The 55030-nt window shown below is 65.1% G+C and carries 57 protein-coding genes and 1 pseudogene (1 of these 58 cut by a window edge); 30 read left to right on the top strand and 28 right to left on the bottom strand.

The window, feature by feature from the left end; translation table 11 throughout:
• Positions 1 to 355 precede the first annotated feature (355 nt).
• Entirely contained in the window at positions 356 to 1003 is a 648-nt protein-coding gene (locus PHI64_RS11370) for a hypothetical protein (protein ID WP_299882708.1), read from the top strand.
• A gap of 115 nt (positions 1004 to 1118) precedes the next feature.
• On the top strand, positions 1119 to 1757 hold the full coding sequence (locus tag PHI64_RS11375; RefSeq protein WP_299882710.1) for a Vat family streptogramin A O-acetyltransferase: 639 nt from the start codon (positions 1119 to 1121) through the stop codon (positions 1755 to 1757).
• A 227-nt stretch (positions 1758 to 1984) separates the two neighbouring features.
• On the opposite strand, the gene lysA is transcribed toward PHI64_RS11375, so the two are convergent.
• Entirely contained in the window at positions 1985 to 3235 is a 1251-nt protein-coding gene (gene lysA, locus PHI64_RS11380) for a diaminopimelate decarboxylase (RefSeq protein WP_299882712.1), read from the bottom strand.
• 69 nt (positions 3236 to 3304) lie between these two features.
• Here lysA and PHI64_RS11385 point away from each other — a divergent pair, with 69 nt between their 5' ends.
• Positions 3305 to 4213, top strand: a complete 909-nt coding sequence (locus tag PHI64_RS11385) for a LysR family transcriptional regulator (RefSeq protein ID WP_299882713.1) — start codon at positions 3305 to 3307, stop codon at positions 4211 to 4213.
• Positions 4214 to 4227: 14 nt separating this feature from the next.
• Here the strand turns inward: PHI64_RS11385 and PHI64_RS11390 are convergent.
• Positions 4228 to 4598 (bottom strand): annotated as a pseudogene (locus tag PHI64_RS11390) (transposase); the annotation flags it as partial.
• A gap of 254 nt (positions 4599 to 4852) precedes the next feature.
• Here PHI64_RS11390 and PHI64_RS11395 point away from each other — a divergent pair.
• Positions 4853 to 5713 (top strand): hypothetical protein, encoded by an 861-nt coding sequence (locus PHI64_RS11395; RefSeq protein ID WP_299882715.1) that lies wholly within the window; start codon positions 4853 to 4855, stop codon positions 5711 to 5713.
• Positions 5714 to 5826: 113 nt separating this feature from the next.
• Here the strand turns inward: PHI64_RS11395 and PHI64_RS11400 are convergent, their stop codons facing one another.
• The 18 genes from PHI64_RS11400 to PHI64_RS11485 all read right to left on the bottom strand — a co-directional run bounded on the left by PHI64_RS11400 (position 5827) and on the right by PHI64_RS11485 (position 19651).
• Positions 5827 to 6639 (bottom strand): hypothetical protein, encoded by an 813-nt coding sequence (locus tag PHI64_RS11400; protein ID WP_299882717.1) that lies wholly within the window; start codon positions 6637 to 6639, stop codon positions 5827 to 5829.
• Between the two features lie 308 nt (positions 6640 to 6947).
• Positions 6948 to 7307, bottom strand: a complete 360-nt coding sequence (locus PHI64_RS11405) for a hypothetical protein (protein WP_299882718.1) — start codon at positions 7305 to 7307, stop codon at positions 6948 to 6950.
• Positions 7304 to 7867, bottom strand: a complete 564-nt coding sequence (locus tag PHI64_RS11410; protein WP_299882719.1) for a hypothetical protein — start codon at positions 7865 to 7867, stop codon at positions 7304 to 7306. The genes PHI64_RS11405 and PHI64_RS11410 overlap by 4 nt, the downstream gene beginning before the upstream one ends.
• Positions 7864 to 8187, bottom strand: a complete 324-nt coding sequence (locus PHI64_RS11415; RefSeq protein WP_299882720.1) for a (2Fe-2S) ferredoxin domain-containing protein — start codon at positions 8185 to 8187, stop codon at positions 7864 to 7866. Before PHI64_RS11415 ends, PHI64_RS11410 begins: the two co-directional genes overlap by 4 nt.
• A gap of 28 nt (positions 8188 to 8215) precedes the next feature.
• The gene (locus PHI64_RS11420; protein ID WP_299882721.1) at positions 8216 to 8674 is read right to left on the bottom strand and encodes a ferritin family protein; all 459 of its coding nucleotides are present in this window, start codon (positions 8672 to 8674) and stop codon (positions 8216 to 8218) included.
• Positions 8675 to 8689: 15 nt separating this feature from the next.
• Positions 8690 to 8986 (bottom strand): ferredoxin family protein, encoded by a 297-nt coding sequence (locus PHI64_RS11425; RefSeq protein ID WP_296567833.1) that lies wholly within the window; start codon positions 8984 to 8986, stop codon positions 8690 to 8692.
• Complete coding sequence (locus tag PHI64_RS11430) at positions 8983 to 10287, bottom strand: FAD-dependent oxidoreductase (RefSeq protein ID WP_299882724.1); 1305 nt, start codon at positions 10285 to 10287, stop codon at positions 8983 to 8985. The genes PHI64_RS11425 and PHI64_RS11430 overlap by 4 nt, the downstream gene beginning before the upstream one ends.
• Before the next feature lie 20 nt (positions 10288 to 10307).
• Positions 10308 to 11405, bottom strand: a complete 1098-nt coding sequence (locus tag PHI64_RS11435; RefSeq protein ID WP_299882726.1) for an electron transfer flavoprotein subunit alpha/FixB family protein — start codon at positions 11403 to 11405, stop codon at positions 10308 to 10310.
• 31 nt (positions 11406 to 11436) lie between these two features.
• Positions 11437 to 12285, bottom strand: a complete 849-nt coding sequence (locus PHI64_RS11440) for an electron transfer flavoprotein subunit beta/FixA family protein (protein ID WP_299882728.1) — start codon at positions 12283 to 12285, stop codon at positions 11437 to 11439.
• An 18-nt stretch (positions 12286 to 12303) separates the two neighbouring features.
• Positions 12304 to 12639 (bottom strand): nitrogenase stabilizing/protective protein NifW, encoded by a 336-nt coding sequence (gene nifW / locus PHI64_RS11445; protein WP_299882729.1) that lies wholly within the window; start codon positions 12637 to 12639, stop codon positions 12304 to 12306.
• Positions 12640 to 12643: 4 nt separating this feature from the next.
• On the bottom strand, positions 12644 to 13453 hold the full coding sequence (gene cysE, locus PHI64_RS11450) for a serine O-acetyltransferase (RefSeq protein ID WP_299882731.1): 810 nt from the start codon (positions 13451 to 13453) through the stop codon (positions 12644 to 12646).
• Positions 13450 to 14589, bottom strand: coding sequence for a homocitrate synthase (gene nifV, locus PHI64_RS11455; RefSeq protein ID WP_299882733.1), 1140 nt, complete (start codon positions 14587 to 14589; stop codon positions 13450 to 13452). The genes cysE and nifV overlap by 4 nt, the downstream gene beginning before the upstream one ends.
• Positions 14590 to 15037: 448 nt before the next feature.
• Positions 15038 to 15376 carry an ISC system 2Fe-2S type ferredoxin gene (fdx, locus tag PHI64_RS11460; RefSeq protein ID WP_299882735.1) on the bottom strand — a complete coding sequence of 113 codons (339 nt, stop codon included), beginning with the start codon at positions 15374 to 15376 and terminating at the stop codon, positions 15038 to 15040.
• The gene (gene hscA / locus PHI64_RS11465) at positions 15376 to 17253 is read right to left on the bottom strand and encodes a Fe-S protein assembly chaperone HscA (RefSeq protein WP_299882737.1); all 1878 of its coding nucleotides are present in this window, start codon (positions 17251 to 17253) and stop codon (positions 15376 to 15378) included. The genes fdx and hscA overlap by 1 nt, the downstream gene beginning before the upstream one ends.
• 22 nt (positions 17254 to 17275) lie before the next feature.
• Positions 17276 to 17599, bottom strand: a complete 324-nt coding sequence (gene iscA, locus PHI64_RS11470; RefSeq protein ID WP_299882739.1) for an iron-sulfur cluster assembly protein IscA — start codon at positions 17597 to 17599, stop codon at positions 17276 to 17278.
• A 10-nt stretch (positions 17600 to 17609) separates the two neighbouring features.
• Positions 17610 to 17963 carry an iron-sulfur cluster insertion protein ErpA gene (gene erpA, locus PHI64_RS11475; protein ID WP_299882741.1) on the bottom strand — a complete coding sequence of 118 codons (354 nt, stop codon included), beginning with the start codon at positions 17961 to 17963 and terminating at the stop codon, positions 17610 to 17612.
• Positions 17964 to 17974: 11 nt separating this feature from the next.
• Positions 17975 to 18400, bottom strand: coding sequence for a Fe-S cluster assembly scaffold IscU (iscU, locus tag PHI64_RS11480; protein WP_299882743.1), 426 nt, complete (start codon positions 18398 to 18400; stop codon positions 17975 to 17977).
• 36 nt (positions 18401 to 18436) lie between these two features.
• Positions 18437 to 19651 carry an IscS subfamily cysteine desulfurase gene (locus PHI64_RS11485; RefSeq protein ID WP_299882745.1) on the bottom strand — a complete coding sequence of 405 codons (1215 nt, stop codon included), beginning with the start codon at positions 19649 to 19651 and terminating at the stop codon, positions 18437 to 18439.
• Between the two features lie 455 nt (positions 19652 to 20106).
• Here PHI64_RS11485 and nifA point away from each other — a divergent pair, with 455 nt between their 5' ends.
• Positions 20107 to 21741, top strand: a complete 1635-nt coding sequence (gene nifA, locus PHI64_RS11490; RefSeq protein ID WP_299882747.1) for a nif-specific transcriptional activator NifA — start codon at positions 20107 to 20109, stop codon at positions 21739 to 21741.
• 207 nt (positions 21742 to 21948) lie between these two features.
• Positions 21949 to 23244 (top strand): diguanylate cyclase, encoded by a 1296-nt coding sequence (locus tag PHI64_RS11495; protein WP_299882749.1) that lies wholly within the window; start codon positions 21949 to 21951, stop codon positions 23242 to 23244.
• A gap of 218 nt (positions 23245 to 23462) precedes the next feature.
• Here the strand turns inward: PHI64_RS11495 and PHI64_RS11500 are convergent, their stop codons facing one another.
• The gene (locus PHI64_RS11500) at positions 23463 to 27005 is read right to left on the bottom strand and encodes a PAS domain S-box protein (protein ID WP_299882751.1); all 3543 of its coding nucleotides are present in this window, start codon (positions 27003 to 27005) and stop codon (positions 23463 to 23465) included.
• 311 nt (positions 27006 to 27316) lie between these two features.
• Here PHI64_RS11500 and nifB point away from each other — a divergent pair, with 311 nt between their 5' ends.
• The 19 genes from nifB to PHI64_RS11595 all read left to right on the top strand — a co-directional run bounded on the left by nifB (position 27317) and on the right by PHI64_RS11595 (position 43010).
• The gene (gene nifB, locus PHI64_RS11505) at positions 27317 to 28888 is read left to right on the top strand and encodes a nitrogenase cofactor biosynthesis protein NifB (RefSeq protein ID WP_299882753.1); all 1572 of its coding nucleotides are present in this window, start codon (positions 27317 to 27319) and stop codon (positions 28886 to 28888) included.
• Between the two features lie 42 nt (positions 28889 to 28930).
• On the top strand, positions 28931 to 29125 hold the full coding sequence (locus tag PHI64_RS11510) for a 4Fe-4S dicluster domain-containing protein (RefSeq protein WP_296567904.1): 195 nt from the start codon (positions 28931 to 28933) through the stop codon (positions 29123 to 29125).
• Positions 29126 to 29127: 2 nt separating this feature from the next.
• The gene (locus tag PHI64_RS11515; RefSeq protein ID WP_299882755.1) at positions 29128 to 29511 is read left to right on the top strand and encodes an iron-sulfur cluster assembly accessory protein; all 384 of its coding nucleotides are present in this window, start codon (positions 29128 to 29130) and stop codon (positions 29509 to 29511) included.
• A gap of 13 nt (positions 29512 to 29524) precedes the next feature.
• Positions 29525 to 30088, top strand: coding sequence for a hypothetical protein (locus tag PHI64_RS11520; RefSeq protein ID WP_299882757.1), 564 nt, complete (start codon positions 29525 to 29527; stop codon positions 30086 to 30088).
• A complete protein-coding gene (locus PHI64_RS11525; RefSeq protein WP_299882759.1) occupies positions 30085 to 30885 on the top strand; it encodes a 4Fe4S-binding leucine-rich repeat protein in 801 nt (266 codons plus the stop codon). Before PHI64_RS11520 ends, PHI64_RS11525 begins: the two co-directional genes overlap by 4 nt.
• Positions 30878 to 31219 (top strand): nitrogen fixation protein NifZ, encoded by a 342-nt coding sequence (locus PHI64_RS11530; protein WP_299882761.1) that lies wholly within the window; start codon positions 30878 to 30880, stop codon positions 31217 to 31219. Before PHI64_RS11525 ends, PHI64_RS11530 begins: the two co-directional genes overlap by 8 nt.
• 4 nt (positions 31220 to 31223) lie before the next feature.
• Positions 31224 to 31478 carry a nitrogen fixation protein NifZ gene (locus tag PHI64_RS11535; protein WP_299882763.1) on the top strand — a complete coding sequence of 85 codons (255 nt, stop codon included), beginning with the start codon at positions 31224 to 31226 and terminating at the stop codon, positions 31476 to 31478.
• Positions 31479 to 31504: 26 nt separating this feature from the next.
• Positions 31505 to 31840: a DUF3024 domain-containing protein gene (locus PHI64_RS11540; RefSeq protein WP_299882764.1), complete on the top strand. Its 336-nt coding sequence runs from the start codon at positions 31505 to 31507 to the stop codon at positions 31838 to 31840.
• A 653-nt stretch (positions 31841 to 32493) separates the two neighbouring features.
• Positions 32494 to 33633, top strand: coding sequence for a cysteine desulfurase family protein (locus tag PHI64_RS11545; protein ID WP_299882766.1), 1140 nt, complete (start codon positions 32494 to 32496; stop codon positions 33631 to 33633).
• Between the two features lie 40 nt (positions 33634 to 33673).
• Entirely contained in the window at positions 33674 to 33883 is a 210-nt protein-coding gene (gene nifT, locus PHI64_RS11550) for a putative nitrogen fixation protein NifT (RefSeq protein ID WP_299882768.1), read from the top strand.
• Positions 33883 to 34146 carry a hypothetical protein gene (locus PHI64_RS11555; protein WP_299882770.1) on the top strand — a complete coding sequence of 88 codons (264 nt, stop codon included), beginning with the start codon at positions 33883 to 33885 and terminating at the stop codon, positions 34144 to 34146. Before nifT ends, PHI64_RS11555 begins: the two co-directional genes overlap by 1 nt.
• A gap of 2 nt (positions 34147 to 34148) precedes the next feature.
• Positions 34149 to 35345, top strand: coding sequence for a DegT/DnrJ/EryC1/StrS aminotransferase family protein (locus PHI64_RS11560; RefSeq protein ID WP_299882772.1), 1197 nt, complete (start codon positions 34149 to 34151; stop codon positions 35343 to 35345).
• A gap of 18 nt (positions 35346 to 35363) precedes the next feature.
• Positions 35364 to 36242: an SIR2 family protein gene (locus PHI64_RS11565; RefSeq protein WP_299882774.1), complete on the top strand. Its 879-nt coding sequence runs from the start codon at positions 35364 to 35366 to the stop codon at positions 36240 to 36242.
• A 42-nt stretch (positions 36243 to 36284) separates the two neighbouring features.
• Positions 36285 to 36581, top strand: coding sequence for a 2Fe-2S iron-sulfur cluster-binding protein (locus PHI64_RS11570; protein ID WP_299882776.1), 297 nt, complete (start codon positions 36285 to 36287; stop codon positions 36579 to 36581).
• 69 nt (positions 36582 to 36650) lie between these two features.
• The gene (locus tag PHI64_RS11575) at positions 36651 to 38468 is read left to right on the top strand and encodes a sensor histidine kinase (RefSeq protein ID WP_299882778.1); all 1818 of its coding nucleotides are present in this window, start codon (positions 36651 to 36653) and stop codon (positions 38466 to 38468) included.
• Positions 38458 to 39093, top strand: coding sequence for a response regulator (locus PHI64_RS11580; protein ID WP_299882780.1), 636 nt, complete (start codon positions 38458 to 38460; stop codon positions 39091 to 39093). The genes PHI64_RS11575 and PHI64_RS11580 overlap by 11 nt, the downstream gene beginning before the upstream one ends.
• A gap of 95 nt (positions 39094 to 39188) precedes the next feature.
• Positions 39189 to 41240 carry a c-type cytochrome gene (locus tag PHI64_RS11585; RefSeq protein ID WP_299882782.1) on the top strand — a complete coding sequence of 684 codons (2052 nt, stop codon included), beginning with the start codon at positions 39189 to 39191 and terminating at the stop codon, positions 41238 to 41240.
• A 51-nt stretch (positions 41241 to 41291) separates the two neighbouring features.
• Positions 41292 to 42029 (top strand): c-type cytochrome, encoded by a 738-nt coding sequence (locus PHI64_RS11590; protein ID WP_299882784.1) that lies wholly within the window; start codon positions 41292 to 41294, stop codon positions 42027 to 42029.
• A 39-nt stretch (positions 42030 to 42068) separates the two neighbouring features.
• Positions 42069 to 43010, top strand: a complete 942-nt coding sequence (locus PHI64_RS11595) for a c-type cytochrome (RefSeq protein ID WP_299882787.1) — start codon at positions 42069 to 42071, stop codon at positions 43008 to 43010.
• Positions 43011 to 43093: 83 nt separating this feature from the next.
• Here PHI64_RS11595 and draG read toward each other — a convergent pair whose 3' ends face one another.
• The 4 genes from draG to PHI64_RS11615 are packed head-to-tail and all read right to left on the bottom strand — an operon-like array spanning position 43094 to position 46052.
• Positions 43094 to 44035 carry an ADP-ribosyl-[dinitrogen reductase] hydrolase gene (gene draG, locus PHI64_RS11600; protein ID WP_299882789.1) on the bottom strand — a complete coding sequence of 314 codons (942 nt, stop codon included), beginning with the start codon at positions 44033 to 44035 and terminating at the stop codon, positions 43094 to 43096.
• Positions 44028 to 44897, bottom strand: coding sequence for an NAD(+)--dinitrogen-reductase ADP-D-ribosyltransferase (locus tag PHI64_RS11605; protein ID WP_299882791.1), 870 nt, complete (start codon positions 44895 to 44897; stop codon positions 44028 to 44030). The genes draG and PHI64_RS11605 overlap by 8 nt, the downstream gene beginning before the upstream one ends.
• Positions 44898 to 44911: 14 nt before the next feature.
• The gene (locus PHI64_RS11610) at positions 44912 to 45499 is read right to left on the bottom strand and encodes a hypothetical protein (RefSeq protein WP_299882793.1); all 588 of its coding nucleotides are present in this window, start codon (positions 45497 to 45499) and stop codon (positions 44912 to 44914) included.
• Entirely contained in the window at positions 45480 to 46052 is a 573-nt protein-coding gene (locus PHI64_RS11615; protein ID WP_299882795.1) for a group II truncated hemoglobin, read from the bottom strand. The genes PHI64_RS11610 and PHI64_RS11615 overlap by 20 nt, the downstream gene beginning before the upstream one ends.
• Before the next feature lie 478 nt (positions 46053 to 46530).
• Here PHI64_RS11615 and nifH point away from each other — a divergent pair, with 478 nt between their 5' ends.
• From nifH to PHI64_RS11640, 5 genes are all read left to right on the top strand, one after another.
• Positions 46531 to 47412 (top strand): nitrogenase iron protein, encoded by an 882-nt coding sequence (nifH, locus tag PHI64_RS11620; protein ID WP_299882797.1) that lies wholly within the window; start codon positions 46531 to 46533, stop codon positions 47410 to 47412.
• A 124-nt stretch (positions 47413 to 47536) separates the two neighbouring features.
• The gene (gene nifD, locus PHI64_RS11625; RefSeq protein ID WP_366945181.1) at positions 47537 to 49003 is read left to right on the top strand and encodes a nitrogenase molybdenum-iron protein alpha chain; all 1467 of its coding nucleotides are present in this window, start codon (positions 47537 to 47539) and stop codon (positions 49001 to 49003) included.
• A gap of 66 nt (positions 49004 to 49069) precedes the next feature.
• Positions 49070 to 50629, top strand: coding sequence for a nitrogenase molybdenum-iron protein subunit beta (nifK, locus tag PHI64_RS11630; protein WP_299882801.1), 1560 nt, complete (start codon positions 49070 to 49072; stop codon positions 50627 to 50629).
• Positions 50630 to 50691: 62 nt separating this feature from the next.
• Positions 50692 to 51039 (top strand): 2Fe-2S iron-sulfur cluster-binding protein, encoded by a 348-nt coding sequence (locus PHI64_RS11635; protein ID WP_299882803.1) that lies wholly within the window; start codon positions 50692 to 50694, stop codon positions 51037 to 51039.
• Positions 51040 to 51102: 63 nt separating this feature from the next.
• Positions 51103 to 51339: a zinc ribbon domain-containing protein gene (locus PHI64_RS11640; RefSeq protein WP_299882805.1), complete on the top strand. Its 237-nt coding sequence runs from the start codon at positions 51103 to 51105 to the stop codon at positions 51337 to 51339.
• Between the two features lie 85 nt (positions 51340 to 51424).
• On the opposite strand, the gene PHI64_RS11645 is transcribed toward PHI64_RS11640, so the two are convergent.
• The 3 genes from PHI64_RS11645 to PHI64_RS11655 all read right to left on the bottom strand — a co-directional run.
• Positions 51425 to 52039, bottom strand: a complete 615-nt coding sequence (locus PHI64_RS11645) for a DUF2238 domain-containing protein (RefSeq protein ID WP_299882807.1) — start codon at positions 52037 to 52039, stop codon at positions 51425 to 51427.
• Positions 52040 to 52138: 99 nt separating this feature from the next.
• On the bottom strand, positions 52139 to 54238 hold the full coding sequence (locus tag PHI64_RS11650; RefSeq protein WP_299882809.1) for an ATP-dependent helicase: 2100 nt from the start codon (positions 54236 to 54238) through the stop codon (positions 52139 to 52141).
• Between the two features lie 76 nt (positions 54239 to 54314).
• Positions 54315 to 55030, bottom strand: the 3' portion of a protein-coding gene (locus PHI64_RS11655) for an ammonium transporter (RefSeq protein ID WP_299882811.1). It continues 487 nt past the right edge of the window; the window shows 716 of its 1203 coding nt (coding positions 488–1203); the start codon falls outside the window, past its right edge; it ends in the stop codon at positions 54315 to 54317.

Raw genomic sequence — 55030 nt, forward strand, 5'->3', positions numbered from 1 at the left:
CGTGGCAAAAACGGGGCAACACCGCAGGGAAAGGCTGTGTTTGCTCAGCGAAATTGAACCGAATTTGGTCGCGATCATCGTTGCGCGGCGGGATTCATTGAAAACCTCGGGTTATTCGAGGTGCCCAGAGTGAGACGTGACCAGCTCTGCCACGCCGCGATGCAATTCTGCAGGGCCGGGCGAACGTGGGAAGGGTGGTGGAAGCCCTATTGCATGATGCACAACATCCAGAAGCTGGTGCACCATGGTTATGGGGAACGAAACGGAGAAAGGGGCCAGGGATGCCCTTGAAAGCATGAATGCGGCGAGAAGGAACGGCGAGCGTCGGGCCTCTTGCAACTACCGGAGCTGATCTATGGGCGCGAAGACTTGGATGCTCGTACTTGCGGATTCAAGTGCACGTGAGGCACTCGCAGCTAAGCCTTCCCTTGATCGGGAGGCGACCTCGAAGCTCGCAGCTGCCTTGTTTCCTGGCGAGAGACTCGAACCGATTGGGGATGGCAATCTTTCCTATACATGCCCACCTGGCGACGAACTTCACATCGGCTGCTTTCCGGGTGTCTCGGTTATCGCGGCGAAGGAGTTTGGCATCGATTATCCGTCTAAGCTGCCGCAGAAGTTCATAGCTGCCGCTGGCAAGGGGGTTATCACGCTTCATGCCATGCACAGCGTCGTTGATTGGTTTGCGTATGCAATATGGGTTAACGGAAGGTTGGTGCGCTCCCTCAGCCTGTCTCCGGACGATGGCATCATGGAAGACCTCGGGCAGCGCTTGCCTTTCGAGGAGGCCTACTGGTCCGGTGAGCACCCTGCCGTTGAGGCGGACGAAGAGATGGACGCCTATCCGTTTCCGTTTCATCCTCTCGAGCTCGGAGAGGAAGCGCTGAAGGACCGCTTTGGCTACCAGCTTGAGGGGTTCATTGATCCTTCCCTGCTTGAGCCTGAGTCAATTCCGCTGGTGCGCTACAAACGCTCTCGGTCACCATGGTGGAAGTTTTGGTGACGAGGCCCAATCCGATAAGGGCTGGTTCCTGACCGGTTCTCTCCAAACCACCCGGCATGCGGGTCCGCGCCGGGCGCCAATCATCTCTACGTCAGACATCTCAACAGGAGCCCCCGTGAACGGCCCGAGCGCACTAGACAAGCACCCTATGGCGGGTTTCCCGCAGGTATGCTTCATCAAGAACACCGTTGCAAATCCGAATATCATCATCGGGGATTACACCTACTACGACGATCCGGAAGATTCTGAGAACTTTGAACGAAATGTTCTTTACCATTTTCCGTTCATTGGTGATCGTCTTGTCATCGGAAAGTTCTGCGCGATAGCCCGTGGCGTCAAGTTCATCATGAACGGAGCAAACCATAAGACTTCCGGCATCTCCACCTACCCATTTCAGATTTTTGGAAACGGGTGGGAGAAGGTCATGCCTCAGCCCGGTGACCTTCCGTACAAAGGTGATACCGTTGTTGGAAACGATGTCTGGATAGGGTATGACTGTCTTATTATGCCCGGCGTAAAGATCGTCAATGGCGCGATCATTTCCTCGCGTTCCGTGGTCGTTGCCGATGTGCCTCCGTACTCCGTCGTCGGAGGCAATCCAGCAAAGGTAATCAAGGAACGCTTTTCGCAAGAAGCCGTATTGGCGCTTGAGGCGATTGCATGGTGGGACTGGCCAATTGAGAGGATTTCAAGGCACTTGGCCGTTATTGTGTCCGCAGACATTGAAGCCCTGAAGGCGTGTTCCCGCGTCTGACAATGAAAAGCACGCCGAGGCCGGTTTTCCTTGCTTCATGTTGCCCCTGCTGAAACTCAAACAACCCCGGCGTACTCTCCCTGGACACCCGCAAGCACATCAACGTGGCCGGGATGAGGGAAACCCGCAAGGCTGCGTAGTGAGTTGGTCGCGAACAGCAGGTAGCTGGAAGTCTTGTGCTTGTCCGTAAGGCCATCGACCCACAGTAGAGCAGATTGTGGCCTGCCTTACACCGCCTCCAGCGCGAGCAGCTCAGCCACCGTCTGCCTTCGTCGAATAAGCCGGGGCTCACCGTTTTCCATCAGCACTTCGGCAATCAGCGGGCGCGCGTTGTAGTTCGATGACATGGAGGCGCCATACGCACCGGTGTCGTGCAACACCAGCAGGTCTCCCACCTGCGCCTGCGGCAAGGACCGGTGCAACACCACGCCACCGTCTCCTTGAGTAAACACATCTCCCGACTCGCACAGAGGTCCGGCAACCACCGTGTCAAACTGCAGGCCATTAACCGCTGTGCCATCAGAGTGGATCAACTCCATGCCGTGGTAGGCGCCGTATAGGGCCGGGCGAACCAGATCACTGAAGCCCGCGTCCACCAACACAAAATGGTTGGCGCCCTGTTGCTTCGTGGCACGTACCTCGGTGACCAGCACGCCGGACTCGGCCATTAAATAACGGCCCGGTTCTATTTCCAGTTTCACTGGGTGCTCCAGCAGTTGTTCCACGGCACAGCGCACTGCATCCCATAATGCAAAGTAGTGCGCCGTATCAATCGTGAGTTCACCGGCCTGGTAAGGAACGGACAGACCGCCACCCGCGGAGATGGCGTGCAGGTCCAAACCCTGCGCATTCACTACCTCTACCAGCTTCAGCATGGCACCGCACACTTCCTGCAAGTGCGCGTAGTCCACGCCTGAGCCGATGTGCAGGTGAAGGCCCTGCAAGGCCAGGCCGTTGGACTTGATCTTTTCGCAGGCGTGTACGAGGTCGCCATGCCAGATGCCATGCTTGCTATGCTCGCCACCGGTATTTGTTTTCTTGGAATGGCCATGCCCGAAACCCGGGTTGATGCGTAGCCACACCGGGTGCCCCGGGCTGACCGCACCCAATTGGTCCAGCATGTCCATGGAGCCGCAGTTCACGGGAATATTGAGTTCCACCACGCGCGCAAGCGTAGCGCGGTCCAGCAGGTCAGCCGTGAACACGATGTCTGCGTGCCCGTTGTGCAAGCCCGGCGTAAAACCACCAGCCAACGCGCGTTCGATTTCACCCAAAGATACCGAGTCCACCACTGCGCCCTGACGCTTCATGAGGCGAAGGATGTGTGTATTGGAGTTGGCTTTCTGGGCGAAACGCACTACGTCAAACAACCGCAGAGCGGCTATCTGGCGCGTAATGGTGTCGGCATCGTAGATCCACAGCGGGGTACCGAACTGCTGGGCCAAAGGAGCGAGGGTAGCGGGGGTGAAAGGGTTCATGGGTGGATGGTCCCCTTCATGGTCAATTCAATCAATGCTATTCTTTTTGGCTAGCTATTCAATATTGATATGAATTTAACTCATCGCCAGCTGACAATGTTTCGCGCCATCATGCTGCACGGCAACCTGGGGCGTGCAGCTGACGCGTGCGCGTCAAGCCAGCCCACTTTGAGTCGCGAGCTGGGTCGTCTGGAGCAGTTGCTGGGGTTTAACCTTTTTGACCGGGTGCGGGGCCGATTACGACCTACCGTGCGGGCACTTGCGCTGATGCAGGAAGTAGAGCGCTCGTTTATAGGCTTGGAACAGATCGCAGCGCGCGCCAGCGAATTGCGCACGCAAGTGACGGGTCGCTTGCGCATTGCGTGTTTGCCGGCATTGGCTCATGCCTTGGTACCCCGCGCACTGGTATATCTCTCACAAGCACATCCTGAACTAGGCGTCAGCGTGCATCCCTTGGAGTCGCCCTGGCTGGAGCAAGCCATGAGTGAGCAGCGCTTTGACCTGGGACTGAGTGAAACCCAGGAGGCACCCGTTGGAGTTGCCTTGCAGCCCTTACTGAAAGTCAATGAAGTGGCTGTGTTGCCACGTGATCACAACCTGTGCCGCAAGGCGCGACTGCAACCACGGGACTTTACAGGCGAGCGCTTCATCAGTCTCGCGGTTGGCGACCCGTATCGAACCGCCATTGATGCGATGTTCGAAGAGGCTAAAGTCCATCGCGCAACCCTGCTTGAAACCACGAGCGCAGTGGCCGTCTGCGCCATGGTGCGTCAGGGCCTGGGCGTTGCCATCGTAAACCCGTTCACTGCACTGGAACTCAGCGGACCGGACCTAGTAGTTCGGCCGCTTACTGTTGCCATCGGCTACCAGGTGAATATGCTTCTTCCGGAAATCGCAGCTCCGCACCCCCTGCAGGGCGTTCTCGCAGACACCGTCCGCCAAACCTGTGCCGCCTTGAACCAACATCACTCGCTGTGAGCTCCATAGCTGGCCGCCATGATCTGCATGCTTAGACCATGCTGTTCGAGCAAGTGGCGAAACCGCAGAATGGTCGATTCATCAGGCAAGCGGCTGGCGCCCGGGTCAAGGTGCGCGAACTCGCAATACAGCGACACATCGTGCAGCGCCTCTTTCATCGCCGGATCACTCAGTCCAAACCACTGCTGTAAGAAATGAATGTGCAGCATGGTTTCAACTGCAAATGACGGGTGTCCGCCTTTGGCTCCAGCCACTGGCGAATGGGCGTAATCAATGCCACCAATTCGGTCCACGGAGCCATCAGGTTCATCTTGTCGAGGAACACGCGTTTGCTTAAAATGCAAATGGAATTGCTGATCGAAGTGCACAAAAATGCTGTGCTCATGCTGGCCTATCCTCACGATGTTGTGCAGAATCGCGCCCTCATGAGAGAGGGCGTGAGATCACACAGTAAATCTTGCGAGGGCGGAGAGGGCTTTCTCCGCGGAGCGGCTTCGTCCAACTGGGCGGTCAAGCGGACGCCAACAAGGGTCATGGCTTCGCCATTGTCTTGGCCCTTGTTGGTGCCCTTCAGTCGTTGCGCTCCTTCTGGCGCCGCTTACCTTGGGCGTTATCTCTATCAGTAACTGCGAGGTTCTTATGGAAATTCCACGCCAACTTTTTTGCTGCATTGCTACAACTCTATCCATTATTAGCTTGACAGCAGGCAATGCTGCAGCAGAACCAACAGTAGAGCAAATGCAACAGATCATGCAAAGAAGTGCAATCCCTGCGTGGCAAAAGGCAACTGTCCAAGTTAGAGGTCTTAGATCAAATCCCCCTGACTCCGATGCAGCTGAAACATGGAAGGCTCTAGATTCTGAGACCAATGTAGCGACTGGAAAGGCTCCATTGGAGAGGGCGACCACGCCGAAGGACGGGAAAGATATGTTCATCCTGTCAACTTGGCTTCGGTGGCGCATTCTCTCCGAGAATGCAGATCCAAGATATTCCTATGCCTACGCCTCCAATCTTCACTACATGAGAGACGGAAAGGGTGATTTTAAAAGGGAGGCTGCAGTTTTTCTTTTCCATGCGAGGGTCGCACTCTCAATTGATGGTGCACGCTGCGTAGATCAAGCAAGTCCACAGAGCATTGCTCTGGGATTCGAGCAACAGAAATATATTCAGCCGCTCATTGAGCAGCTCGCTCTTATGTCCAAGAATGAGAAAGCTGCAGCCATGCTTGAGGCGGTGGCGTTAGAGGAAATGAGAGGCGAGCGTCCGTTGCTTGGTGCTTTGTGTACAAGGGGTGCCAGAGCAATGCAGAAGGCGATTGTATCTAGCCGCCAAATAGAAGAAGTGGACCCGTCTGGTCGTCGTGCCTCGCAGTTGCTTGGGAAAACGTATTCCGTTGATGTTTCGGGGATAGAGCCGGAAGTTATTTCTGAAGCGCAGTGGCGGAAGAGGCGAAGGGAGATTATTGATTCTTTTGTCAGGAGTGCCGTTGGGTTGCTGTAAAAACGAACCTGCCTGTCTTGCCCATGCCCCCCGGAACCCTAGGCAGAGCAACGATGAGCTGTATTGACCGAGAGAAATTCTGCACGGGTCATCCCGATAACGCGAATGCCCTATCAGGCCCTGGATATGGAGACACCTGCTGAGGCATTCGTGAGCAACCTATCCACGACGCTCTGCAGGCTTTTTGCACAGCGTTCCGGGGTGTGATTGTTTGGAAGGATGGGAAGAAGGGTCAGCAGAGGCATGTTCCAGTTCCGGGAAACAACATGCAGTATCTCTCTGCTGCCGCGGCTATAGTTCTCCTTGAAGAAATCTATGTCAGTAGCGCCACTGTCCTTGCCGTTCTTGCACGCGACCATGCCGGCGTAGAACTTCTTGAGGCTATATAGATTCAGGCTTTCCACGCTCCCCTCCGGTTTGGGCGTCGTGTGACCAAGCGTGAGGATGGACTCTGCATCCAGGTAGTTGGCATCTTCAGGCGGGACTGCGTGCCGGTATTTCCTGATCTCATCGTAGGCTGCCATCTGCATCGTTCGCAGCTTTGTATCGTCCGAGATGAGCCAGAGTCTGTTGAGGATGATCAGTTCTTCCATGAGCAGGGCAAACCTGTCCTCGTCACTGAGGTGATCCCGGTTTGCTGTCAGAAATGCGTCCAGATGTTTGTATGCGTTGATCCCGTTTTCCAGCATGTCTGAAACGGAATGCATGTCTCCATTCAAAATCATGCTGCTGATGATCAAATTGGCGTCAATCGCCAAGTCACGACTCTTGAGAGGCGTTGTCGCCTCAAGGAAGAGCAGCACATGTGTCGTCAGCCAGCTGTAATTGACGACCGGGACTTCCAGTTTTGACACGCTGTTCAATATGAAAACTGCAGCTGCCTGGTAAATGGCAACGGCGATCAGGAGGGCTTTCAGCGTCTTCACGCGTGAGCAGGTGATGTGAGCGGGAGGGAGTGGGCAGGATGCTCTCATATCGGGGAGCTTCTTGTGAAGCCATATGTCATGAACCGAGGTGGTGGATCATGACTATGAAACCCGCCGTGCCCGAACGGTCGAGGTATTCCGGATCCTCCGTGAGATTGAATTTACTTGACCTCAGCGCTTTGGTTAATCGGCATGCCTTTCACCACAGTCCGCGGTCGAATGAATTCGACCCCACGGGCCCTCCAGCCAGCCGTGGTGCGGTATCAACCAAGGCCCGCCGCCTGATCAAGGTTCTGGGTGACCCCGTCTCACCCCTGCTGAATCTCAAACAACCCCGGCGCACTCTCCCTGTACACCCGCAACCACATCAACGTAGCCGGGACCAGGGCGCGGAGGGCGAACCACAGGGCTTCGTCGCGGGTGGTGGGGTCGGCGCCGAGTTGTTCGGGGACGGCGCGCCAGGTGCTCCAGTCCAGTTCGGCGAACTGCTGGCGTTGGGCGTCGGGGAGGCCGGCGAGGTTGGTGGCCATGACGCCGACCAGGCGGGCCATTTCGGCGCGGGCGAGGCGGGAGCGGCGGAAGGTGGCTTCGTCCATGTCTTCGGCCAGGGTCAGGGCGTCGGTGCCGGCATTGACGATGTTGGCCAGGAGGGCGGCGGGGATGATCATTGGGTGCCGCCCTTCTTGAGGCGATCCAGGTAGCTGTCGCCAGTGGGGCCGGGGCGCTTGCCGGGTGGGGTGTCGGGCGCGGAGGCGTCCTTCAGGCTGGCGATGACGCTGGCGCCCATGTTGTCGGCGGGGTCGAGCTGGGCGGCTTTTTCGAGTAGGGCCTGGGCTTCGGCCCGGTCGCCGCGGCGCAGGCGGATGAAGGCCAGGGCCTTGAGGGTGAACAGCCAGAAGCGGGCCGGGCCGATGGCGCTGAAGTCGGCGTCGCCGCCTTGCACTTCGCGCCAGTGGCGGCCGATGCGGGCCTGTCCGGCGGCGGCATGCAGGCCGTCGCGGGCGCAGCGTTCGGCGTCTTCGAGGCGTTTGCGGTAGAAGTAGAACTTGTACTGGGCGAAGTACACCGGCAGGCATTCGGGGGCCGACAGGCGGGCGCTCCACAGCAGGGCTTCGGCCCGGGTGGGGTCGGCGTGGGCGGCGGCGGCCTCGTGGAGCAGCCGGTTGACGCTCTCCGGCGCGTCACCGCCGAAGAGCGCCCGGGAGCTTTCGCCGGTAAAGAGGTTCACCAGACGGCCGCCGGCGTCTGCAGGCGGGTGACCACTTCGTCGCCTTCCAGGTGTTTGTCGAAGATCTCGATCACGTCGTCCTTGGTGACGCCGGCGTACATCACGCCTTCCGGGTACACCAGCACGTTGGGGCCGCTGTCGCAGGGGCCGAGGCAGCCTGAGTAGGTGACGCCGATGTGCTCGTAGGCGTTGCGTTTCTGCAGCTCGCCCCAGAAGGTCTGCAGGATTTCGTTGCAGCCCTTGGCGGCGCAGGAGCCGCGAGGGTGGCCGGGGGGGCGCTGCTGGGCGCACACGAAGACGTGTTTTTTCGGTTTGGTCATGATGCTCTCTCCGTTGGCTTATCTGGGTTCAGGCGGATGCGACGCGGTCGATGAGCTTTTCCAGCTCGGCCACGTGTTCGGCCTCTTCGTTAGCAAACTCGGCCGCCATGCGCTTGACCTTGATGTTGTTGCTCACCGCTGCGATGCCGGCGTAGAAGGCGTGGCCGCGGCGCTCGGCCAGCAGCGCCAGCTCCAGGGCGCCGAGCACGTCGAGGAAGCCGTCGACGCCTTCCCAGCCGGCGTTCTCGGGGCTGATGCCGTCGGGCCAGCGCAGCTGGTCGGGGCGCAGCTCGGGGACGACCCGGAAGCCGCCCCGTTCCATGGCGTCGGCCAGGTGCTTGCGCGAGAAGCCGGCCATTTTCCGGAAGAAGTCCGCCACGTCGGTGTTGCCGGCGGTCTTCATGTCTTCCGTCAGCGCTTCGTAGTGGCGGGCGGCCTCCCGCTCCAGTTGGATGGCGTGGGCGAGAAACAGGTGGATGTCGTCCATGATGGGGTCCGTTTCTCAGCCGAACTTGAACAGGATGCCGTGCCCGCCGCGGGGGTATTCCCATTCCACGTTGGACAGCTCGGTGCAGATGATCCGGCAGCTGCCGCATTCCAGGCAGCCGTCGGTGATCAGGGTGACGGCGCCGTTGCCCTCGGCCTTGTAGCAGGCGGCGGGGCAGACGTAGGTGCAGGACTGGCTCTTGCACTCGTTGCGGCACAGGTCCGGCTGGCGGATCTTGATGTGCGGGCGGCCGTGGTCGACCTTGTAGCGGTTCTGGAAGAGTTTTTCTTCCACATTCACGACGGTGCTCATCTGAAGGCCCTCCACAGCTTGAATGCGTCGCCCGCCAGGCCGGCCAGGCTGCGCGATTTACGGAAGCTGGAGAAGATTTCCTTCTCCTTGGTTTTCTTGTCGATGCCATCCACCGTCAGCATGGTGCGGGCGGCACGGTTGACCAGCTCGGGGTAGGTGGTGAAGAACTGGCTGTTGTCGTGGAACACGCTGGGCATGTCCCGGTATTTGTGCAGGTCCTTCATCACGAAGGATTCGTCCAGGGCCGACTTGTAGCCGGCCAGCTGTTTGGCCTTGAAGCCCTTGCCGGCGGCCTTGGCGGCGATGGCCGTTTCGGCGGCCAGGCGGCCGGTGGTCATGGCCAGGTTGGAGCCTTCCCGATGCACGGCATTCACGAAGCCACCCGAGTCGCCGACGATCATCCAGCCGTTGCCGAACACCTTGGGCACGGCGTGGAAGCCGCCTTCGGGGATGAGGTGGGCGCAGTATTCCTTCATCTCGCCGCCGGCGATCATGGGGGCGATGGAGGGGTGAGCCTTCATCTTCTCCAGCATGGTGTAGGGCGAGCTGCGGTTGGGGTTGGCCTTGAAGTCGGAGAGCATGCAGCCGACGCCCAGGGTGATGGAGTCCTTGTTGGTGTAGAGGAAGCCGGTGCCCATCAGGCCGTCGGTGATCTTGCCGAACATCTCGATGACCACGCCTTCCTCGTCCTTGACGTTGAAGCGGGCCTCGATGGTCTCCTGGGGCATGAAGAGGATTTCCTTCACCGCCAGGGCCACGTTGCCGGCCTGGATCTCGCCATGGAAGCCGGCCTTGCGGGCCAGGGTGGAGTTGACTCCGTCGGCCAGGATGACCACATCGGCAAAGACCTCGCCGCCCTGGCGGTCGCAGCGCACGCCCACCACCTGGTCGCCATCCATCAGCAGGCATTCGACGGTGGTTTCGCAGATCACCAGGGCGCCGGCTTCCTTCACCTTCGACGAAAACCACTTGTCGAACTGGGCGCGGATGATGGTGTAGCGGTTGTAGGGGGGCTTGTTGTAGTCATCGGAGCGGAAGTGGGTGCCGACGAAGGATTCGTCATCCAGCACCCACATGCGCTGCTCGATGATGTGGCGTTCGAGGGGGGCATCGTCCCGGAAGTCGGGGATGATCTGCTCCAGGGCGTTGGCGTACAGGATGGCGCCCTGCACGTTCTTCGAGCCGGGGTATTCGCCCCGCTCGATCTGCAGCACCGACAGGCCGGCCTTGGCCGCGGTGTAGGCCGCGGCGTTGCCCGAGGGGCCCGCGCCGACAACGATGACGTCGAATTTCTCGCTCATGGTGGGTCTCCGGTGGGCGCTCAGGCGGCCTTGCGGCTGCGCAGGGCAATGTGTTCGCGGAAGGTGTCGGTGAGCACCGGCAGCACCTGCATGGCGTTGCCGACGATGCCGTGGTGGGCGAAGTCGAAGATCGGGGCGTTGGCATCGGTGTTGATGGCGACGATCACGTCGGCGCCCTCCATGCCCACCCGGTGCTGGATCGCGCCCGAGATGCCGGCGGCGATGTAGAGCTTGGGGCGCACCGTCTTGCCGGTCTGGCCCACCTGACGCTCCGCATCCACCCAGCCCGACTGGACCACCGGGCGGGTGGCGCCCACCTCGGCGCCGAGCACCTTGGCCAGGTCCCAGATCAGCTTGAAGTTGTCCGGCGTCTTGAGGCCCTTGCCGCCCGACACGATGATGTCGGCGTAGGCCAGGTTGACCTTGTTGCTGTTCTCGTCGGCGATGAAGTCGAGGAGCTTGGTGACGATGTCGGTCTCGATCATGCCGAGGGTGTCCTCGACGATGCTGCCGCTGCGTGCCGGGTCGGCGTCGGGCATCTGCATCACGCGGGGGCGCACGGTTGCCATCTGCGGGCGGTAGGCCAGGGTCATGATGGTGCACAGCAGCGATCCGCCGAAGGTCGGGCGGGTGGCGGCCAGGGCCCGGGTGGCCGGGTCGATGCGCAGCTCGGTACAGTCGGCGGTGAGGCCGGTGGCCAGGGTGGTGGCCACCGAGCCGGCCAGGTCGCGGCCCATGGTGGTGGCGCCCAGCAGCACGATCTCGGGCTGGTACTTGTTCACCAGGTCGGTCATGCCCTTGGTGAAGGGCTCGTTGCGGTAGCCCTGGAGCACCGGGTCGCGGACGATGTAGCAGTTCTCGGCGCCAAAGGTGTAGGCCTCCTTGGCGTAGCGCTCCAGGGGCTCGTCGGGGCCGCCCATGATGACGCCCGACAGGGACACGCCGAGGGTGTCGGCGAGCTTGCGGCCTTCGCCCAGAAGCTCCCACGACACCGGGTGCACGGCGCCCCGGTCGTGTTCGATGAACACCCAGACGCCCTTGTAGGCCTTCAGGTGTTCGGGCAGTTCCAGGTTGCGGCCGCCCCGGGCGGCGGGCTTCTTGACTTCGGCGTCGCTCATGGCAGGTTTCCTTTCGCGTCTTGTCGTGGGGTCACACGGAGGCCTTGGCGAGGATGTCGCGCTCAAGGGTCGGGTGCTGGGTGAAGATCTTCTGGATCACGTTGAGGGACACATCCCGCGGGCTGGCGTCATCAACGGATTGCATCAGGGCCTTCTCGGCCCGGGGCGTGGGGCCGAAGACCTTGCTCACCACGGTGGGCGAGCCCTTCAGGCCGATCTTGGTCACGTCCTCGATGCCGGCGGCTTCCTTGTTCCACTTGCGCACCGGGTAGCGGGCGGCGTGGATCATGTTTTCCAGCGGGGCGAAGCGCATCTCGTTGGTGCCTTCCAGCATGGTGATCAGGCAGGGTACGGCGGTCTTCAGCACCTGCACGCCGCCTTCGGCGCGGCGCTCGACGGTGATGGTGTTGGCCTCCAGGTCGAGTTCGGCAATGCGCGAGACGTAGGTGAGCAGTTGCAGGCCCAGACGCTTGGCAATGCCGGGGCCGACCTGGGCGGTATCGCCGTCGATGGTCTGCTTGCCGGTGAACACGATGTCCACCTTCTGCTCCCGGCCGATCTGGCGGATGGCGGCGGCCAGGGCGTAGGAGGTGGCCAGGGTGTCGGCGCCGGCAAAGGAGCGGTCGGTCACCAGCACGGCGTCGTCGGCACCAAAGGAGATGCACTTCTTGAGGGCGTCTTCGGCCTGGGGTGGGCCCATGCACAGCATGGTCACCTTGCCGCCGAATTTGTCCTTGAGGCGCAGGGCTTCTTCCAGGGCGAACAGGTCATAGGGATTGACGATGGCCGGTACGCCCTGGCGCATGATGGTGTTGGTCACCGGATGGACGCGGATCTGCGCCGAATCCGGAACCTGCTTGATACAGACGACGATGTGCATGGCGGCTGTCCTGTCGGTTTAGGTGGCGGAGGAGGGAAGGGTGGCGCGCAGGCTGTCGAGGCTGACCTGCTGGCGGCCGTCGGTGTCCTGGAACACCTTGAAGACCTTTTCCCGGGCCGGGGTGGAGCGCACGAAGTCGTCGTAGGCGGCAACCAGGTGGCCACGGTAGCGGCCGAAGAGTTCGCTGCCCGTCAGGGCGCTCAGGTCGGCATCCCGGCGCAGGTATTGGTAGAAGCGCTTGAGGATGTGCAGTCGGCTCACATGGACGACCTTCTGGTCGAAGGGCACGGCAAAGAAGTGGAGGAATTCCTCTGCGGAGGAGAGCTTGGCGAGTTCGCCGGTCAGTTCGTTCATGGCGTCAGGCTCCTGGTGCGTTGTGGGCGGTGGCCTTCCAGCTACCGTCAAAGGTGGGTTGCGAGCAGGTGTCGTCGCAGGTGCGACAGGCGCCTTCGGCGGTGGTGGGTTCGCCCTTGAGCGTGGCGATTTCCCGTTCCATCTGGGCGATCCGGTCGAGCAGGCAGCCAATGGCCTTGCCGACCGGGTCGGGGATCTGGTGGTGATCCAGGTCGATGCCGTGGGCGATGCGCCGGCCTTCCTTGGGCAGCACCATGCGGCCCGGAATGCCGACCACGGTCATGCCGGGGCGCACCGGGTCGATGACCACGGAGTTGGCGGCCACCCGGGCGTTCTCGCCCACGGTGATGGGGCCGAGGATCTTGGCGCCGGCACCGACCACCACCCCGTTGCCCAGGGTGGGGTGGCGCTTGCCGGGGTTCCAGGTGGTGCCGCCCAGGGTGACGCCGTGATAGAGGGTCACGTCGTCACCGATCACCGCGGTCTCGCCGATCACCACGCAGGCGCCGTGGTCGATGAAGAAGCGGCGGCCGATGACTGCGCCCGGGTGGATGTCCACATTGGTCACGAAGCGGGCCAGGAAGGACAGGGCCCGGGCGGCGTAGCGCCAGTTGCCGCGCCACAGGCAATGGGCCACCCGGTAAAGCATCAGGGCCTGTACGCCGGGGTAGATGGTGAGCAGCTCCAGGGTGTTGCGGGCCGCAGGGTCGCGGGCGAAGACGCAGGCCACGTCCTCGCGCAGGGTGCTGAGGAAGCCCGGCGTGGCGCCCTGGGTGGCCGCGAGGATCTTCATGTCGGGTTCCCTGGGGCTCATGATGCGCTGCCCTCGCAACGGCTGACTTCGAGGAGGAAGCGGGCCAGCTCTCCGGCGGAGGGCGAGCGCTTGGTGCAGGTGGCGTGGTCGCGGATGCGTTCGAGCAGGCCGTGGGCCTCTGCGTCGGACACCAGCATGCCGAGCTGGGCATAGGCGGCGATCACCGCTCGGGAGCCGGAGTGCTTGCCCAGCACGGTCCGGTGGCTACGGCCCAGTTCGGCCGGGTCGAAGCCCTGATAGGTGCGCGGGTCCTTCAGCAGGCCATCCACGTGCAGGCCGGCCTCGTGGGTGAACACGGCCTCGCCGACGATGCTCTTGTTGGCCGCCACGGCGCGCCCGGAGGCTTCGGCCACCAGGGCCGAGATGGCCGGCAGGGTGTGGGTGTCGATGCCGCAATCGATGCCGTGGAGGTGGCGCAGGCCCATCACGATCTCTTCCAGCGGGGCGTTGCCGGCGCGCTCGCCGAGGCCATTGACGGTGGTGTTGGCGTGGCTGGCGCCGGCCCGGAAGGCGGCCAGGGTGTTGGCCGTGGCCAGGCCCAGGTCGTCATGGGCGTGCATCTCGATGTCCATGTCCACCTGCCGGCGCAGGGCGGCGATGGCGTCATGGGTGGAGAAGGGGTCGAGGATGCCCAGGGTGTCGGCGTAGCGCAGGCGCGTGGCACCGGCCCGCTGGGCGGCCTCGGCAACCTGGGCCAGAAAGGACGGATCGGCGCGGGAGGAGTCTTCGCAGCCCACCGACACGGCGTAGCCCATGTCACGGCCCTGGTGCACGTAGCGCCCCACCCGCTCCAGCACCCATTCGCGGCTGCGCTTGAGCTTGGTGCTGATGTGGATGTCGGACACCGGGATGGACAGGTTGACGGTGTCCACCGGGCACTGGCGGGCGGCGGCCAGGTCGGTGTCGGTCATCCGACACCACACCATCAGGCTGGCCGGCAGGCGCAGGCGGGCGATCTCGCCGATGGCTTCGATCTCCACCGGCCCCATGGCCGGAATGCCAATCTCCATCTCCTGGACACCCACATCGGCGAGGGCCCGGGCGATGGCGCACTTCTCCTCGACGGTGAAGGCCACGCCAGCGGTCTGTTCGCCGTCGCGCAGGGTGGTGTCGTTGATGGTGGGCAGCGGGTTCATGGTGGGTGGTGTCCTTTCACACCCTGATCAGCAAAGGCCGTGCCATGTGCGGGTTTGTGGTTTAAGTTGATGATTTTTTGATGATTTATGTTTTTTGCCAGCAATCGGGAAGACGAGGAAAAGCGTGGCTGTCGCCTTTGTCGGATTTCGCACAGGTAGGGATGGGCGTGCCGTTGTGGGGTCGAATTCATTCGACCGCGGACAGGTGAGCGGCGGTGTGTCGATGAATCAGCGTGCAGAGGTCGAATGAATTCGACCCCACGGGGAGGGCGGGGCTTGGCGTGGGGCGGGGGGAACGGGCGGCGGGGGGCGGCTTACTGCCAGCCGGTGGCTGGAGGGTGCCGTTGTGGGGTCGAATTCATTCGACCGCGGGCGGGTGAGCGGCGGCGTGTCGATGAATCAGCGTGGGGAGGTCGAATGAATTCGACCCCACCGGCTCAGCACAATCTCAGCCGTGTTCCCGGGCGTGGTTGCGGGAGTGCTTGGGGATTTCGATGAGGAGGTCGCCGTCGCCGAGCTTGACGCAGCAGGCCAGGCGGGAGTCGGCCTGGAGAGCCCAGGCGGAATCCAGCTGGTCTTCTTCCAGATCGCTGCTGGGGGGCACGCTGGTGCCACCCTGGCGGACGTAGACATGGCAGGTGGCGCAGGCGGCCACCTTCTCGCAGGCGTGTTCGAGGGGCACGCCGTGGGCCAGCAGGGCGTCGCACAGGGACTGGCCCGGCTTGGCCTCGAAGTGGACGCCGTCGGGGCACAGGTGGGGGTGGGGCAGGACGCGGACGGTGCTCATCACAGGGTCTCCAGGCTGCGGCCGGCGAGGGCGCGTTTGATGCTGGCGTCCATGCGCCGCCCTGCGAAGTCGGCACTGGCGGCGTTGAGGGCGTCGGTGGCGGCGCGGATCTTGCGCGTGTCGCCTTCGTCGGTTTCCAGCAGTTCGGCCAGGGCGTAGATGGCCTTCTGCACCACGTCCCGTTCGGGCGGGGCGAGGAGGGCGGCGCCGTCGGCGGCGAGGGCGGCCTCGGTGGCGTCGATGAGGCGCCGGGCTTCCACCTGGGCTTCGCGCAGCATGCGGGTGGCGGCGTCGATCTCGCCGGTGCCGTAGGCGTCCAGCAGCATCCGGGCCACTTCACCGTCACCGAGGCCGTAGGAGGGTTTGACCTCCACGTGGGCTTCGACACTGCTGGTCTGCTCCCGGGCGGTGACTGACAGCAGCCCGTCGGCATCGATCTGGAAGGTGACGCGGATGCGCGCCGCGCCCGCCACCATGGGCGGAATGCCGCGCAGGGTGAAGCGGGCGAGGGAGCGGCACTCCGACACGATCTCGCGTTCGCCCTGGACGACATGCACGCTCATGGCGGTCTGGCCGTCCTTGTAGGTGGTGAAGTCCTGGGCGCGGGCGGTGGGGATGGTGCTGTTGCGCGGCACGATCTTCTCCACCAGGCCACCCATGGTCTCGAGGCCGAGGGAGAGGGGGCACACGTCGAGCAGCAGCCAGTCGGCTTCGCTGTCGGACTTGCGGTTGCCGGCCAGTACGTCGGCTTGCATGGCTGCGCCGAGGGCCACCACCTGATCGGGGTCGAGGTTGTTGAGGGGGGCGGTGCCAAAGAGCTTTTCCACCGCCGCCTGAACATGGGGCATGCGCGTGGAGCCGCCCACCATCACCACGCCCTTGATATCTTCGGCGCCAAGGTTGGCGTCGCGCAGGGCTTTGCGGACGGGGCGCAGGCTGCGGGCGACCAGCTCGGCGGTGAGTTCGCCGAACAGCGCCCGGCTCACCGGCACCTGGAGCGACAGGTTTCCGCTGAAGTTGCAGGTGGCCACCGTCTGTTCCTGGGACGACAGGGTTTCCTTGATGCTGCGGGCCAGGGCCAGCAGACGCCGGCGGTCTTCCACCGGCATGTCGTCGGGCAGGCTGGCCTGGGCCTTCAGCCAGTCGGCCAGCAGGTGGTCGAAATCGTCGCCGCCGAGGGCCGGGTCGCCGTTGGTGGCGAGCACTTCGAACACGCCTCGGGTGAGCTTGAGGATGGAGATGTCGAAGGTGCCGCCGCCCAGGTCATAGACGGCGTAGATGCCTTCGGCAGCGTTGTCGAGGCCGTAGGCGATGGCGGCAGCGGTGGGTTCGTTGAGCAGGCGCAGCACATTCAGGCCGGCCAGGCGGGCGGCGTCCTTGGTGGCCTGGCGCTGGGCGTCGTCGAAGTAGGCGGGTACGGTGATGACCACACCGGTGAGTTCGCCGCCGAGGCTGGCTTCGGCCCGCTCGCGCAGGCTGCGCAGGATGTCGGCCGAGACTTCCACCGGGGTCTTGCGGCCGGCGCGGGTTTCGATGCCCACCATGCCGGGGCCGTCGCTGAGCAGGTAGTGGCTGCGCATGGTGGCGTCGGCGTCGGCGAGGGAGCGGCCCATCAGGCGCTTCACCGAGGCGATGGTGTTGAGGGGGTCGTCGGCCTGGCCGGCGCGGGCCTCGCGGCCGACGAGCATCTCCGTTTCACCGTAGCGGACCACCGAGGGCAGCAGGATGTGCCCGCTTTCGTCGGCCAGGGCCCTGGCCATGCCGCTGGCCACGGTGGCGACGAGGGAGTTGGTGGTGCCGAGGTCGATGCCGACGGCCAGGCGGTGCTGGTGGGGGGCTGCGGCCAGCCCCGGCTCGGCGATTTGCAGCAGCGCCATGATGGGTTCTCCCTTTGCGAGGTCAGACGGCGAAACTCTCGCCGCAGCCGCATTCGGCCTTGGCATTGGGGTTGTTGAACTTGAAGCCTTCGTTGAGCCCTTCGCGCACGAAGTCCAGCTCGGTGCCATCCAGATAGGGCAGGCTGCGCGGGTCCACCAGCAGCTTGACGCCGGCGCTTTCGAAGATCAGGTCTTCGGGCTGGCTCTCGTCGGCGAATTCCAGGGCGTAGGCCATGCCGGAGCAGCCGCTGGTCTTCACGGCGAGGCGCAGGCCGACACCCTTGCCGCGCTTGTCGAGGGTCTTCAGGATGTGGCGGGCGGCCTTCTCGGTAACGGTGACGCTCATGATGCCGACCTCACATGGAGAAGGAGCTGCCACAGCCGCAGGTGCTGGTGGCGTTGGGGTTGCGGATGACGAAGCGCGAACCTTCGAGCCCATCCTCGTAGTCGATCTCGGCGCCCATCAGGTACTGGGTGCTCATGGCGTCGATCAGCAGGGTGACGCCGGACTGCTCGATACGCAGGTCGTCGTCGTTGGCGACCTCGTCGAAGGAGAAGCCGTACTGGAAGCCGGAGCAGCCGCCGCCGCTCACATACACGCGCAGCTTGAGTTCGGTGTTGCCGTCTTCGGCGATGAGCTCGGCCACCTTGCCGGCCGCAGCCTGGGTGAAGACGACGGGGGCGGGCATTTCGGTAACGGGGGTGTTCATGGCGTGACTCCTCAGGGGGCGACGGGGGCGCAGATCGGGGTTTCGGTTTCGGTGCCGCTGCCGTGCTTGGAACGGTAGTCGGCAACGGCGGCCTTGATGGCATCCTCGGCGAGGATGGAGCAGTGGATCTTGACCGGGGGCAGGGCCAGCTCTTCGGCGATCTCGGTGTTCTTGATGTCCAGCGCCTGGTCCAGCGTCTTGCCCTTCACCCATTCGGTGACCAGGGAGCTGGAGGCGATGGCCGAGCCACAGCCGTAGGTCTTGAACTTGGCGTCCTCGATGACGCCTTCAGCCGAAACCTTGATCTGCAGGCGCATCACGTCGCCGCAGGCGGGGGCGCCGACCATGCCGGTGCCCACGTCCTCGTCGTCCTTGCCGAAGGCGCCGACGTTGCGGGGGTTCTCGTAGTGTTCGATGACTTTTTCGCTATAGGCCATGATGGTTCTCCGGGGGGCTCTGTCGGGGTTCAGGAATCAGTGGGCGGCCCACTGGATGCTTTCGAGGTCGATGCCCTCGCGCACCATCTCCCACAGGGGGGAGAGTTCGCGCAGCTTGGCAACCGCCTCGCCGAGGAGGGCGATGGTGGTGTCCACCTCGGCTTCGGTGGTGAAGCGGCCGATGGAGAAGCGGATGGAGCTGTGGGCCAGTTCGTCGCTGTGGCCGAGGGCGCGCAGTACGTAGGAGGGTTCCAGGCTGGCCGAGGTGCAGGCCGAACCGGACGACACGGCCAGTTGCTTGATGCCCATCAGCAGGGATTCGCCCTCGACGTAGTTGAAGCTGACGTTGAGGTTGTGGGGCACGCGGGCGTCCAGGTCGCCGTTAAGGTAGACCTCGTCCATGGCCGACAGGCCGGCCCACAGGCGGTCGCGCAGCCAGCGGATGCGCTCGTTCTCGGCGGCCATGCCGGCCTGGGCAATGGCGTAGGCCTCGCCCATGCCGACGATCTGGTGGGTGGGCAGGGTGCCGGAGCGCAGGCCGCGCTCGTGGCCGCCGCCGTGGATCAGGGCCTCCAGGCGCACCCGGGGCTTGCGCCGCACGTAGAGGGCGCCGATGCCCTTGGGGCCGTAGGCCTTGTGGGCGGACAGGGACAACAGGTCGATGGGCGTCGTCTCCAGGTCGATCTCCACCTTGCCGGCGGCCTGGGCGGCATCCACGTGGTAGATCACGCCCTTGGCCCGGCACAGGGCGCCGATGGCGGCCACGTCCTGGATCACGCCGATCTCGTTGTTCACATACATGGTGGACACCAGCACGGTGTCCGGGCGCAGGGCGGCGGCGAGCTTGTCCAGGTCAATGAGGCCGTTGGGCTCCACTTCCAGGTAGGTGACGCTGAAGCCTTCCCGCTCCAGCTCGCGGCAGGTGTCGAGCACCGACTTGTGCTCGGTCTTCGGGGTGATCAGATGCTTGCCCTTGGAGGCGGCGTAGAAGCGTGCGGCGCCCTTGATGGCCAGGTTGTTGGATTCGGTGGCACCGGAGGTCCACACGATTTCCTTGGGGTCGGCGCCGACCAGCGCGGCTACCTGTTCGCGGGCAAGCTCCACCGCCTCTTCGGCGGCCCAGCCATAGGCGTGGGAGCGGCTGGCAGGGTTGCCGAAGAGCTCGGTGAGGTAGGGGATCATCTTCGCGGCCACCCGGGGGTCGACGGGGGTGGTGGCAGCGTAATCGAGGTAGATCGCTTGGGTCGTCATGGGCCTTGTTCTCCGCTGGGGGCTTTTGCGGAGACTTCAGCAACTTCGGTGCCATGCTCTATGGTGTGTTGCAGGTATCTGAATTTAAAGGAATGTCGGGTTTTAATCAGGGCGAAACCGCGATTCTGCGAATAGCTTTGTCGGATTTGTCGCCTTCCCCACAGGCCTGCTGCCAACATTGCCGGGCGGCGTCGCTCCGGGCACCACGCCAGGGCGTGATGCGCTTCGACGGGGCATGAGCAGGGGGCCGTCGACGGACGCTGGCAAGGCGCTGATGGCCTTGGTTTTTTGTGCAGCGCCGTAAATCAAGGCTCTCCGCCCGGCGGCTGGCCGCCAATACCCCTACTGCACGTAGGTATAAGCCTTGCTTGAGTTCATCCCATATCCCCTTGCGGCGACTCCGTGTCCCGCCACCCAAGCCGGCTGCTGCCCGGCGTTTGATCAGGAGGCTCGCTATGAACGCGGTACTGCATATGCGGGCTCAGACCGAGCTCGCCACCATCTACGAAATCAGCAAGATCCTCACCTCCAGCCTGGATGTGGCCAAGACCTGTCGTGAAGCGCTCAATGTGCTGGCCAACAACATGGGCTACCGGCGTTGCATGATCATCGTGGACACCGAGGACGAGGAGCTGCATCTGCTGGCGGCGGTCGGTTTGACCCCGGACGAATACGATGCCGGCCACTATCGCCCAGGTGAAGGGGTGATCGGCAAGGTCTACACGTCGGGCATGCCCGCGGTGGTGCACGATCTGGCCGCCGAGCCCTTCTTCCTCAACCGCACCGGCGCCCTCGATCATGTGGACGGGGAGCGCATTGCCCTGGTGGGCATGCCCATCCGGGTGGCCAAGGAGGTGGTCGGGGTGATCACCATTGACCGGGTCAGCGAACGGGCCGGAGGTGGCTTCAACGAGGATGTGCGCCTGCTCACCATGGCGGCCAGTCTGGTCGGTCAGGCCCTGGCCCTGCAGCGTACGGTGCTCGCCGAGCGCAACCAGTTGATCAGCGAGACCCGCCGCCTGCGCCAGGAGCTGAAGGGGCGCTTTCGGCTGGATAACGTGATCGGTGTGTCCAAGCGCATGCAGGATGTCTTTGCCGAGGTGCACCAGGCCGGGCCGTCCCGCTCGACGGTGCTGCTGCGGGGCGAGAGCGGTACCGGCAAGGAGGTCATTGCCCGGGCGCTGCACACGTTGTCGCCGCGCAAGGACGCGCCCTTCGTCAAGGTGAACTGCGCCGCCCTCAGCGAGAGCCTGCTCGAATCCGAACTCTTCGGCCATGAGAAGGGCAGCTTCACCGGGGCCGTGGGGGAGCGCAAGGGGCGCTTCGAGATGGCCGACAAGGGCACGCTCTTTCTCGACGAGATTGGCGACATCTCCCCGGCTTTCCAGGCCAAGCTGCTGCGCGTCCTGCAGGAGCGGGAGTTCGAGCGGGTGGGGGGCAATCGATCGATCAAGGTGGATGTGCGCCTGGTGTGCGCCACCAACCGCAACCTGGAAAAGATGGTGGCGGCGGGTGAGTTCCGGGCCGACCTGTACTACCGAATCAACGTGGTCAGCCTGTTTCTGCCGCCCCTGCGCGAGCGCCGCGAGGACATCCCGCCGCTGATTGCCTATTTTCTGGATCGCTACAACAAGGAGAACGGCCGCGACCTGCGGGTGACGCCGGAAGCCCTCAACGTGCTGGTCAATTGCTACTGGCCGGGCAATGTGCGCGAGCTGGAGAACTGTGTGGAGCGCACCGCCACCATGGCCCGGGGCGAATCCATCAGCGAGCTGCACTTCCCCTGTCATAACAATCGTTGCCTCACCCAGACCCTCCACCACGTGGACAAGGACGATGCGGTGGCTCCCGTACGCACCCACGCCAACTCCATCGAGATTTCGGTGCCGGTGCCCGAGATCCCCCACCGCAGTACCGCCCCTGAGCGTCTGTTCGGCGAGCACATGCCGGAAGGCGAAAAGGAGCGCCTGATCTGGGCCATGGAGCGCAGCGGCTGGGTCCAGGCCAAGGCAGCGCGACTGCTCAACATCACTCCCCGTCAGATGGGCTATGCATTGCAGAAATTCGACATCGAGGTGCGGCGCTTTTGAATGGCGTTGGAATAGTCTGCGCTGGAGATCGACCGGGCGCGACGTGCGGATGCCGGATGAATCCGGGCCCAGGAAAAGCCCGGGCCGGGCCGCGGCGGACGATGCGATTTCTATCTTTTTTGTTAATTTAAGTTTCGATCGGGCGCCGCGGTCCTTATATACTCGTCGGTTCCGATATGCGCTTCATCTAACGCAGCCGCTCCGTCCATGTCAAAAGCCGAACATCTGCCACCGTACATCGGGGCCACGCTGCCTGCCGCAGAGGTGCTTTTTGATCAGCTGGCGGACGCGGTTTACCTGATCGATCCCGAGTCGTCCCGTATCGTGTGGGGCAACCGGAAGGCCTGGGAGAGCTTGGGCCTGAGCCGTGAGGATGTGCTCGACCATAGCGTGCTGAGCCTGCAGATGGATGTGCATGGCTTGTCCCAGTGGTCCGAGATCGCCGGGGCCATCCGCAGCACCGACTGTTTCCGCTTCAATGGCAGGCATCGCCACCAGCAGGGGCAGGAGGTTGAGGTGGAGATCAATACCACCCACTTCGATCTCGATGGCCGCAGCTATTTTTTGTCCGTGGCCCGGGACATGACCCGCCGGGTCGCCCAGGAGGCCGGCGCGCTTCATCGGGAGAAGCAGCTGTGGTTTGCCCTCAACGAGGCCAGCGACGGCCTGTGGGACTGGGAGGTGCCGACCGGAGTGCTGTTCTTCAGCCCGCAGCTCAAGCGCATGCTCGGCTATGGCCCCGACGAGATGGCACCGTTGCTTACCACCTGGAGCGACAACGTACACCCCGACGATGCCCCGGCCGTGATGGCCGTGCTCGACGAGCACCTGCAGGGCAAGCGCTCCCGCTACGAGGCCGAGTACCGTATCCGCAACCGCAATGGCCATTACATCTGGGTGCACGACCGGGGCCGTGTCTGCGAATACGCGCCGGATGGCGCGCCCGTCCGCGTGGTCGGCATGGTGCAGGACATCAGCACCCGCAAGCAGATGGAGCTGCAGTTGCAGGCGCTGGCCTCCAGCGACACCTTGACCGGGCTGGCAAATCGCCATCAGGGCAGCACTTTCCTCAAGTCCCAGAGCGAGTTGTGCCAGCGTCTGGGCCTGCCCCTCGGGCTGGCCTTTATCGACATCGACAACTTCAAGGGCATCAACGACGTCTATGGCCACCTGATCGGCGACCGGGTGTTGCAGCAGGTGGGGCAAGCCGTGAAGGGCGCGGTGCGGGGGTCTGATCTGGTGTGCCGCTGGGGGGGCGAGGAGTTCATCGTGATAGCCCCCAATACCACCACCGGGCAGATGTCCCTGGTGGCGGAGAAGGTGCGCCTTGCCGTGCTCCACGATCTCGCCGGGGAGCAGCCGGAAGTGACCATCAGCGTGGGCGTGGCGTCCGCCGCCGGCTGCGCCATCGACCTCAATGCCCTGATGGCCAGTGCCGACTCCGCCCTCTACCGGGCCAAGGACAAGGGGCGCAACCGGGTCGAAATCGCTCCCGGGGAGTGAGGCGGGGCCCTTTCCCTGCCTGCCCGCGCCGGCGGAGAGCAGACATCCCGTCGATCAACCGCCTGCACGGGGACATTCCCCGTGGGGTCGAATTCATTCGACCTGCTCACGCTGATGTCCGGAGAGCCGATGATCAAGGTCAGAGAGCAAGCGAATTCGACGCCATGGGCCCGTCGGCATGACACTCGGTGTTTTTCGATGGCGGCTTGATGACGGGTTCAGGTGTCAGGTTCGGCCAGTGTGCTGCGGAGGGTGCTCATCACTTTGGCGAGGCGGGCTTCCACTTCGTTGACCCGGGTTTGGAGGGTGTTGGCGTCGCTGCCGTCGATGAGGGCGCTCTCCAGAGCCGCGGCACTGTGGCGGAGGGCGGACATGCCCAGAGTGGCGCTGGAGCCCTTCAGTGAATGGACCACCAGCCGGGCCGAGGCACTGTCGCCAGCGGCCAGCAAGGCCCGGAGGTGGGGCATGGCGTCGGCACTGGTATTGAAGAACTGCTTGAGCAGGCGAACATACAGGGCTGTGCGTCCGCCGAGCTTGGCCAGGGCGAAGCGTGTGTCCACCTCTGGGTGGGAGGCCAGCCGGGTGATGAGCGCGGCGTCGGGGACCGGTTCGGTGCCGACCGGATGCGGTGACCGCGGGGGCAGAGCGACGCCCGATGCGGTGGGGGGCGGCAGCCACTTGAGCAGCATGGCGTAAAGAATGGGTGGGTCTACCGGCTTGGTGATGAAGTCCACCATGCCGGCAGCAAGGCAGCGTGCCCGGTCTTCGGAGAAGGCGTTGGCTGTCATGGCGATGACCGGCAGTGTGGGCTGTGCTGCATGCTCGCGGATCAGTCGGGTGGCCTCCACGCCGTCAAGCCGGGGCATCTGCATGTCCATGAACACCAGGTCGTAGTGGCTGGCGCGCACCTTGTCCAGCGCGTCAAGGCCATCCACTGCGGTGTCAGCTTGCAGGCCGACAGCGTCGAGGAGGTGCACGGCCACCTCCCGGTTGATGCTGTCATCGTCTACCACCAGCAGGCGTACGCTGTCCCCGCGGCTACGCAGCCGGGCCGCAGCTTCGTCGCCTTCGGGCAGGTCGGTGGGGGCGATGGCGCCCTCGGTGCCTGGGGCGAACGTCGCCGTGAACCAGAAGGTGCTGCCCTTGCCGACTTCGCTCTCGACGCCAGCTTCGCCCCCCATCAGCCGGGCCAGCCGGCGGGTGATGGCCAGCCCCAGCCCTGTGCCGCCGAAGCGCCGGGTGGTGGACACGTCGGCCTGCACGAAGCTCTCGAACAGGTTGGCCTGGGCCTCCGGGCTCAGGCCGATGCCCGTGTCACTGACTTCAAAACGGATGGTCAGGCCGCTGGTTTGCCGGGCGATGATGCGGGCACGCAGGTGGATGGCGCCCGCGGGGGTGAACTTGACCGCGTTGCTGGCCAGGTTGAGGAGGGCCTGGCGCACCCGGGTGACGTCGCCCCGTACCCACAGGGGCTCGTCCTCACAGGATGCGTCCAGCTGAAGGGCCTTGGTCCGGGCTGACTCTGCGACCATCGAGCGGACCTGGTCGAGCACCGCCAGTACCGGGAAATTGATGGCCTCCAGTTCGAGGCGCCCGGACTCGATCTTCGACAGGTCGAGAATGTCGTTGATGATGGTCATCAGGTGCCGGGCCGAGGTGTCGATCTTGTGCAGGTAGTCGGCATCTCCAGGGTCGCGTCTGGGGCTGTTCTGCATCAGGTGGCACAGCCCGAGAATGGCGTTCATCGGGGTGCGGATTTCGTGGCTCATGTTGGCCAGGAAGGCACTCTTGGCCCGACTGGCTGCATCGGCCTGAGCCTTGGCCCGGACGAGCTCTTCCGTACGCGATGCGACCAGCTCTTCCAGGTGTTCCCGGTGCAGTTCCAGCTCCCGGGCGAGGCGCTTCTTTTCGGTGATGTCCTCCTTGACCGCCACGTAGTGGGTGACCTGGCCGTCGGGGCCGTAAACCGGGCTGATCACGGCAAACTCGATGAACTCGCTACCGTCCTTGCGCTGGTTGGCAAACTCGCCCTTCCAGGTTTGACCAGCCTGCAGTGTCGCCCACAGCTCGGCGTAGAGGAGCGCCGGGGTCTGGCCAGACTTCAGGATGCGCGGGTTCTGCCCCTGGACTTCGGCTCTGTTGTAGCCGGTGGAGCGGAGGAAGGCCTCGTTCACATACTCGATCTCGCCGGACAGGTTGGTGATCACGATGCTCTCGGGGCTTTGCTCGATGGCCATGGAGAGCTTGCGCAGTTCTGCCTCCGCCTCCACCCGCTCGGTAATGTCGTGGACGATGGAATAGAGCAACTGGCGTTCGCCGATGTCGATCGGGCCGCAGAAGCACTCCACGTGGCGGATCGAGCCATCGGCCCGGCGGTGGTCGAACAGGAAGTGGTCACGCTGGGTGCTTCGGGCCCGATGCATCACATCGCGGATATGGGCGTGGCTGAGGGTGTTGATCTGGGTGATCTTCATCGCCCGCAACTGCTCCTGCGACCACCCGTAGTAGCGGGCTGCTGCCTGATTGGCATCGATGATGGCCCCGTCTGCCGGGTCGACGATGAGCATGACCGAGCTGCTGTTCTCGAAGAAGCTTCGATAACGGTTTTCGCTCCGGGTTATGGCGAGCATCCGGGATTCCAGATCCCCATTGAGCTTGGCCAGGGTCTGGCGGTCGGCATCCTCCTGGTCGGCGCGGCGCCGGAGTTCCGCCACCATGGTATTGAAGCCCTCGTTCGCCCGGGCCAGTTCGGGGGGCAGCCCGACGGTGGGGACGCGCAGGTCCAGCTCGCCGGCGCTCACCTTCAGGGAGGCGTCGGTGAGGCGGGCGATCCAGTTTTCCACCAGGTGATGGAGCACGTAGCGGGCGAACAGCAGGGAAGCCAGGGCGGTGCAGGCCAGCAGGCCGATACGTAACCACAGGCCTTCGTCGATCTCGTGCAGGACCTTGCCGACGGGGGCGCCCACACTGACGTAGAGTGCTCCGCTCGCCAGCTCCACTGGCGCCAGGATGAAAAGGCGTTCGACGTCGTCGAGGCCGTGCATCAGGATGCGCCGTTCTCCCGCCTGCAAGGCCGCGACCAGCCGGCTGCGGCTTTCGGGGGGAAGGGCCGCACCACGCCAGCGCTCCGGCTCGGGGTAGCGGGATATCACTTCCCCGTCCGCAGAGAACAGGGTGGAGCTCCACCCCTCGGGCAGGATGTAGCTGGCGGTCAGGCGGTCGAACCAGGTGATGTCGGTGGCGGCAAATACCGCGGCCCGGAACGTGCCGTTGGCGTCCCGTACCGGGTAGCCGAAGGTGATCCCTGGTTTGCCCGTGATCTTGCCGATGAGGAACTGCCCTGCGCTGATATCTGTGGCGGTTCTGGCGGCGCGGAACCAATTTCGCTCGCTGACGTTGATCGGTGTGGTGGTGGGGCGGGAACTGCAGAACACGCGTCCGTCGGCAGTGGCGGCCCCGATGATGGTGATGTCGTTGATCGACCGGCTCAGGCGCTCGGCGAGCCCGTTGCAGGCTTCGGCGTCCAGGTCTTTCAGGTCGTTGGCGTGGGCCATGGTGGACAGCAACTGCTTTACCTGACGGCGGGCGGCAGCCTCTTCGATGCGTGCGCTGCGCACCATGATCATGGCCCGTTGCTCGATGTCGGCGACAGCCTTCTCCCGCTCCGCACGGTAGTCGTGAACAAGCAGCACGGCCAGAGGAGCCAGGGTCAGCAGCAGGACCAACCACAGACGGTGGCTGAGGGAGGGGTTGCGGAGCACGGAGTCCACCCGGGTAGGGCCCGATGAGGCCGTTGAAAGCTCAGGGGATTATGCGCCTCTGCCCGTCGGTTGCGACATCCGTGTAAACCGGGGGTAGGGCCAGTGCGGTGCTGCTGCTGTCCGCTTTGTCGCAAGCCCGACATGCTCCCTTCGGGAGGCCGTGGATTGTCTCGACCACGACATTCACCGATTTTCAGAAAATTCTGCAAGCCTATGATCTGAAATAGGAATATCCCCTGGCATGGATCTGGCTATTTGTCTCTCAAACGAGACCTGTACGTCCCCCCGAACAGAGACAAGGAGCCGCCTCCATGCAAAGCGCCTACATCAGCCTTGGTGATCTGAAAGCCCATCGCAACGCCCTGGCCGAGCCCATCGCCAGTGAATCCGCCGGGGGCTGCTCCAGCTCGGGCGGCGCTGGCAAGTCCAGCTGCGGTTCGTCGGGTGGCCCCGACGACATGCCCACCGAGATCTGGGACAAGGTCAAGAACCATCCCTGTTACTCCGAGGAAGCCCATCACCACTTCGCCCGCATGCACGTGGCGGTGGCGCCGGCCTGCAACATCCAGTGCAACTACTGCAATCGCAAGTACGACTGCAGCAACGAGTCGCGCCCCGGCGTGGTGAGCCAGAAGCTCACCCCCGATCAGGCGGTGAAAAAGGTGTTGGCCGTGGCCAGCGAGATTCCGCAGATGACCGTGCTCGGCATCGCCGGCCCCGGCGACGCCCTGGCCAACCCGAAGAAGACCTTCGACACCATGCGCCAGCTCAGCGAAAAGGCCCCGGACATCAAGCTGTGCCTGTCCACCAATGGCCTGGCCCTGCCGGAGATGGTGGACGAGATCTGCAAGCACAACATCGATCACGTGACCATCACCATCAACATGGTGGACCCGGAGATCGGCGCCAAGATCTACCCGTGGATCTTCTGGAACCACCAGCGGGTCACCGGCGTCGAGGCTGCGCGCATCCTGCATGAGCAGCAGATGAGGGGCCTGGAAATGCTCACCGCCCGGGGCGTGCTCACCAAGATCAACTCGGTGCTGATCCCCGGCATCAATGACGAGCACCTGATCGAGGTGAACCGCGAGGTGAAGAAGCGCGGCGCCTTCCTGCACAACATCATGCCGCTGATCAGCGAGGCCGAGCACGGCACCCACTTCGGCCTCACCGGCCAGCGCGGCCCCACCGCCCAGGAGCTGAAGGCCGTTCAGGACGCCTGCATGGGCGGCGCCAACCTGATGCGCCACTGCCGCCAGTGCCGCGCCGACGCCGTCGGCCTGCTCGGCGAAGACCGCAGCGAGGAATTCACCCTCGACAAGATCGAGGAGATGGACATCGTCTATGACATCGACAAGCGCCGCGCCTACCAGGAGAAGGTCGAGGCCGAGCGCCAGGCCCAGCACCAGGCCAAGGTGGACGCCCTGGCCGATGCCCTGGACGCCAGCCTGATCGCCGGCCAGGAAGACCTGAAGGTGCTGGTGGCCGTGGCCACCGAAGGCCAGGGCCGGGTCAATCAGCACTTTGGCCACGCCACCGAGTTCCAGATCTTCGAGGTCAGCCGCAAGGAAGCCCTCTTCGTCGGCCACCGCCGGGTGGATCTGTACTGCCAGGGCGGCTATGGCGAGGACGAGCAGCTGCCGTCGATCGTCAATGCCATCAACGACTGCCACGCCGTGCTGGTCTCCAAGATCGGCGCCTGCCCCCGCGATGAGCTGAAGGCTGCCGGCATCGAGCCAGTCGAGGAGTACGCCCACGAGTTCATCGAGAAGGCCGCCCTGACCTGGTTTGCCGACTACTGCGGGCGCGTGGCCAGCGGCGCCATCGTCCATCAGGAGCGCGGCGACGCCCGTATCCGCCAGGGCGCCGTGATGGCGGCCTGACTACCCGACCCGTTCCATACCCACTACCGCTAGGAGACCATCATGGCCCTCAAGATCATCGGTTCCACCTGCTCCGGCTGCTCCGCTTGCGACCCGGAATGCCCCAACGACGCCATCCGTGAAAAGAGCGGCGTGTTCATCATCGACCCGGCCAAGTGCACCGAGTGCGAGGGTCACTACGACACGCCCCAGTGCGTGGCCGTGTGCCCGGTCGATGGCTGCATCGTGAAGGCCTGATCATGCTGCCCAACGTGACTGTCAATCCGGCCGCCGAGAAGTTCATGCGCCGCATGGTGCGCTTCTCGGGCCAGGGCGAGGGCGCCGGCTTCCGCCTCACGGTGAGCGCCGGCGGCTGTTCGGGCTACAGCGCCGAGTTCACCGTCGAGGGCGCGCCCCTGGCCGGTGACGAGGTGCTGGCGGTCGGTGATCTCAAGCTCTTCCTGCCGGCCGAGTCGCGCCTGATGCTGGATGGCGTGACCATCGACTTCTCCGATACGCCCACCGCCAGTGGTCTGACCTTCTTCAACCCCAAGGCCGGCGCCTGTGGCTGCTCTTCCAGCAGCACCAGCGCACCGCCGCCGGGGGTGGTGAAGGTGGACATCGGCTCCATCCGGCGCAGCTGAGGCGGAGACGGGCATGTCGACCAGCGGATCGCCCGGTGTCATCCCCGGCTTCGAGGACGCCGTCCTCGGGGCCGGGCTGACGCCTGCTGTCGAAGCGCTGATCGACAAGGCCGGCCGTGCCGGCATCGGTGACGAAGGCGCGCTGGAGATGCTGCTGCGGGCCCGCGCCCTGGCGCCGACGCACCCCGCGCCGCTGATCGCCCACTACCGCTTTCATTTCTACGCCAACCGCCTGCCCGAAGCCCGGGTCGTTGCGCTGGAGGCCGTCGCCCTGGCGGCGGCTCAGCTGGGCCTGCCTGCCGACTGGCGCGAGGTGCAACCCCTGGTGGCGTGGGGCCCCGGCCGCCTGGCCGAACTGCGTGCCCACGCAGTAGCCCCGCGCTTCTACCTGTTTGCCCTGAAAGGCTACGCCTACCTCAGCCTGCGCCTCGGCGAGGCGGAGGAGGGCGCGGCCGTGCTGGCCCTGCTTGAACAGCTCGACCCGACAGACAGCCTCGGCCACCGGGTGCTCGGTGCGGTGCTGGCCCGGGCCGGGCGCGACGTGGATTACGACGAGCCCCTGGAGGCCGCGCCATGAACACGGCTACCCGGGACACCGCCACGGGCTGGGCGCCGAACGAGCCGCCCAGCGTGGATTGGCTCGGGCGCAGCCTCGATTGCGGCAGCTGCGTCAATCAGGGCTTGCTGGCCGAGGGCAAGTGCCAACGGGCCTTCTCCTGCGTGTTCGATCGCTACGCCAAGCGCATCGACCGTTTCTTCCGCTGGAATCCGGGGCTGGCCAATGACTATCTGGAGCACCCGTATTTTGAGGTGCGTGCCGTGGCCTCGCGCTCGGCCGACGTGTTTCGCCTGGTCGGGCTGATGCACGACCCGGATGAGACCGTGCGCCTGCACGTGGCCCTGCGCCTGCCCCAGCGCCTGTTGGCGGATCTGCGCAAGGATCCCGACCGGGAGGTGCGCATCCGGGTCGCCCAGCGCCTCGACGCCAGCATGCTGGTGGAGATGGCGGACGACCCGGACTACTTCGTGCGCAAGCTGGTGGCCCAGCGTCTGCCCCTGCCGCTCCTGCCGCGCATGGCGTCCGACCCCGACCAGGAAGTGCGCCTGGCTGTAGCGGCGCGCCTGCAGGTGCCGGCACTGCTGGCTATGCGCAACGACCCGGAGGTGGCCGTGCGGCGGGCGGTGGTCCATCGCCTGCCGGTCGGCCTGCTGCCGGAAATGGCTGGGGACCCGGCCTGGGAGGTGCGCTGGGAGGTGGCCCAGTACGCCGATCCGGCCCTCGCCCGGCGTCTGCTTGTGGACGACGAAGCCGAAGTCCGCGACGCGGCCCGTGTGCGTCTGAACACCCTTGAATCGGAGGCCCGCCATGGGTGACATCTCCCGCGACAGTGACGTCATCGAGCTTGAAGGCCCGCCCCAGTTCGATTTTGGGGAGCGGGTGGTGAGCCGCTACAAGGTGCGCAACGACGGCACCTACCCCGGCAAGGATGTGGGGGAGGTGCTGGTGAACAAGGGGGACGTGGGTTACGTCACCTCGGTGGGCACCTTCCTGCAGCAGTTCTACATCTATGCGGTCGAGTTCGTATCCACCGGCCACAAGGTCGGCATGCGGGCCCGTGAAATCGTGTCCCTCGACAAGCTGCCGCCCCATGTCGCCGAAGCCCTCGGGGGGGACAAGGTGGCGCAGCACGCCCATATCAAGGAGTAAGACCATGCTCGAACCGCGCGCACCAAAATACCAGTGGGGCCAGCAGGTCACCGCCACCACCGATCTGTTCAACGACGGCAGCCACCCCGAAGTGCCCGAGAACGAACTCATCGTGGCGGCCGGAACGGCCGGTGAAGTGGTGCAGATCGGGCATCACGAGGAGGCCAACATCCCCGTGTACATCGTTGAGTTCGGCGCCGCCGAGGGCCGCAGCGGGCGGGTGGTGGGCTGCCTTGAAGAGGAGCTGGCGGCGGCCTGAGCGTCGCCCGCTGCGGAGGCCCGCCGATGATCCGCCAAGCCAGCGTCACCGGGCCCGGCGAACTCGTCCGCCGACGCATCCTGCGGGAGCTTGAGGGCCGTAGCCGCTACCGCTACGTGCAGCCCGACGTGGTCTGGTGCGACGAAGGCTGGCAGATCACTAGCCCCTGCTGCTCCCGCAACGTGGCTCCCGATGGCGGCGTGATCGACATCGCCCGCCTGGAGCACCCCGAGCCGGATGTGTGGCGCCTGTATGCCCGCGATCACGTGGCCGGCAGCTGGTCGTGGCATGCCAGCGCGGCACGCATCGAGGAATTGCTGGCGCTGGTGGTGGACGATGCACATCGGGTGTTCTGGCCGTGAGGAGGGGGTGATGAGGCGAGTTTTGTTTGGTTGCGCCCGTGCGGTGGGGGATTTCCCGATTGTTGCGTACCGTTGGCCGGGACTCGCCCCGGCGGGCGACCTTCTTCTTTGTTGCACGACAAAGAAGAAGGCAAGAAAGCGTGCCCCGCTGTCGCGCCCCCTTCGGGGGTTCCCTCCTTCCGGCAATACCGGGCGGGGTCTTCGCAAACTCGCCCTTCGGGCTCAGACATGCGAAGCCCTTTTTCCGCCCGTCATCACCTCCAGTCGGCACGCCAGAGGGGAGAGGAAATGCAGCTTACCAACGGTCAGTGCCAACCGTTCTTTCCGCAGGGGCTCGGTGTATCCGGAAAGCCCGTTCCGATCCGCCGAGCAGCGCAGCAGCAGGCGGGGCCTTCCGGTGCGGCTGTCTGAGCCCGCAGGGCGAGTTCCGCACCGGCCGCCTGCTGGGAGCAGCGCAGGGGAGTCGGCCGCAGGCCGACCGGTGAGGCGGGTCGCCTTCTTTGCCTTCTTTCTTGGCGAAGCAAGAAAGAAGGTCGCCCGCCGGGGCGAGTCCCGGCCAATGCAACTGATTTATCGGGAAAGCCTTGCAGCAAAGGCTCTGTCACTCGTAAGCCCGGGGGCAATGGCGTCCCCGCTGCCAATGTAAGCCCCCCATGATCTACCTGGACAACAACGCCACCACCCGCCCCCTGCCCGCCGTCGTGGCAGCCATGCACGAGGCCCTGACCCAGAGCTGGGGTAACCCCTCGTCCAAGCATGCAGCCGGCGAGCAGGCCCGCAGCCGGGTGAGCGAAGCCCGTGCCGCCGTCGCCCGGCTGCTGGGCGCCCAGCCGGCGGAGCTGGTGTTTACGTCCAGCGCCACCGAGGCCAACGCGATGGCTCTGCACGCGGCCCTGGCTGTGCCGGGGGCGCCGCGCCGGCTGGTGCTGTCGGCCATCGAGCATTCCGGCCTCGTGCAGGTGGCCAAGGCCTTGGCCGGGCAGGGCGTGGAGATCCTGCGCCTGCCGGTGGATGAGCGCGGTGTGGTGCTCACCGACTCCCTGCCGGCCCTGCTCGAAGGCGGCGCGGCCCTGGTGTCGGTGATGGCGGCCAACAACGAAACCGGCGTGATCCAGCCGGTGGCCGAGGTGCTGCGGCTGGCGAGCGCGGCGGGTGTTCCGGTCCATGTGGATGCCACCCAGGCGGCGGGGCGCGTCCCGGTGGATTTTGCTGGCTTGGGGGCGCGCTTTCTCACGGCTTCGGCCCACAAGCTGCACGGCCCCAAGGGGGTGGGCGTGCTGGTGGTGAAAAAGGGCGCGCCCTTCGAGTCCCTGCTGCCCGGCTACCAGGAGCGCAAGCGCCGGGGCGGCACCGAGAACGTGCCCGGCATCGTCGGCTTTGGGGTCGCGGCCCGGCAGGCCGAGTCGGCCCTGGCCGACGCGCCGCGCATCGCCGCCCTGCGCGATGCCCTTGAGGCCGGCCTGGGCGAGGCCTTGCCGGGGTTGAGGGTGTTCGGCGCCGGTGCCCCGCGCCTGCCCAACACGGCCTGCATGGCCTTCGGGCTGCTCGATGCGGAGGTGGTGCTGCAACGCCTGGCACGCGCCGGCATCTGCGTATCCAGTGGTTCAGCCTGCAGCTCGGGGGGCTCCGAGCCTTCCCCGGTGCTGCTGGCCATGGGGGCAGAGGTGGCGGCCGTGCGTGCGGCGGTGCGCTTTTCCCTGTCTGCCGACACCACCCCCGCCGAGATCGCCTGCGTCGTCGAAACCCTGCAGGCCGCCCTGACACCGCTGCTGGCCGAAGCCTCACGTGCATGACCCGTATCTGAACCCATTACTCAACTTCCGGAGCCCCACCATGAAAGTCATGCTGCGCAATACCCCCCAGGGCCTGTCGGCCTACGTGCCCAAGAAGGATCTGGAAGAGCCCGTCGTCGCCCAGGAAACCGCCGGCCTGTGGGGCGGCACCATCACCCTGGCCAACGGCTGGGTGCTGGCCCTGCCCGAGATGGCCGCCGAAACCCGCCTGCCCATCACGGTCGAGGCGCGCAGGGTGGGAGGCGAATGATGGCCCTCACCCCTGATGACCTCACCACCCTGGCCAGCCTCGGCACTACCGCGTCCGACGTCGCCACCCTGGCGGCCGAGGCCCGGGCCCGCTGGAGCGGCCTGCGTGTCACGGTAGTGGATGCCCTCGATGTGCGGGGGGAAACCCCGGCTCTCGAGACGGCATCCGCCAATGTCTTCCTCATGGGGTGCGACGGCCATTGCTGGTCGATGACCACCGACCCCGCTGCCGCTGCCGGCCTCGTGCTGGCTGCCAGGAGCTGATCATGGATGCCGCCGTCACGCCCCAGGATGTGGAACATGACGAGGACTGGATACTGCTGACCGACCCGGATGTCAGCGGCCGCGAACTGGAGCGGGTGATCCGCGCCCTGCGCAGCTCCCGCCTGTCGTCCGGCCCCTTGGTCGAGGAGTTCGAGGCCGAGTTTGCAGCCCACCACGGCCGTGCCTATGGCGTGGCCACCGCCAGCGGCACCATCGGCATGTGGCTGGCCCTGCGGGCCCTGGGCATCGGGCCAGGGGATGAAGTGGTGGCCTGCAGCTACGGCTGGCACCAGACGGCCCACGCCATCCTGCTCGCCGGGGCCACCCCCAACTTTGCCGAGATCGATTACTGGTCGGGCTGCATCTCGCCGTCGGCTGCGGCCGAGCGTATCGGGCCAAAGACCAAGGCCATCATCGGCAACAACTGCAACGGCCATCCGGCGGCCTGGAAAGCCCTGCGCCAGCTGGCCGAATCCCGCGGCGTGGCGCTGCTGGAAGATTCAACCGAGGCCATCGGCTCGCGCTACCTGGGCAAGCCGGTGGGCAGTTTCGGCGATCTGTCGGTGTTCGACTTCTCCCAGCCCGGTGCCTTGTGCTGCGGCGAGGGCGGCATGGTGCTTACCGATGATCCGCATCTGGCCACCGAACTACGCTACCTGCGCGCCCATCGCCTGGCCGATCGCGCCTCCGTGTCCATCGGCAGCCGGGTGCCCTTGCAGGGCAGCATGAGCGACCTCACCGCCGCCCTGGGGCTGGCCCAGCTTGAGCGCATCGACGAGATCCTGGCCCGGCGCAAGCAGGTGGAGGCCTTTTACCGGGAGGAGATGCAGAGCTTCGAGGGCATCAAGCCGCCGTATCTGGGCCCCGACGTGGACGAGGTGCACTGGATGCTCTACGTGGTGCACCTGGGCGCCCGCTTCAGCGCCAGCTCCCGCGCCCAGATCGTCGATGACCTGGAAGCCGATCTCATCGAGGCTGCGCCCTTCAGCGCCCTCATGCACCAGCAGTTCGCCTATCAGGCCCTGGGCGAGGCCTACAACTGCAAACGCGGTTGCCTGAAGAACACCGAACGCATTGGCGACCGTTCCCTGGCGCTGCCCTTTTACGGGCAACTGGGCGCCGACGAGGTCAAGTTTCTGGTCAAGACGCTCAAGGACGCCTGCACCAACGTGGGCGCTGGCGCCGCGATTTACCTGTAAGACACCCGAGGTATCCCCATGACAAGCACCCTTGTTGCACCTGCCGCCGCTCCCTCCGATATCCTGCCCGATGGCCTTCCCGCCAGCCTGGTTGAAGCCCTGGCCACCGGCAGCGTGGTGCCCTACCTGGGCCCCCGCGTGCTGGCCCTGGCGGCTGACTACGCTGTGCCGGCCACGCCGGAAGCCCTGGTGGCCCTGCTCACCGCGAAGAGCTCCGTCCCCCACAAGATTCGCAATCGGCTCACCCAGTCGGCCCAGTACATCGAGAACTTCAAGCATCGCAAGACGCTGGTCGGCTTGATGAACGAAGCCTTTGCCGCTGCGCCCAAGCCGGCACCCCTGCACGAATCCCTGGCCGGCTTCGGCTTTCCGCTGATCGTCGATGCCTGGTACGACGACGCCATGGCCGCCGCCCTGTCGGCCCATGCCCCCACCGGCAGCTGGGGGCAGGTCCAGGGGCTGGCCCAGTCCGAACATTTCGGCACCTGGACCGGCTGGTATGACGCCGCCGGCGCGGCCGTGCCCGACTGCAATCCGGACTGGAAGACCATCCTGTACAAGCCCATCGGGGCCCATGGCCCGGCCGGCAACTACCTGGTGTCGGATACGGATTACGTGGAAGTGCTCACCGAGATCGACATCCAGACCCCGATCCCGGTGGAAGTGCAGCGCCTGCGCGCCGGCCGCAACTTCCTGTTCGTCGGCTGCCGCTTCAACGATCAGCTGCCCCGCGCCTTCGCCCGCCAGATCATGAAGCGTTCGTCCGATCGCCACTGGGCGGTGCTCCCCGACGAGCCGACCCGCATGGAGGCGCGTTTTCTGGCCGAGCAGGGCATCGAGCGCATCCCCTTGCCCCTCGACGCTTTCGTTCCCGCCCTTCTCGCCCGCCTGGGTTGAAGGTCATCTGATTTTTTCATCCGCAAGCAAGAAGGAAGTTCCATGGCTCAGCTCACCCTCCAGCCCTCCGGCAAGGCCGTCGACGTCGCCGCCGGCACAACGCTGCTCAGCGCCATCCTGGCTGCTGGCGAGCGCATCCACCACAAGTGCGACGGCAAGGCCCAGTGTGGCAGTTGCCACATCTTCATCCAGGAAGGCCGCAAGACCCTGCCGCGTATCCAGAGGCTCGAGAACGAGAAGCTCGACACCCTGGTCGGCGTCAGCAGCAAGTCGCGTCTGGCCTGTCAGACCCTGATGGGTGAAGAGCCGGTCACCATCGAGTTGCTCGGTTTCGTCTGAACCCGCGCCCGGGGTGCTCGGGACGTCAAAGCTTGTCCCATCCACCCCATCCGGCGGACACTCTCGCCCATGAGGTGTTCGCTGCGATCAATTTCCGTTCTGTTGCTGCTGGCCCTGTGCCCGCTCCTGGCCAGCGCCACCGAGGCCTCCCGCCAGGTCCGCATCGGTGTACTGGCCTGGCAGGGGCTTGAGGAAGCGGAGGTGCGCTGGTCCACGCTGATGAACCGGCTGGCCGACCAGCTGCCCGGGCGGGAGCTGGTGCTGCGTCATTTCGACCTGGCGGGGGTCGCCGCCGCGCTCAAGGCCGGGGAGCTGGATTTCGTCGTCACCAACCCCGGGCACTATGTCTTTCTCGAAGCGGAGAGTGGCATCAGCCGGATCGCCACCCTGGTCGCCGACAACGCCTCCGACCCCGCCCATGTGGTCGGATCGGCCGTGGTGGTACTGGCCGACCGTCAGGACATCCGGCGGCTCGCCGATCTGCAAGGGCATAGCCTCGCCGCCGTATCGCCGGATGCCTTCGGCGGCTACCAGGTGGCCTGGGGCGAGCTGCGCCGACAGGGCCTGGACCCGGAGCAGGGGCGCCCGGCGCCCGTGTTCACCGGCTTCCCCATGTCCCGGGTCGTCGAGGCGGTGCTCAACGGCGATGCCGATGCCGGGGTGTTGAGGGTCTGCCTGCTGGAGAGCCTGGAGCGGGACGGCGCCCTGCGGCCGGGGCAGCTCCGGGTTCTGTCGCCCCGCCCCGGCGGCGCCCCATGCCAGGCGTCGGCGCCCCTCTACCCGGGCTGGGCCTTTGCGGCGGCCCCCCACACGCCGCCGGCCCTGTCCCGGGATGTGCTGGTCGCCCTGCTGGCTCTCACGCCCGATGCGGCCGGTCAGTCCTGGAGCGTGCCGGCCGACTATCACACGGTTCATGAGCTCCTGCGCGCCCTGCAGATCGGCCCCTACGCCTTCCTGCGGGAGACGGCCTGGCCGTCCCTGTGGGAGCGTTACTGGCCCTGGGTCTGCGGGCTGATCCTGACCCTGCTCGCCTGGGGCGCCTACACTTTGCACGTGGAGCATCTGGTCCAGCGGCGGACCCGGGAGCTGACCCAGGCCATGGCGGCCCGGCAACGCCTTGAGGTGCAGGTGCAGGAGGGGCAGCAGCAGATGGATCATCTGTCCCGTCTGTCGGTGCTGGGGGAGCTGTCGGGCACCCTGGCCCACGAGCTCAATCAGCCCCTGGCCACCATCGGCAACTACGCCCGCAGCCTGCTGCGCCGGCAGGACAGCGGCAATCTTGCTCCCGCCGCCCTGCGCCTGGCCGCCGAGGAGATCGCCAGTGAATCCGAGCGGGCCGCCGGCATCCTGGGGGGCATCCGTGCCCTGGCCCGCAAGCGTAACCGGGTCCGGGAGGCCCATGATCCCGTCGCACTGGTGGGAGAGGCGGGGCGCCTCTTCGCCGGCATGTTGCCCGGCGCCCCCGAACTGCAGGTGTCCACCGGGGGAGACGGCGGTGGTTGGCGGGTGTGGGTCGATCCCCTGCAGATCCAGCAGGTGCTGCTCAACCTCTTCAAAAATGCCTGGGACGCGCAGCGTGCAGCAGATTGCGATGCGCCCATCGAGCTCCATCTGGAGCAGGTTGGTAGCTGCTGCGTCGTCGCGGTGCGTGATCACGGCCCGGGGCTGGCACCCGAAATGCAGGGCCGTCTGTTCGAGGCCTTCTTCACCACCAAATCCGACGGCCTGGGCCTGGGTCTGTCCATCTGCAAGACCATTGTGGAAGCCCATGGAGGCGAGATCTCCGCCGCGGCGGCCGAGCCCGGCCCGGGTCTGGTCTTCCGTTTCACCCTGCCCCTGGCCGAGGGGGCGACACCCTGGCACGAGAACCCATCCGATGACCGATAGCGCCGATCTTCCCCTCATCCACGTGGTGGACGACGAAGCGCCGTTCCGTCGTTCCCTGCTGTTCCTGCTGGAGTCCGTGGGCTGGCAGGCCGTGGGGCATGCTTCGGCAGAGGCATTCCTCCAGGCCGCGCCAGCCTTTCCGCCGGGGGGCGGCTGCATCGTGCTGGACATCCGCATGCCGCGGGTGAGCGGCCTGGAGCTGCAGCGGCGCCTGCTTGCTGCCGGTTCCCCGTTCCCCGTGATCTTCATGACCGGGCACGGAGACGTGGAGCTTGCCGTGCAGGCCATGAAGGACGGGGCGCTGGATTTTCTGCAGAAGCCCTTCAAGGACCAGCTTTTCCTGGATGCGGTCGAACGGGCGGTGCAGGTGAGCCATGAGCGTCACGCGGCCCGGCAGCGTCGGGGCGAGGCGATGGACATCCTGGCCCGCCTGTCGTCCCGGGAGCGGGAGGTGGCGCGCCTGCTGGCCCTGGGCCTGGCCAACAAGGAAGTGGCTCGCCTCCTGGGCATCAGCGACAACACGGTGCACGTGCACCGCCAGCGCGTCATGGAGAAGAGCGGCACCGGCAGTGCTGCCGATCTGGCCCGCCTGATCCTCCGGGCTGATCCCGGTGGGCTGGACTAACCGGTTTCGGCTATTGCGTTAACCCGATGTCCGGATAGGCGTGGGCAAGGGCGCTCCCTAGACTTGTTGCCAAGACAAGCGGCAGGGAGAAAGTCATGCGCAGCAGTACCATCGGCCGGCTCGGATGCCGGCTCTTCATGGGCCTCGTCCTCAAGGGCGCGGCCGTTTTTGCGTTCACCGCCGGCCCTGCTCTGGCCGGGGATGCCTCCATGATCGAGCGCGGGCGTTACCTGGCGCGGGCAGGCGACTGCGTGGCCTGCCATACCGCGGAGAAGGGCACCTCGATGGCAGGGGGGCGGGCTCTCGAAACACCCTTCGGCAAGCTCTATTCCACCAACATCACGCCTGACCGGGACACCGGCATCGGCAAATACAGCTTCGAGCAGTTCGACCGGGCGATGCGCAAGGGTGTGGCGGCGGATGGCCACAACCTCTATCCCGCCATGCCCTATCCATCCTACGCACGGATTACCCCGGAGGACATGCGCGCGCTTTATGCCTACCTGATGGAAGGCCTGGCACCGGTGAAGCAGGCCAACAAGCCCTCCGACATGCGCTGGCCGTTCAGCATGCGCTGGGGCTTGTCCCTGTGGAACTGGGCTTTCCTGGATGCCACGCCCTACAAGGCCGACATGACGAAGGATGCGGCGTGGAACCGGGGAGCCTACCTGGTCCAGGGGCTGGGGCATTGCGGTGCCTGCCACACGCCGCGGGGTCTGGCCTTCCAGGAGAAGGCCATGCACGAGGCTGGCGCGAAAGGCCGCCACTTCCTGTCCGGCGAGACGGTCGAACACTGGCGGGCGCTCAGCCTGCGCGGTCTCTGGACGGTGGACGACACCGTCCAGTTTCTGAAGACCGGGCAGAACCGCTTTGCCGCCGCGTCGGGCAACATGGCCGAGGTGATCATGCACAGCACCCAGCACCTGAAGGACGACGACCTGGTGGCCATGGCCGCCTATCTCAAGTCCCTGCCGCCGGGCGAAAACGAACTGCCGGCCCCCGGTGTGCCACGCAAGGTCGTCGCCGGCGGCCTGCCGGAGCAGCTCTACAGCAGCCGTGGTGGACTGGGTTACGTGCAGTTCTGTGTGGATTGCCACCGCCAGGATGGCAGTGGTGTGCCCAAGGTGTTTCCGCCCCTGGCCGGCAACCCCACCGTTGCGGCCAAAGACCCTGCCACCTTGGTCCACATCGTGCTGACTGGCGGCCAGACCGTGCCCACGGCTGCCCATCCACGGGTTTTCGCCATGCCTGGCTTTGCCCGCCTGAAGGACAGCGAGCTGGCCGAGATCCTGAGTTTTGTTCGTGCCAGCTGGGGTAACGGCGCCCCCGTCAGCGCTTCCCAGGTGCGCAGGATGCGGGCTGCGCTGGACCCGAAGGTGGACACCAGCGCCTTCGAAACCCCTCGCCTGGCCGACATGCTTGGCAGCCCGAATGCCCAGCAACTGGTGCGTGGCATGCGCCTGCACCTGGAAACCCGCGATCTGCTGCCCCAGCACGTGGGCAATGCCCTCAACTGCACCAGCTGTCACCTCAACGCCGGTACGGTGGCCGACGGCTCGCCCTTTGTCGGTGTGTCGGCCTTCTTCCCCAGCTATGCGCCGCGGGCCGGGCGTGTGATCAAGCTCGAAGACCGCATCAATGGCTGCTTCCGGCGTTCGATGAATGGCAAGCCTTTGCCGCCCGAGTCGGCCGACATGAAGGCCATGGTGGCCTATTTCGACTGGATGAAGCGCGAGACCAAGCCTGAGGACAAGGTGCCGGGCCGGGGCATCGGCAAGATCGACCGTTCGCTCCAGCCCAACATCGACAACGGCAAGAAGATCTATGCCGACCAGTGCGCCGTGTGCCATGGCAACGACGGGGAGGGCCTGCGTCAGGCGGATGGGCGCTACATCTATCCGCCTCTGTGGGGGGATGCCTCCTTCAACATCGGCGCGGGCATGGCCCGTACCTACACGGCGGCGGCTTTCGTGAAGCGCAACATGCCCATCGGCTTTCACGGCAAGTTTCCCCTGGGCCAGGGCGGGCTCAGCGACCAGGAGGCCGTGGATGTGGCCGAGTACTTCAGCCACCAGCCGCGCCCCGACTTCCCTGACAAGGTGAAGGACTGGCCGAAGGACAAGAAGCCCAGCGATGCCCGCTACTGACCCCACCCGCGCAAGCCTGACCGCAGCGCTCACCCGATCAAGGAGCCGTGCATGCCCTCCACAATCCTGAGACCCCTGGCCCTTGGCCTTTCCTCATCCCTGCTCATGCTGGTGCAGGCCGCTGTAGCAGCCGATGGCGAGGCCATCATCCAGAAAGGGGGGGCCAGCCCTGCGGCCATGCCGTGCATGAGCTGCCATGGCGCCGACGGCAGGGGCATGGCCGCCGGCGGCTTTCCCCGCCTGGCCGGGCTGCCCGAAGCCTACCTGGCCAAGCAGCTTGCCGATTTCAGGGCCGGGCGGCGCGAAAGCCCGCTGATGCAGCCCATCGCCCAGGCTCTCAGCGAAGCCGAGGCGGCCGCCGTGGCCAGAAGCTACGCGGCGCTGCCCAAGGTGAACGTGAAAACCGGTGCGCCGGAGCGCCCGAGAGAGGGCTCCGGCGCCTGGCTGGCCTTGCGCGGTGCCTGGGAGCGCAACATTCCCGAATGCACCTTGTGCCACGGCCCCTCGGGCGTGGGGGTGGGAGATGCCTTTCCGCCCCTGGCCGGCCAGTCGGCGGAGTACATCGAGGCCCAGCTGCGTGCCTGGCGCGGTACGCCGGCCCAGCCCGGCGGCCGGAAGACCAAGCCGGTGGCGGCGGTGCCGCCGACCCGGCGCAACGATCCCAATGGCTTGATGCAGCACATCGCGGCCGACCTGACGGAGGCGGAGATCAAGGCCGTAGCCGCCTACTTTGCCGGGCTGGGTGACACCACGGAGCCCTTCGATGCCAGCCAGCACCGCCTGCGCTGAAGCCCGTCCCTTCCTGCGACCGACCAAGGAACCGCCACTATGATGATCACACCGCGCCGGCTGGGTACTGTGCTCCTGCCATTGTTCGCCGCCCAGGCCCTGGCCGCCGAGCCCGCCCGCAACCCCCGACTGGACGACCAGACCCAGCTGCCCAAGGCCCCGGCCCGGGCGCTTGGCCAGAACCACTTCCAGCCCCCGGCCGAAGCCGATATTCCCAACAACGCCTACGGTGACCTGGTACGCCGGGGTCAGGATCTGTTCATGAACACCAAGGCCCTGGCACCGGAATACGTGGGCAACGAGATGAACTGCGTCAATTGCCACATCGACCGGGGGCGCAAGGCGGATTCGGCACCCCTGTGGGCGGCTTACACCATGTACCCGGCCTATCGCAAAAAGAACAACAAGGTGAATACTTTTGTGGAGCGCATGCAGGGTTGTTTCCAGTTCAGCATGAACGGCAAGGCCCCCGCGCCCGACAGTGAGGTGCTGACCGCCCTGACAGCCTATGCCTACTGGATGTCCAGCGGCGTGCCCATCGGCAAGGCCATGCCCGGCCGGGGGTTCGACGAACCGCCGCTGCCCCGGGGAGGCTACGACATCGCCCGTGGCAAGGTGGTGTATGACAGGCAATGCGCTCTTTGCCACGGCGTGGAGGGTGAAGGCAAGAAGGTGGGGGCGACCTCGGTCTTTCCGCCCCTGTGGGGCAAGGACTCCTACAACTGGGGCGCCGGCATGCACCGCATCAACACCGCGGCGGGTTTCATCCAGCACAACATGCCCCTGGGGCGGGGCAAGACCCTGAGCGACCAGGAGGCCTGGGATGTGGCGGCCTACGTCAACGCCCACGAGCGGCCCCAGGACCCGCGCCTGGTCAATGGCGATATCGACGAGACCCGCAAGCGCTACCACGCGGAAGACGGCGTGAACCTCTACGGGGTGGTGGTGGACGGGCGCAAGCTGGGGCAGGGGGTGAAGTGATCGGCGCCGCCGCAGCCCTCGGTGCGCCGGCCATCCAGCCGGGTTTTTCGTAGAAGACGAGGTGGGTCATGGGGCCTCCGGGTTCAGGGCCGCGGGCGGGCGGCCAGGTTCAGCAGGGCATCGGTCTGCTTGACGATGGCGGCGGCGATGGTCCGGTCCAGGCGATCGAGCCAGGCGCGGGGCAGGGCGCTGGCGCCGCACTGGGCGCCGTGCAGCATGCCGACCAGGGCGGCGGTGGTGTCGGCGTCGTCGCCGCGGTTGACCGCACCGATCAGGGCATCCTCGAAATCGGCTTCGCTGAAGGTGAAATGGAGCACCGTCTGCAAGGTATCCACCACGTAGCCGCTGGCCCGCCCGGGGTAGGGCTGGAAGCGGAACAGGGGGTGGCTCACCACGAAGGTATCGGCCAGGGGACGGCAGTCGGACAGGCGGCTACCGAGCAGCAGGCGCCGTAGCAGGCGGCCACAGATCAGGGTGGCGGCGTCGGAAAGCGGATTGTTGTGGGTGAAGCGGGCCTGGGCCAGGCTGCGGGTCTCGAAGGCGGCTTGGTCGTGCAGGGTGGCCAGGACCACCGGCAGGTTGCGCATCACGGCGCCATTGCCCGCATCGCCGTCGCCTGCCGGGCCGGCGAAGGAGCCGTCGGTCATGTAGCGGCGGATGCCGCGCCGGCAGGTGTTGCCACAATCCACGGGCTTGCTGCGCAGCCAGGCCACGTAGGCCTCGGCTACGGCTTTCATGCACCAGCCGTCGGCGTCGAGGATGGCCTTGCCCAGGGCCAGGCACATGGTGGTGTCGTCGGTGACCTGGCCGGGTGCCAGCTTGAGCCAGCCGCCACCCGTCATGTGGCGATGCACGCCGTATTGGGCGGCGATCTCCCGGGGGGTCATGAACTCAGTGGTGGCGCCCAGGGCGTCGCCGATGGCCAGGCCCAGGTAGGCGCCCAGGGCCTTGTCGCGCAGGCTGCCGGGGCAGAGGCCCGCGGGCAGGATGGAGGGCTGGGTACGCAGGAGGAGGGCGTCAAGCATAGCGGGCCACCACTTCGTATTCGCCGCCGATCACCAGCACCTCGCCTTCTCCGGCCAGGGGGGCGCCCGGCAGCAGGCCGGGGAAGAACAGGATCTTGACCACCGGCACGCGTGCTTCGAGGATCCAGTCGCCGAACTCGTCGGCGCGCTCGCGGGAGGTGGAGAAGGACACCACGTTGTTGAGCCGCAGAATGCAGGCCCGGTCGCGCCGGTCGCCGGCAACCACCCGCTGTTCGGTGAAATCGTTGATGCCGCGCCACAGGGTCATGTAGTCCCGGGCGGGCAGCCCGAAGCGCTGGATGGCCCACTGGCAATACTCGAAGAGCAGGTCGAGTTGCTGGTGGATGCAGTTGTTGTGGAAGCGGCTGCTGCCCTTCTCTTCGATGTAGGCAATCCAGGCCGGTGAGGGGAAGCGGCTGAGGAGGGCTTTGTGAAAGGTCGGTACCAGGCCGAAGCGGCTCTCGGCCCAGCCCTTCAGCACGGCGCCGGCGGCGGAGTTGGAATCCAGCCCCCAGCCCTGCAGTAGCTTGAGGTAGCTGGAACGGTGCCGCGATCGCGGTGTGCTGCGGGTGCCGGGTTCGGGCGGGGCGAGACCGAAGACGATCTCCATGAAGTGCCGGAACACGGCCGATGCGGAAGCCAGGTCGCCGGCCGTTTCAAGAAGCCGGAACAGGCCGCGGTGGGTTTCGCGGACACCGGCAATGGCCAGTGGCTGGGGGTGGGCATTGAAGGCCGGCGAGCCGAGCAGGCCAACCGGCAGCCCGACCAGGTTGGTCGAGTACCAGCGGCCGGGCTCGGTGCCCCGTCCGTCTCCGGCCCAGTCCTCCGCCACCGCCCCGCGGCGGGGCGACGGCTCGTTCATGGGAGGCTGCGGGCTCAGACCGGGCGGTTGGCGCCGAGATCGCGGATCGGACCCATGATCTTGAGGCCCTCCTCGTAGCTCAGCGGGGTGTAGGTGGCGGAGAACTTGGTGGCGGCATTGGCCACGGCGTCCAGCTTGCCGGCGGTGTCGAACTTCTTGAGGTCGTTCTTTTCCAGGTACAGCAGTTCGAGGGTTTCGTTGTACACGGTGGCCTCGTCGATGGGCAGCACGGTGTAGCTGATGTCGCCCATCTTGACGGTGTACTTCTTCGACAGGTCGATGTTGTCGCAGAAGACGATGTATTTGCCGGTGGGTACGAAGTAGGGGCCGAGGACTTCATGCACCAAGGCCAGGTATTCGAAGGACAGCAGGAAGCTGCTGAAGAAGGGGATGGTGGCGCCGTCGTCGCAGACCATCATGACCTGGTCGGTGACGATCTCCGGCGGGCGCTTTTCGTCGGCGAACTGTTCGGCGAACTTCAGCGCGACGTCGCCGCGGAAGCCATAGCGGCCGGCCTTCTTGGTTTCGCCCTTGAAGACCGGGTTGAGCAGGCGGCCCTTTTCGTCCAGGTCGAGGGTGGCATTAGCGAGGGTGGTGGTCATGACTGCTTCCTTTGTCATTGCGGATGAAATCGGCGGTCTTGGCGAACGCGCGGGTGAGTTGATTCTTGAGTTCAGGGTCGGCGACCACGTCGTCCAGGGCCTGCGTCATGCACCGCATCCAGGCATCTCGCTCGGCCTGGCCGATGGCGAAGGGGAGGTGCTTGCGGCGCAGGCGCGGGTGGCCGCGTTCGGCGGAGTACACCTGGGGGCCGCCCGTCCATTCAGTGAGGTAGCGCACCAGCACCTCCTTGACCGGGGCCAGGTTGGGGCCGTGCATGGCACGGATGGTGGCGGCCTGGGGGAGGCTGTCCATCAGCACATAGAAGCGTTCGACCAGTTTTTCGATCACCCCCACTCCGCCCAGACGGGTGAAGTGGGGGTTGGCGCTGGCGGGTTCAGAAGCCACCGACGGGGCGGATGGGGTGGCTGCCAGGGGCGGCGGCATGGGTTCGCCATAGACCGGGACGGCCCAGCCATCGCGCCGCAGATAGCCCACCACCACCCGGGCTGGGCAGGTGGGCGGGGCGTTGGCAGGGGTGTCCGGCTTGCTCATGGTGGTGGCTCCAGGTGTTCGGTGACCCGATCCATCCGGGCCTGAGGTTTGCCTTGCCTAGGCAATAGTTGTGCCGCCCCTCTGCTGCTACCTTTTTGTTTCAGAAAAACCCTTTTTTTTCAGCGCCTTGCAGACTTGTGTCGGGTTTGTCCGGGCTGTCCGGAACGGCGCCGGAGGTCTGTGCCCTTCCTGACAGCGCTGGGCCCTTTGTCGCATTCCACACACTGCCTTCAAGCGTCTTTTGAAAGCATGTCTGAGTTGAAAACATAAATTTAATCAGTGTGTTGAAGAGGTTTTTCGAGGTTGGCACGGCGATTGCTGAATGCTCGTCGCACCGATAAAGGCTCGCCGAAGCGTGTGAATACGAAGAGCAAGACGGACACGACAGGCTGCATTCCGGTTGCAAGGTAGATGGGTCCCAACACCCGGAATTCGTCAGTGACGCATTACCCGTTCAATTCATTCAGGAGATCTGAAAATGGCTGCACTTCGTCAAATTGCGTTTTACGGCAAAGGTGGTATCGGCAAGTCCACCACCTCCCAGAACACCCTGGCCGCGCTGGCCGAAATGGGTCAGAAGATCCTGATCGTCGGTTGCGATCCAAAGGCTGACTCCACCCGCCTGATTCTCCATGCAAAGGCCCAGGACACCGTGCTGTCCCTGGCTGCCGAAGCCGGCTCGGTGGAGGATCTGGAGATCGAGGACGTCCTGAAGGTGGGTTATCGCGACATCCGTTGCGTTGAATCCGGTGGCCCGGAACCCGGCGTAGGTTGTGCCGGCCGTGGCGTGATCACCTCGATCAACTTCCTTGAGGAAAACGGCGCCTACGACGGTGTCGACTACGTCTCTTACGACGTGCTGGGCGACGTGGTGTGCGGCGGCTTTGCCATGCCCATCCGCGAGAACAAGGCGCAGGAAATCTACATCGTCATGTCCGGCGAAATGATGGCCATGTACGCCGCCAACAACATCTCCAAGGGCATCCTGAAGTACGCCAACTCCGGCGGCGTGCGTCTGGGCGGCCTGGTCTGCAACGAGCGCCAGACCGACAAGGAACTGGAACTCGCTGAAGCCCTGGCCGGCAAGCTGGGCACCAAGCTGATCCACTTCGTGCCCCGCGACAACATCGTGCAGCACGCCGAACTGCGCCGCATGACCGTCATCGAGTACGCCCCGGAATCCAAGCAGGCCGCCGAGTACCGCACCCTGGCCGAGAAGGTTCACAACAACGCCGGCAACGGCACCATCCCGACGCCGATCACGATGGATGAGCTCGAAGACCTGCTGATGGACTTCGGGATCATGAAGAAGGAAGACGAGTCCGTCATCGGCAAGACCGCTGCCGAACTGGCCGCCTGACGCGTCGAGAGTCGAGGGTCGAGAGTCGGGGCAGCAAGCGCCGGCTCTCCTCCGGTGCCTCCGGGCACCGGCCGGCGTGACCTGTGCTCGACTCTCCGCTCTCCACTCTCGACCACTCCATTTGATGACAGGAGCAATGAAAATGAGCCTGACCGTTGATGAAAACAAGGCACTTATCGAAGAAGTGCTGAAGGCCTATCCGGAAAAGACTGCCAAGAAGCGCGCCAAGCACCTGGGCACCTTCGAGGATGGCAAGCCGGATTGCGGCGTCAAGTCCAACATTAAGTCCCTGCCGGGCGTGATGACCATCCGTGGCTGTGCCTACGCCGGTTCCAAGGGCGTGGTGTGGGGCCCGATCAAGGACATGATCCACATCTCCCACGGCCCCGTGGGCTGCGGCCAGTATTCCTGGGCCTCGCGCCGCAACTACTACATCGGTGAGACCGGCATCGACACCTTTGGCACGATGCAATTCACCTCCGACTTTCAGGAGAAGGACATCGTCTTCGGCGGCGACAAGAAGCTGGAGAAGATCATCGACGAGATCGAGGTCCTGTTCCCCCTGAACAAGGGCATCACCGTCCAGTCCGAATGCCCGATCGGCCTGATTGGCGACGACATCGAAGCGGTGTCGAAGAAGAAGGCCAAGGAATACGTCGGCAAGACCATCGTGCCGGTGCGTTGCGAAGGCTTCCGCGGGGTCAGCCAGTCCCTCGGCCACCACATCGCCAACGACGCGGTGCGCGACTGGGTCTTCGACAAGGTCGATCCGAACAAGAACGCGTTCGAATCCACCCCCTACGACGTGGCCATCATCGGTGACTACAACATCGGTGGCGACGCCTGGTCGAGTCGCATCCTCCTTGAGGAAATGGGCCTGCGTGTGATTGCCCAGTGGTCCGGTGACGGCACCATCGCCGAGCTGGAGAACACCCCCAAGGCCAAGCTCAACGTGCTGCACTGCTATCGCTCGATGAACTACATCAGCCGGCACATGGAAGAGAAGTACGGGATCCCCTGGGTCGAGTACAACTTCTTCGGCCCGACGATGATCGAGAAGAGCCTGCGCGAAATCGCCAGCCACTTCGACGACACCATCAAGGCCAATACCGAGAAGGTCATCGCCAAGTACCGCAGCATGGTTGATGCAGTCATCGCCAAGTACAAATCCCGCCTGGAGGGCAAGAAGGTCATGCTCTTCGTCGGCGGCCTGCGCCCCCGCCACGTGATCGGCGCCTACGAGGATCTGGGCATGGAAGTGGTCGGCACCGGCTACGAATTCGGCCACAACGACGACTATCAGCGCACCACCCACTACGTGAAGGACGGCACGCTGATCTACGACGACGTGACCGGCTACGAGTTCGAGAAGTTCGTCGAGAAGGTCCAGCCCGACCTGGTGGGTTCCGGCATCAAGGAAAAGTACGTCTTCCAGAAGATGGGCGTGCCCTTCCGCCAGATGCACAGCTGGGACTACTCGGGCCCCTACCACGGCTACGACGGTTTCGCGATCTTCGCCCGTGACATGGACATGGCCATCAATTCGCCGGTCTGGGGCCTCACCAAGGCTCCGTGGAAGAAGGCTGCCTGATCCCTCTTCCGGGCGGGGCCCTGGCCCCGCCGCCCCGCCCTGATTACTGATTCTAGGAGTGCTGTCATGCCCCAAAATGTTGAAAAGGTCCTCGACCACGAAAACCTGTTCCGCGAGCCGGAATACAAGGCAATGTTCGACAACAAGCGGAGCCAGTTCGAGTTCCGCGTGCCTGCCGAAGAGCTCGCCAAGCAGATCGAATACGCCAAGACCTGGGAATACCGGGAAAAGAACTTCGCCCGCGAAGCCCTGACGGTCAACCCTGCCAAGGCCTGTCAGCCGCTGGGCGCCGTGTTTGCCGCCGTCGGCTTCGAGAAGACCCTGCCCTTCGTGCATGGCTCCCAGGGCTGCGTCGCCTACTACCGCTCCCACTTCTCCCGTCACTTCAAGGAACCGACCTCCTGCGTCAGCTCCTCCATGACCGAGGATGCGGCGGTGTTCGGCGGCCTCAACAACATGATCGACGGCCTGGCCAACACCTACAACCTGTACAAGCCCGAGATGATCGCCGTGTCCACTACCTGCATGGCCGAGGTGATCGGCGATGACCTGGACGCCTTCATCAAGACCTCAAAGCAGAAGGGCTCCATCCCGGCCGAGTTCGATGTGCCCTTTGCCCACACCCCGGCCTTCGTCGGCAGCCACATCACCGGCTACGACAACGCCCTGCAGGGCATCATCAAGTACTTCTGGGACGGCAAGGCCGGCCAGGGCACGGCCCTGACCCGTATCCCCAACGAGTCCATCAACTTTATCGGCGGTTTCGACGGCTTCGTGTGCGGCAACCTGCCGGAAATCCGCCGCATGCTCGACCTGATGGGCGTCGAGCACACCATCCTGTGCGACCCGTCCGACGTGTGGAACACCCCCACCGACGGCGAGTTCCGCATGTACGACGGTGGCACCACCAAGGCCCAGGTTGAAGCCGCGATCAACGCCAAGGCCACCATCAGCTTCCAGGGCTACTCCACCGAGAAGACCATGAAGCTGATCAAGGAGCATGGCCATGACACGACCAGCTTCCATCACCCGATGGGCGTGACCGGCACCGACGCTTTCCTGATGAAGGTCTCGGAACTCACCGGCAAGCCGATCCCGGCCGAGCTGGAGAAGGAGCGCGGCCGCCTGGTGGATGCCATCGCCGACAGCCAGGCCCACCTGCACGGCAAGAGGTTCGCCCTCTACGGCGACCCGGACCTCATGCTGGGCATGACCGCCTTCCTGCTGGAACTCGGTGCCGAGCCGGTGCATGTGCTCTCCACCAACGGCGACAACGAGTGGGCTGGCAAGGTGCAGGCGCTGCTGGACGCCAGCCCCTTCGGCAAGAACTGCAAGGCCTACCCCAAGGCCGACCTGTGGCACATGCGTTCCCTGCTCTTCACGGAGAAGGTGGATTTCCTGATCGGCAACACCTACGGCAAGTATCTGGAGCGAGACTGTGGCACCCCGCTGATCCGCCTGGGCTTTCCGATCTTCGATCGCCACCACTACCACCGCTTCCCCATCTGGGGCTATCAGGGCGGCCTGCGCGTCCTGACCATGCTGCTCGACGAGTACTTCGAGGCCCTCGACGCCAATACAAATGGCATCGGGACTACCGACTACTCCTACGACATCATCCGCTGAGCACCGCGGAAGGGGAGGCCTCCGGGCCTCCCTTTTTTACTTTCGACAAAGGCAAAGCCATCATGGCCAACATCACTTTCAGCTCGCCCAAGATGAAGAAGGACGTCACCGTCTACGCTACCGCCGGTGATACCCACACCCTGTTGCTGATCGCCCAGAACAACAAGATCCCCGTCGATTTCGAATGCGAGAACGGCGAGTGCGGCTCCTGTTGCGTCGAGGTGCAGATCCTCTCGAACAAGACCCCGATGGGCATCGCCCTGACCGAAAAGGAAAAGGTGGCACTGCGCCTGGCCGGCAAGATCACCAAGGAGCAGATCGCCGACGCCGAGGAGAAGGATCTGCCGCCCCCGTACCGGCTGGCCTGCCAGTTCATCGCCCGCAACGAGGATGTGCTGGTCAGGTTCTGACCCGTCTTCTCCGCCCCCGCCGGCCGGGGGCGAACCGACTCCACCGCCCGCCGGAAGCGTCCCATGCCCATCTACGATTTCCACTGCCTGTCCTGCGACCGCATCTTCGAGCGCATCGTCCGCGCCGACGCCCTCCCGGCCTGCCCTCACTGTGGTGCCGCGCAAGTCGAAAAACTGGTGTCCATGCCCGCTGCTCCCGGCAAGTCCGCCGGCATCATCGCCAGCGCCCGCAAGCAGGCGGCGAAGGAAGGGCATTTCAGCAATTACAGCAAGGCTGATAGGGCCAGAGCCAAGGGCTAGGTGCGGGTGTCCTGCGGGGAGGGGGTCTTGCAGGGGCCCTGCGGTGTCGAATTCGTTCGACCCCACAGAAAATAGGCCGGGGACGTCAGCGAAGCTGTCGGTCGTGAAGGCGTCCAAAGACAGTGAGTGCCGTGACTGCGCCAATCAGCGCGAAGAACATATCCGACTGGGTATCCCAGGGATCGCCCTGGGTACCCAGGAATTCGTCGGCACCCTGGCCGAGGGCCAGGGCTGCGCCCCATTCGATGAACTCGTAAGTGGCGCTGATCGCCAGGACCACGCATATCGTCAGGAAGGCCAGCATTTTGCGGCCCCGGACATGGCCGCCCCGCAGCAGGATCTCCCGCGTGACCAGCGCCGGCACGAAGCCTTGGGCGAAGTGGCCGATCTTGTCGTAGGGATTGCGGCTCAGGTGCAGCAGATCCTGCAACTGGAAGCCCAGGGGCACCCGCGTATAGGTGTAGGCCCCGCCCAGCATCAGCACCAGGGCATGGACAAAGATGCAGGCGTAGAGCAGCGATGTGAGCGGGAAACGCTGCCGCGTTGCCACCAGCACCGGCAGGGCGATCATCACTGGCGCCACTTCCATCAGCCAGGTGGCCCGGTCGTGGGGTTGCCAGCCGGAGAGGGTCAGCAGGCCGGCAAGGATGAGCCCGGCAATGACGAGGAGACGGTTCGAAGGCGATGTACGGGGAGGCATGGGGCTGTCGGTCTGAGGGTCAGGTCGGGATCATCGTATCGCCATGATGAGCCACGAGGGGGCTTGGGTCGTCAGGCACAGGGTCTTGAGCCGGGTTCTTCAATCCCACATCGCTCGCATCTTCGCAGCCAGATCCACCGCGGCCTGCCGGGTTTCATCCCGGGCGACGGTCTGGATCTCGGCTTCGGGCCAGCTGATCTGCTCGAAGTGGTTGAGCAGACGGTTGGGGATGAAGCGGCTGCGGCTGGCGTAGACATGGCGGTCGCCGCTGCCGGACTGGCCCGAGACGTAGAAGCGTTGGGGGATCAGCAGGTCCAGGTGGTCCCGGGCGCGGGTCATGGCCACGTAGAGCAGGCGCATTTCTTCCTCGATCTCCCGTTCGCTGCCGGTGGCAAGATCGGAGGGGAGGCAGCCGTCCACCGTATTGAGGATGCTCACCGCAGGCCATTCCCGACCCTTGGCCGAGTGGATGGTGGACAGGATGAGGTAGTCCTCGTCGAGCAGGGGCTTGCCGGATTCGTCGCTGGTGGCGTCGGGCGGGTCGAGGGTGAGCTCGGTGAGAAAGCGCTCGCGGCTGGGGTAGGTGGCGGCGATGCGGGTGAGCTGCTGGATGTCGGCCTTGCGCACCTCGTGGTCCTCGTAGAGGCTCTCCATACGGGTTTCGTACCAGCTGGCGATGTGTTCGAGGGGGGCCGGCCAGGTGGTGGCTGCGGCCAGCTGCTCGACCATGCCGGCGAATTCGATCCAGCCCGGGCGGGCTGCGTCGGGGACCGGCTGTTCGGGGAGCAGGGTGCAGCCGGGGGGCGCAGCCTGGACGTTGTCGAGGATGCGCCCGGCGATTTTCGGGCCGACGCCCGGCAGCAGCTGGATGGCGCGAAAGCCGGAAACCCGGTCGCGGGGGTTCTGGGCCCAACGCAGCACGGCCAGCAGGTCCTTGACGTGGGCGGCCTCGAGAAACTTGAGTCCGCCGAACTTCACGAAGGGGATGTGGCGCCGTGTCAGTTCGATCTCCAGCCGGGCGCTGTGCTGCGCGGCACGGAACAGCACCGCCTGCTGCTTGAGCTTGAGCCCTTCCTCCCGGCGAGCGAGGACTTGTTCGACCACGCAGCAGGCCTGGTCGGCTTCGTCGCGGATGCTCACCAGGCGCGGGCGGGCGGCGGAGACCCGGTCGGTCCATAAGTTCTTGCAATAGCGCTCGCGGGCCTGGTCGATGATGGCGTTGGCGGCGGCCAGGATGGGCTGGGTGGAGCGGTAGTTGCGGTCCAGGGTGATTTGCCGGGCGGGTGGATCGAACTGCCCTGGAAAGTCGAAGATGTTGCGGATGTCCGCACCGCGAAAGCTGTAGATGCTCTGGGCGTCGTCGCCCACCACGGTGAGGCCCTGGCCGTCGGGCTTCATGGCCAGCAGGATGGCCGCCTGCAGGCGGTTGGTGTCCTGGTATTCATCCACCAGCACATGGGAGAAGCGGCCGCCCACCTCCCGGGCCAGTCCGGGCTCGGCCACCATCTGGGCCCAGTAGAGGAGCAGGTCGTCGTAGTCGAGCACCTGCTGGGTCTGTTTGGCCTGCACATAGGCGCGGAACAGGGCCTTGAGGTCGCCCTCCCAGCCCGCGCACCAAGGAAAGCTGCCCAGCAGTACCTCGCTCAGCGGCGCCTGGGTGTTGACCACTGCCGAGTAGATGGCCAGGCAGGTGCCCTTGAGGGGGAAGCGCTTGCCCTTGGCTGACAGTCCCAGCTCGTGACGGACCAGGTTCATCAGGTCGGCGGAGTCTTCCCGGTCGTGGATGGTGAAGGCCGGGTCGAGGCTGATGCGCCCGGCAAACTCCCGCAGCAGGCGGGCACCCACACTGTGAAAGGTGCCGGCCCAGGCAAAGCCCCCGGCTGCCAGGCGCCCATGGGCAGGGGAGACACGGGCCGCAACATGCTGCACCCGGCGCACCATCTCGTCTGCCGCCCGGCGGGAGAAGGTGAGAAGCAGGATGCGTCCGGGGTCGGCGCCACCCGCCAGGAGGTGGGCGACCCGGTGGGCCAGGGTGTTGGTCTTGCCGGAGCCCGCACCGGCAATCACCAGCAGCGGGCCGTCGTCCGCTCCGGCGCCGCTGCCATGGAGGGCGGCGGCTCGCTGGGCGTCGTTGAGGGTTTCGAGGTAGGCGGGCAGCCCCTGGATGGTGGGCTGCTGGAGTTGGGCTGACGGGTGCATGGGCGCTCCTTTGCTGTCATTTTATACAGCCATGGGGCGCGGGTAAATCGAGGGGCCCCAACCGGGGCTCAGGTGCTTACCAGTGGGTTTCCCGATCCGACGTCGAGCTGATCTTGTGGATGGTCAGGTCGGCGCCTTCGAACTCCTCCTCCGCATCCAGACGGATGCCGACGGTGGCGCGCAGCACGCCATATACTGCATAGCCCCCTGCCAGCGCGATGATGATGCCCCCTAGCGTGCCGATGAACTGGGATGCCAGGCTGACGCCGCCCATGCCGCCCAGCGCCTTGGCGCCGAAGATACCGGCAGCGATGCCACCCCAGGCGCCGCACAGACCGTGCAGGGGCCACACGCCCAGCACGTCGTCGATCTTCCAGCGGTTCTGGGTGAGGGTGAATAGCTGGACGAACAGGCCGCCCGCCACCAGGCCGGTGACCAGCGCACCGATGGGGTGCATCAGGTCGGAGCCCGCGCACACCGCCACCAGGCCGGCCAGGGGGCCGTTATGGATGAAGCCCGGGTCGTTCTTGCCCAGCACCATCGCCGCCATGGTGCCGCCGACCATGGCCATCAGGGAGTTGAGCGCCACCAGGCCGCTGACCTTGTCGAGCGTCTGGGCCGACATCACATTGAAGCCGAACCAGCCCACGGTGAGGATCCATGCGCCCAGGGCGAGAAAGGGGATGTTGGAGGGCGGGTGGGCCGAGATGTTGCCGTCCTTGGTGTAGCGGCCGCGCCGGGCGCCCAGCAGCAACACGGCGGGCAGGGCGATCCAGCCGCCCACCGCGTGCA

Source organism: Zoogloea sp. (assembly GCF_028689785.1).
Taxonomy (GTDB): Bacteria; Pseudomonadota; Gammaproteobacteria; order Burkholderiales; family Rhodocyclaceae; genus Zoogloea.

Coding starts and splice junctions, on each gene's coding strand:
- PHI64_RS11370 (WP_299882708.1), top strand. CDS start 356: ATGGGCGCGAAGACTTGGATGCTCGTACTTGCGGATTCAAGTGCACGT.
- lysA (WP_299882712.1), bottom strand. CDS start 3,235: ATGAACCCTTTCACCCCCGCTACCCTCGCTCCTTTGGCCCAGCAGTTC.
- PHI64_RS11385 (WP_299882713.1), top strand. CDS start 3,305: ATGAATTTAACTCATCGCCAGCTGACAATGTTTCGCGCCATCATGCTG.
- PHI64_RS11395 (WP_299882715.1), top strand. CDS start 4,853: ATGGAAATTCCACGCCAACTTTTTTGCTGCATTGCTACAACTCTATCC.
- PHI64_RS11405 (WP_299882718.1), bottom strand. CDS start 7,307: ATGATCATCCCCGCCGCCCTCCTGGCCAACATCGTCAATGCCGGCACC.
- PHI64_RS11415 (WP_299882720.1), bottom strand. CDS start 8,187: ATGACCAAACCGAAAAAACACGTCTTCGTGTGCGCCCAGCAGCGCCCC.
- PHI64_RS11420 (WP_299882721.1), bottom strand. CDS start 8,674: ATGGACGACATCCACCTGTTTCTCGCCCACGCCATCCAACTGGAGCGG.
- PHI64_RS11425 (WP_296567833.1), bottom strand. CDS start 8,986: ATGAGCACCGTCGTGAATGTGGAAGAAAAACTCTTCCAGAACCGCTAC.
- PHI64_RS11430 (WP_299882724.1), bottom strand. CDS start 10,287: ATGAGCGAGAAATTCGACGTCATCGTTGTCGGCGCGGGCCCCTCGGGC.
- PHI64_RS11435 (WP_299882726.1), bottom strand. CDS start 11,405: ATGAGCGACGCCGAAGTCAAGAAGCCCGCCGCCCGGGGCGGCCGCAAC.
- PHI64_RS11440 (WP_299882728.1), bottom strand. CDS start 12,285: ATGCACATCGTCGTCTGTATCAAGCAGGTTCCGGATTCGGCGCAGATC.
- nifW (WP_299882729.1), bottom strand. CDS start 12,639: ATGAACGAACTGACCGGCGAACTCGCCAAGCTCTCCTCCGCAGAGGAA.
- cysE (WP_299882731.1), bottom strand. CDS start 13,453: ATGAGCCCCAGGGAACCCGACATGAAGATCCTCGCGGCCACCCAGGGC.
- nifV (WP_299882733.1), bottom strand. CDS start 14,589: ATGAACCCGCTGCCCACCATCAACGACACCACCCTGCGCGACGGCGAA.
- fdx (WP_299882735.1), bottom strand. CDS start 15,376: ATGAGCACCGTCCGCGTCCTGCCCCACCCCCACCTGTGCCCCGACGGC.
- hscA (WP_299882737.1), bottom strand. CDS start 17,253: ATGGCGCTGCTGCAAATCGCCGAGCCGGGGCTGGCCGCAGCCCCCCAC.
- iscA (WP_299882739.1), bottom strand. CDS start 17,599: ATGAGCGTCACCGTTACCGAGAAGGCCGCCCGCCACATCCTGAAGACC.
- erpA (WP_299882741.1), bottom strand. CDS start 17,963: ATGAACACCCCCGTTACCGAAATGCCCGCCCCCGTCGTCTTCACCCAG.
- iscU (WP_299882743.1), bottom strand. CDS start 18,400: ATGGCCTATAGCGAAAAAGTCATCGAACACTACGAGAACCCCCGCAAC.
- PHI64_RS11485 (WP_299882745.1), bottom strand. CDS start 19,651: ATGACGACCCAAGCGATCTACCTCGATTACGCTGCCACCACCCCCGTC.
- nifA (WP_299882747.1), top strand. CDS start 20,107: ATGAACGCGGTACTGCATATGCGGGCTCAGACCGAGCTCGCCACCATC.
- PHI64_RS11495 (WP_299882749.1), top strand. CDS start 21,949: ATGTCAAAAGCCGAACATCTGCCACCGTACATCGGGGCCACGCTGCCT.
- nifB (WP_299882753.1), top strand. CDS start 27,317: ATGCAAAGCGCCTACATCAGCCTTGGTGATCTGAAAGCCCATCGCAAC.
- PHI64_RS11510 (WP_296567904.1), top strand. CDS start 28,931: ATGGCCCTCAAGATCATCGGTTCCACCTGCTCCGGCTGCTCCGCTTGC.
- PHI64_RS11515 (WP_299882755.1), top strand. CDS start 29,128: ATGCTGCCCAACGTGACTGTCAATCCGGCCGCCGAGAAGTTCATGCGC.
- PHI64_RS11520 (WP_299882757.1), top strand. CDS start 29,525: ATGTCGACCAGCGGATCGCCCGGTGTCATCCCCGGCTTCGAGGACGCC.
- PHI64_RS11525 (WP_299882759.1), top strand. CDS start 30,085: ATGAACACGGCTACCCGGGACACCGCCACGGGCTGGGCGCCGAACGAG.
- PHI64_RS11530 (WP_299882761.1), top strand. CDS start 30,878: ATGGGTGACATCTCCCGCGACAGTGACGTCATCGAGCTTGAAGGCCCG.
- PHI64_RS11535 (WP_299882763.1), top strand. CDS start 31,224: ATGCTCGAACCGCGCGCACCAAAATACCAGTGGGGCCAGCAGGTCACC.
- PHI64_RS11540 (WP_299882764.1), top strand. CDS start 31,505: ATGATCCGCCAAGCCAGCGTCACCGGGCCCGGCGAACTCGTCCGCCGA.
- PHI64_RS11545 (WP_299882766.1), top strand. CDS start 32,494: ATGATCTACCTGGACAACAACGCCACCACCCGCCCCCTGCCCGCCGTC.
- nifT (WP_299882768.1), top strand. CDS start 33,674: ATGAAAGTCATGCTGCGCAATACCCCCCAGGGCCTGTCGGCCTACGTG.
- PHI64_RS11555 (WP_299882770.1), top strand. CDS start 33,883: ATGGCCCTCACCCCTGATGACCTCACCACCCTGGCCAGCCTCGGCACT.
- PHI64_RS11560 (WP_299882772.1), top strand. CDS start 34,149: ATGGATGCCGCCGTCACGCCCCAGGATGTGGAACATGACGAGGACTGG.
- PHI64_RS11565 (WP_299882774.1), top strand. CDS start 35,364: ATGACAAGCACCCTTGTTGCACCTGCCGCCGCTCCCTCCGATATCCTG.
- PHI64_RS11570 (WP_299882776.1), top strand. CDS start 36,285: ATGGCTCAGCTCACCCTCCAGCCCTCCGGCAAGGCCGTCGACGTCGCC.
- PHI64_RS11575 (WP_299882778.1), top strand. CDS start 36,651: ATGAGGTGTTCGCTGCGATCAATTTCCGTTCTGTTGCTGCTGGCCCTG.
- PHI64_RS11580 (WP_299882780.1), top strand. CDS start 38,458: ATGACCGATAGCGCCGATCTTCCCCTCATCCACGTGGTGGACGACGAA.
- PHI64_RS11585 (WP_299882782.1), top strand. CDS start 39,189: ATGCGCAGCAGTACCATCGGCCGGCTCGGATGCCGGCTCTTCATGGGC.
- PHI64_RS11590 (WP_299882784.1), top strand. CDS start 41,292: ATGCCCTCCACAATCCTGAGACCCCTGGCCCTTGGCCTTTCCTCATCC.
- PHI64_RS11595 (WP_299882787.1), top strand. CDS start 42,069: ATGATGATCACACCGCGCCGGCTGGGTACTGTGCTCCTGCCATTGTTC.
- draG (WP_299882789.1), bottom strand. CDS start 44,035: ATGCTTGACGCCCTCCTCCTGCGTACCCAGCCCTCCATCCTGCCCGCG.
- PHI64_RS11605 (WP_299882791.1), bottom strand. CDS start 44,897: ATGAACGAGCCGTCGCCCCGCCGCGGGGCGGTGGCGGAGGACTGGGCC.
- PHI64_RS11610 (WP_299882793.1), bottom strand. CDS start 45,499: ATGACCACCACCCTCGCTAATGCCACCCTCGACCTGGACGAAAAGGGC.
- PHI64_RS11615 (WP_299882795.1), bottom strand. CDS start 46,052: ATGAGCAAGCCGGACACCCCTGCCAACGCCCCGCCCACCTGCCCAGCC.
- nifH (WP_299882797.1), top strand. CDS start 46,531: ATGGCTGCACTTCGTCAAATTGCGTTTTACGGCAAAGGTGGTATCGGC.
- nifD (WP_366945181.1), top strand. CDS start 47,537: ATGACAGGAGCAATGAAAATGAGCCTGACCGTTGATGAAAACAAGGCA.
- nifK (WP_299882801.1), top strand. CDS start 49,070: ATGCCCCAAAATGTTGAAAAGGTCCTCGACCACGAAAACCTGTTCCGC.
- PHI64_RS11635 (WP_299882803.1), top strand. CDS start 50,692: ATGGCCAACATCACTTTCAGCTCGCCCAAGATGAAGAAGGACGTCACC.
- PHI64_RS11640 (WP_299882805.1), top strand. CDS start 51,103: ATGCCCATCTACGATTTCCACTGCCTGTCCTGCGACCGCATCTTCGAG.
- PHI64_RS11645 (WP_299882807.1), bottom strand. CDS start 52,039: ATGCCTCCCCGTACATCGCCTTCGAACCGTCTCCTCGTCATTGCCGGG.
- PHI64_RS11650 (WP_299882809.1), bottom strand. CDS start 54,238: ATGCACCCGTCAGCCCAACTCCAGCAGCCCACCATCCAGGGGCTGCCC.